The sequence below is a fragment of the Rhizobium sp. UBA1881 genome (assembly GCF_002338015.1).
GTDB lineage: Bacteria > Pseudomonadota > Alphaproteobacteria > Rhizobiales > Rhizobiaceae > Rhizobium.
In genome coordinates this window covers 1-57671 of sequence record NZ_DDHH01000079.1, presented here as the reverse complement: position 1 = coordinate 57671, position 57671 = coordinate 1, and the positions used below count along the sequence as shown (strand labels likewise).

52 protein-coding genes (1 of these 52 running past the window's edge) are annotated in these 57671 nt (G+C 61.4%); 43 read left to right on the top strand and 9 right to left on the bottom strand.

Annotated features, from left to right (window positions below; translation table 11 throughout):
- The 26 genes from B3605_RS09255 to folD all read left to right on the top strand — a co-directional run.
- Positions 1–154, top strand: partial view of a flagellin gene (locus tag B3605_RS09255; protein WP_112942769.1) — the end only. Its footprint begins 734 nt before the window's first position; only the last 154 of its 888 coding nucleotides appear in the window; its start codon lies beyond the left edge, outside the window; its stop codon occupies positions 152–154.
- A gap of 275 nt (positions 155–429) precedes the next feature.
- Entirely contained in the window at positions 430–1320 is an 891-nt protein-coding gene (locus tag B3605_RS09250; protein ID WP_112942768.1) for a flagellin, read from the top strand.
- Positions 1321–1579: 259 nt separating this feature from the next.
- Complete coding sequence (locus B3605_RS09245) at positions 1580–2488, top strand: flagellin (RefSeq protein WP_112942767.1); 909 nt, start codon at positions 1580–1582, stop codon at positions 2486–2488.
- Positions 2489–2775: 287 nt separating this feature from the next.
- Positions 2776–3741: a flagellin gene (locus tag B3605_RS09240; protein WP_112942766.1), complete on the top strand. Its 966-nt coding sequence runs from the start codon at positions 2776–2778 to the stop codon at positions 3739–3741.
- 166 nt (positions 3742–3907) lie between these two features.
- Entirely contained in the window at positions 3908–4540 is a 633-nt protein-coding gene (locus B3605_RS09235) for a hypothetical protein (protein WP_112942765.1), read from the top strand.
- A complete protein-coding gene (locus B3605_RS09230; protein ID WP_296433550.1) occupies positions 4537–5796 on the top strand; it encodes a MotB family protein in 1260 nt (419 codons plus the stop codon). The genes B3605_RS09235 and B3605_RS09230 overlap by 4 nt, the downstream gene beginning before the upstream one ends.
- Before the next feature lie 3 nt (positions 5797–5799).
- Complete coding sequence (gene motC / locus B3605_RS09225) at positions 5800–7296, top strand: chemotaxis protein MotC (protein WP_112942763.1); 1497 nt, start codon at positions 5800–5802, stop codon at positions 7294–7296.
- A gap of 1 nt (position 7297) precedes the next feature.
- Positions 7298–8719 (top strand): flagellar hook-length control protein FliK, encoded by a 1422-nt coding sequence (locus B3605_RS09220; protein WP_112942762.1) that lies wholly within the window; start codon positions 7298–7300, stop codon positions 8717–8719.
- Positions 8640–9224: a lytic transglycosylase domain-containing protein gene (locus B3605_RS09215; RefSeq protein ID WP_047507442.1), complete on the top strand. Its 585-nt coding sequence runs from the start codon at positions 8640–8642 to the stop codon at positions 9222–9224. Before B3605_RS09220 ends, B3605_RS09215 begins: the two co-directional genes overlap by 80 nt.
- Positions 9225–9506: 282 nt before the next feature.
- Positions 9507–10178, top strand: a complete 672-nt coding sequence (rem, locus tag B3605_RS09210; protein WP_018898445.1) for a transcriptional activator Rem — start codon at positions 9507–9509, stop codon at positions 10176–10178.
- 128 nt (positions 10179–10306) lie between these two features.
- Positions 10307–11593: a flagellar hook protein FlgE gene (locus B3605_RS09205; protein WP_112942761.1), complete on the top strand. Its 1287-nt coding sequence runs from the start codon at positions 10307–10309 to the stop codon at positions 11591–11593.
- Between the two features lie 19 nt (positions 11594–11612).
- Positions 11613–13073, top strand: coding sequence for a flagellar hook-associated protein FlgK (gene flgK / locus B3605_RS09200; protein WP_112942760.1), 1461 nt, complete (start codon positions 11613–11615; stop codon positions 13071–13073).
- Positions 13074–13077: 4 nt separating this feature from the next.
- A complete protein-coding gene (locus B3605_RS09195) occupies positions 13078–14199 on the top strand; it encodes a flagellar hook-associated family protein (RefSeq protein ID WP_112942759.1) in 1122 nt (373 codons plus the stop codon).
- A 41-nt stretch (positions 14200–14240) separates the two neighbouring features.
- Positions 14241–14588: a flagellar biosynthesis regulator FlaF gene (gene flaF / locus B3605_RS09190; RefSeq protein WP_112429030.1), complete on the top strand. Its 348-nt coding sequence runs from the start codon at positions 14241–14243 to the stop codon at positions 14586–14588.
- Entirely contained in the window at positions 14585–15034 is a 450-nt protein-coding gene (gene flbT / locus B3605_RS09185) for a flagellar biosynthesis repressor FlbT (protein ID WP_018898450.1), read from the top strand. The genes flaF and flbT overlap by 4 nt, the downstream gene beginning before the upstream one ends.
- Positions 15025–15465, top strand: a complete 441-nt coding sequence (gene flgD / locus B3605_RS09180; RefSeq protein WP_112942758.1) for a flagellar hook assembly protein FlgD — start codon at positions 15025–15027, stop codon at positions 15463–15465. The genes flbT and flgD overlap by 10 nt, the downstream gene beginning before the upstream one ends.
- A 69-nt stretch (positions 15466–15534) precedes the next feature.
- The gene (gene fliQ / locus B3605_RS09175; protein ID WP_018898452.1) at positions 15535–15801 is read left to right on the top strand and encodes a flagellar biosynthesis protein FliQ; all 267 of its coding nucleotides are present in this window, start codon (positions 15535–15537) and stop codon (positions 15799–15801) included.
- Between the two features lie 87 nt (positions 15802–15888).
- Positions 15889–17976: a flagellar biosynthesis protein FlhA gene (gene flhA, locus B3605_RS09170; RefSeq protein ID WP_296433549.1), complete on the top strand. Its 2088-nt coding sequence runs from the start codon at positions 15889–15891 to the stop codon at positions 17974–17976.
- Complete coding sequence (gene fliR / locus B3605_RS09165) at positions 17973–18725, top strand: flagellar biosynthetic protein FliR (RefSeq protein ID WP_112942757.1); 753 nt, start codon at positions 17973–17975, stop codon at positions 18723–18725. Before flhA ends, fliR begins: the two co-directional genes overlap by 4 nt.
- Before the next feature lie 4 nt (positions 18726–18729).
- The gene (locus tag B3605_RS09160; RefSeq protein ID WP_018898455.1) at positions 18730–19143 is read left to right on the top strand and encodes a hypothetical protein; all 414 of its coding nucleotides are present in this window, start codon (positions 18730–18732) and stop codon (positions 19141–19143) included.
- A 32-nt stretch (positions 19144–19175) separates the two neighbouring features.
- Positions 19176–19742 carry a rod-binding protein gene (locus B3605_RS09155; RefSeq protein ID WP_112942756.1) on the top strand — a complete coding sequence of 189 codons (567 nt, stop codon included), beginning with the start codon at positions 19176–19178 and terminating at the stop codon, positions 19740–19742.
- 17 nt (positions 19743–19759) lie between these two features.
- The gene (locus B3605_RS09150; RefSeq protein WP_018898457.1) at positions 19760–20125 is read left to right on the top strand and encodes a hypothetical protein; all 366 of its coding nucleotides are present in this window, start codon (positions 19760–19762) and stop codon (positions 20123–20125) included.
- Complete coding sequence (locus tag B3605_RS09145; RefSeq protein ID WP_112942755.1) at positions 20125–20658, top strand: hypothetical protein; 534 nt, start codon at positions 20125–20127, stop codon at positions 20656–20658. The genes B3605_RS09150 and B3605_RS09145 overlap by 1 nt, the downstream gene beginning before the upstream one ends.
- A gap of 249 nt (positions 20659–20907) precedes the next feature.
- Positions 20908–21720, top strand: coding sequence for a WecB/TagA/CpsF family glycosyltransferase (locus B3605_RS09140; protein WP_112942754.1), 813 nt, complete (start codon positions 20908–20910; stop codon positions 21718–21720).
- Between the two features lie 95 nt (positions 21721–21815).
- Positions 21816–23615 (top strand): succinoglycan biosynthesis protein, encoded by a 1800-nt coding sequence (locus tag B3605_RS09135; RefSeq protein WP_112942753.1) that lies wholly within the window; start codon positions 21816–21818, stop codon positions 23613–23615.
- Between the two features lie 122 nt (positions 23616–23737).
- Positions 23738–24637 carry a bifunctional methylenetetrahydrofolate dehydrogenase/methenyltetrahydrofolate cyclohydrolase FolD gene (gene folD, locus B3605_RS09130; protein ID WP_112942868.1) on the top strand — a complete coding sequence of 300 codons (900 nt, stop codon included), beginning with the start codon at positions 23738–23740 and terminating at the stop codon, positions 24635–24637.
- Positions 24638–24648: 11 nt separating this feature from the next.
- Here the strand turns inward: folD and B3605_RS09125 are convergent, their stop codons facing one another.
- Complete coding sequence (locus B3605_RS09125) at positions 24649–25671, bottom strand: LacI family DNA-binding transcriptional regulator (RefSeq protein WP_026283001.1); 1023 nt, start codon at positions 25669–25671, stop codon at positions 24649–24651.
- 273 nt (positions 25672–25944) lie between these two features.
- Here B3605_RS09125 and B3605_RS09120 point away from each other — a divergent pair, with 273 nt between their 5' ends.
- The 6 genes from B3605_RS09120 to B3605_RS09095 all read left to right on the top strand — a co-directional run bounded on the left by B3605_RS09120 (position 25945) and on the right by B3605_RS09095 (position 32979).
- On the top strand, positions 25945–27306 hold the full coding sequence (locus B3605_RS09120) for an ABC transporter substrate-binding protein (RefSeq protein WP_047508349.1): 1362 nt from the start codon (positions 25945–25947) through the stop codon (positions 27304–27306).
- Between the two features lie 164 nt (positions 27307–27470).
- Positions 27471–28484: a carbohydrate ABC transporter permease gene (locus B3605_RS09115; RefSeq protein WP_047508348.1), complete on the top strand. Its 1014-nt coding sequence runs from the start codon at positions 27471–27473 to the stop codon at positions 28482–28484.
- Between the two features lies 1 nt (position 28485).
- A complete protein-coding gene (locus tag B3605_RS09110) occupies positions 28486–29649 on the top strand; it encodes an ABC transporter permease subunit (protein WP_112942752.1) in 1164 nt (387 codons plus the stop codon).
- A gap of 34 nt (positions 29650–29683) precedes the next feature.
- A complete protein-coding gene (locus B3605_RS09105; RefSeq protein WP_112942751.1) occupies positions 29684–31336 on the top strand; it encodes an alpha-glucosidase in 1653 nt (550 codons plus the stop codon).
- Between the two features lie 24 nt (positions 31337–31360).
- Positions 31361–32452 (top strand): ABC transporter ATP-binding protein, encoded by a 1092-nt coding sequence (locus B3605_RS09100; RefSeq protein WP_047508342.1) that lies wholly within the window; start codon positions 31361–31363, stop codon positions 32450–32452.
- A 173-nt stretch (positions 32453–32625) separates the two neighbouring features.
- The gene (locus B3605_RS09095; RefSeq protein WP_018898468.1) at positions 32626–32979 is read left to right on the top strand and encodes a hypothetical protein; all 354 of its coding nucleotides are present in this window, start codon (positions 32626–32628) and stop codon (positions 32977–32979) included.
- 80 nt (positions 32980–33059) lie between these two features.
- Here B3605_RS09095 and edd read toward each other — a convergent pair whose 3' ends face one another.
- The 5 genes from edd to B3605_RS09070 form a co-directional block, all read right to left on the bottom strand.
- On the bottom strand, positions 33060–34880 hold the full coding sequence (gene edd, locus B3605_RS09090) for a phosphogluconate dehydratase (protein WP_112942749.1): 1821 nt from the start codon (positions 34878–34880) through the stop codon (positions 33060–33062).
- Positions 34881–34955: 75 nt separating this feature from the next.
- Positions 34956–35654, bottom strand: a complete 699-nt coding sequence (pgl, locus tag B3605_RS09085; RefSeq protein WP_112942748.1) for a 6-phosphogluconolactonase — start codon at positions 35652–35654, stop codon at positions 34956–34958.
- A gap of 11 nt (positions 35655–35665) precedes the next feature.
- Positions 35666–37141 carry a glucose-6-phosphate dehydrogenase gene (zwf, locus tag B3605_RS09080; protein ID WP_112942747.1) on the bottom strand — a complete coding sequence of 492 codons (1476 nt, stop codon included), beginning with the start codon at positions 37139–37141 and terminating at the stop codon, positions 35666–35668.
- Positions 37142–37275: 134 nt separating this feature from the next.
- On the bottom strand, positions 37276–38574 hold the full coding sequence (locus tag B3605_RS09075; RefSeq protein ID WP_112942746.1) for an NAD(P)/FAD-dependent oxidoreductase: 1299 nt from the start codon (positions 38572–38574) through the stop codon (positions 37276–37278).
- 10 nt (positions 38575–38584) lie between these two features.
- A complete protein-coding gene (locus tag B3605_RS09070) occupies positions 38585–40021 on the bottom strand; it encodes a glutamine synthetase family protein (RefSeq protein ID WP_018898473.1) in 1437 nt (478 codons plus the stop codon).
- Positions 40022–40147: 126 nt separating this feature from the next.
- Between B3605_RS09070 and B3605_RS09065 the strand changes: the two genes are divergently transcribed.
- The 5 genes from B3605_RS09065 to B3605_RS09045 all read left to right on the top strand — a co-directional run bounded on the left by B3605_RS09065 (position 40148) and on the right by B3605_RS09045 (position 47711).
- Positions 40148–41329, top strand: coding sequence for an NAD(P)/FAD-dependent oxidoreductase (locus B3605_RS09065; RefSeq protein WP_112942745.1), 1182 nt, complete (start codon positions 40148–40150; stop codon positions 41327–41329).
- Between the two features lie 164 nt (positions 41330–41493).
- The gene (locus B3605_RS09060; RefSeq protein WP_018898475.1) at positions 41494–41637 is read left to right on the top strand and encodes a hypothetical protein; all 144 of its coding nucleotides are present in this window, start codon (positions 41494–41496) and stop codon (positions 41635–41637) included.
- A gap of 300 nt (positions 41638–41937) precedes the next feature.
- Positions 41938–44466, top strand: a complete 2529-nt coding sequence (locus tag B3605_RS09055) for a methyl-accepting chemotaxis protein (protein ID WP_112942744.1) — start codon at positions 41938–41940, stop codon at positions 44464–44466.
- Between the two features lie 194 nt (positions 44467–44660).
- The gene (locus B3605_RS09050) at positions 44661–46511 is read left to right on the top strand and encodes a methyl-accepting chemotaxis protein (protein ID WP_112942743.1); all 1851 of its coding nucleotides are present in this window, start codon (positions 44661–44663) and stop codon (positions 46509–46511) included.
- A 297-nt stretch (positions 46512–46808) separates the two neighbouring features.
- Positions 46809–47711 carry a LysR family transcriptional regulator gene (locus B3605_RS09045; RefSeq protein WP_296433548.1) on the top strand — a complete coding sequence of 301 codons (903 nt, stop codon included), beginning with the start codon at positions 46809–46811 and terminating at the stop codon, positions 47709–47711.
- Here the strand turns inward: B3605_RS09045 and B3605_RS09040 are convergent, their stop codons facing one another.
- Positions 47712–47948, bottom strand: a complete 237-nt coding sequence (locus tag B3605_RS09040; RefSeq protein ID WP_112942741.1) for a hypothetical protein — start codon at positions 47946–47948, stop codon at positions 47712–47714.
- Between the two features lie 24 nt (positions 47949–47972).
- The gene (gene aceA, locus B3605_RS09035; protein ID WP_112942740.1) at positions 47973–49262 is read right to left on the bottom strand and encodes an isocitrate lyase; all 1290 of its coding nucleotides are present in this window, start codon (positions 49260–49262) and stop codon (positions 47973–47975) included.
- 194 nt (positions 49263–49456) lie between these two features.
- Between aceA and B3605_RS09030 the strand changes: the two genes are divergently transcribed.
- The 5 genes from B3605_RS09030 (at position 49457) to B3605_RS09010 (ending at position 55068) form a co-directional block, all read left to right on the top strand.
- Complete coding sequence (locus B3605_RS09030) at positions 49457–50866, top strand: helix-turn-helix domain-containing protein (RefSeq protein WP_112942739.1); 1410 nt, start codon at positions 49457–49459, stop codon at positions 50864–50866.
- Positions 50867–51008: 142 nt separating this feature from the next.
- Complete coding sequence (locus tag B3605_RS09025; protein WP_018898482.1) at positions 51009–52106, top strand: polyamine ABC transporter substrate-binding protein; 1098 nt, start codon at positions 51009–51011, stop codon at positions 52104–52106.
- A gap of 81 nt (positions 52107–52187) precedes the next feature.
- Entirely contained in the window at positions 52188–53330 is a 1143-nt protein-coding gene (locus B3605_RS09020; protein WP_112942738.1) for an ABC transporter ATP-binding protein, read from the top strand.
- A 4-nt stretch (positions 53331–53334) separates the two neighbouring features.
- Positions 53335–54246, top strand: a complete 912-nt coding sequence (locus tag B3605_RS09015; protein WP_018898484.1) for an ABC transporter permease subunit — start codon at positions 53335–53337, stop codon at positions 54244–54246.
- Positions 54247–54249: 3 nt separating this feature from the next.
- On the top strand, positions 54250–55068 hold the full coding sequence (locus B3605_RS09010) for an ABC transporter permease (RefSeq protein WP_018898485.1): 819 nt from the start codon (positions 54250–54252) through the stop codon (positions 55066–55068).
- Here B3605_RS09010 and B3605_RS09005 read toward each other — a convergent pair whose 3' ends face one another.
- Positions 55069–56976, bottom strand: a complete 1908-nt coding sequence (locus B3605_RS09005) for an AsmA family protein (RefSeq protein WP_112942737.1) — start codon at positions 56974–56976, stop codon at positions 55069–55071.
- A gap of 161 nt (positions 56977–57137) precedes the next feature.
- Between B3605_RS09005 and B3605_RS09000 the strand changes: the two genes are divergently transcribed.
- Positions 57138–57671, top strand: a 534-nt coding sequence (locus B3605_RS09000; RefSeq protein WP_296433547.1) for an AMP-binding protein, incomplete at its 3' end; no start/stop codon positions are given.

The following is a 57671-nucleotide window of genomic DNA, read 5'->3' as shown; positions in this document are numbered from 1 at the left end:
CTCGATCGACTCCGGCGTTGGCCGTCTGGTCGATGCAGACATGGAAGAAGAGTCCAGCAAGCTTTCGGCACTGCAGACCCAGCAGCAGCTGGCGATCCAGTCGCTGTCGATCGCTAACTCCTCTTCGCAGAACATCCTGTCGCTCTTCCGTTAATAGCGGAAAACGCAAGAAATCTGACATCAGTGCGGCCGGGCTTTCCCGGCCGCATTTTTTTATTGCCCCCGTGGTTTCTGCTAAGTGTCGGGTATTTCTTAAATTTCTTCCCGACGAGTTTAGTGTTTCTTAACCATGTTGCGGTCATATGGGCTCATCGAAACGGTGAGTTGATCAGCAAATGCACGGTCAACAGGCATGACGCTGACCGCCGTTTCCGGTAATAGTCCGGAATGTCCCTTCGTACGAAAAATTGCCGATAAGGGGCTTTTTAAATGACCAGCATTCTCACGAACAATTCCGCAATGGCAGCTCTTCAGACGCTGCGCAGCGTGAACAACAACCTCTCGGACACCCAGAGCGCTGTGTCGTCTGGTCTCCGCGTCGGCAAGGCAGCTGACAATGCTGCTTACTGGTCGATCGCAACGACCATGAAGTCCGACAACGGCGCTCTCTCGGCCGTTTCCGACGCATTGGGCATGGGCGCCGCCAAGGTCGATACCGCCTACACCGCCGTCCAGAGCTCGATCGACGTCGTATCCGAAATCAAGGCCAAGCTCGTTGCTGCGACCGAAGACGGCGTCGACAAGGGCAAGATCAACGACGAAATCAAGCAGCTTCAGCAGCAGCTGAAAAGCATCTCCGCTTCGGCTTCGTTCAACGGTGAAAACTGGGTCTCCAGCGCAGTTGGCCAGACCATGTCGGTCGTCTCCTCCTTCATCCGTACTGCAGGCGGCGTCAGCGTCAGCACCTCGGGCTATTCCGCTCTTGCCGACGATCTGCTCTTCAGCGACGACCAGACCGGTATCCTGGATCGCCAAGGCTCCGGCACGCTCATCACCGACTCGATCTCCGAGTTCTCGATCACCTCGACCGACACCAAGGGTGCGATCGATGAACTGATCACCGACGCGGAAAGCGCTCTGAAGAGCATGACCTCGCTCGGCTCCAAGCTCGGCTCGCTGCAGAAGGGTATCGACCTGCAGACGGACTTCGTTTCCAAGCTCAGCGACTCGATCGACTCCGGCGTTGGCCGTCTGGTCGATGCGGACATGGAAGAAGAGTCCAGCAAGCTTTCGGCACTCCAGACCCAGCAGCAGCTCGCTGTTCAGTCGCTGTCGATCGCCAACTCCTCTTCGCAGAACATCCTCTCGCTGTTCCGCTAAGATCGCCGGCGCCTCCGGGCGCCCGCGTAAGGATACGCCTCCGCTTCGGTGGATGGTTTTCGAAGGCCGCGCTCTCCGGAGCGCGGCTTTTTTGTTGTCGTTAACTTTTTGTTAACCAAACTCATGTCTTGTGGCCATCATTAAACGGTATGTTAACCAAGCTTAAGAAGCGGTTAGCAGGCATGAGGCTGATGAACCGTTCCCGGCGGTAGACCGGGATGTCCCTTTTAAAAGTTTGCCAACAAGGGGCGCTCTTTTCATGACAAGCATTTTGACCAACGTTGCGGCGATGTCCGCGCTTCAGACACTCCGCGGCATCAACACCAATCTCGAGACGACACAGGGCAACGTGTCTTCGGGATATCGTGTTGCCGAAGCCAAGGACAACGCGGCCTACTGGTCGATCGCGACGACGATGCGCTCGGACAACAAGGCTCTCTCGGCTGTCTCCGACGCACTCGGTCTCGGTGCTGCCAAGGTCGACACGGCCTATGCCGCGATGGACAACGCCATCAACATCGTCAGCGAAATCAAGGCCAAGGTCGTCGCCGCCACCGAAAACGGTGTCGACAAGACCAAGATCCAGGATGAGATCGGGCAGCTCCAGCAGCAGCTCCTCAGCGTTGCGCAGTCGGCATCGTTCTCGGGCGAGAACTGGGTCGCCGGCAACGGCACGAAGAGCGTCGTCTCCTCCTTCGTCCGCGGCGCCAACGGCGAGGTCTCTGTCCAGACGACCGACTACACCCTTGACGACAATCCTGATGGCAACGTGCTCTTCGGCATGCAGCCAACCGGCGAGATCGACACCTCGACCGGCGTCATTGGCTCGGAATACGGCACCTACGGCTCCATCTACAACATGGATATCTCGCAGCTCAGCGTGGCCGACCTCAACACCACGCTCGGCAATGTGGAAACCGGCCTCAGCGCGCTCACCAAGGCCGCGTCGCAGCTGGGCTCGATTTCGACCCGCATCGACCTCCAGGACAGCTTCGTTTCCAATCTCAGCGATTCGATCGATTCAGGCGTCGGCCGCCTCGTCGATGCCGACATGGAAGAGGAATCGAGCAAGCTGACCGCGCTCCAGACCCAGCAGCAGCTGGCAATCCAGTCGCTCTCCATCGCCAACTCGAGCGCTCAGAACGTCCTCACCCTGTTCCAGAACTAAGCTGGTTCATCGGCGTCGCCAACGCCACAAAGACAATCGTCAGAACATTGAAAGCCGTCTCGAAAGACGCGGCTTTCTCTTTGTTTTTGAAAAGAGAATCAAGGTTGCGCGAGGCTTGCGAGACCGTTTGTCGGCTACTTGCGCTGGCTGTATGCCTTGGTTAACTTCTCTTCAGAATTGATTTGTTTAGCGACGAGCCGATCGGGAAATCCGGTTGGCGGCATGACGCCACACCTGTCGCTGCCGGCGGTCCGGTCTATCCTCTCCTCTACCATAGAGCTCCCAAAATGACCTATCGAATCACCAGCTCCGCACAGGTAAACGCTCTCGCCGCATTGCGGATCATCAATAAGGAAGCAGCGACGACCCAGCAGCAGGTATCATCGGGCATGCGCGTGGAAACGGCTGCGGATGATGCGACTTATTGGTCCTTTGCGAGCGTTCTGCGCTCCGACGGCAGCTCCATGACCAACATCCACGATGCGCTCGGTGTCGGTGCCTCGAAGGTCGACACCGCCTACACCGCGATGGACAGCCTGATCGATCAGCTGACCAGCATCCGCGCAACGCTCGTTAGCGCCAAGGAAGACGGCGTCGACAAGGAAAAGCTCAATACCACGATCGAGCAGCTCAAGCAGCAGATGAAGACGACAGTTCAGTCGACGAGCATTGCCGGCGAAAACTGGCTGTTCAACCAGGATCCTACGCTGACCACCTCGCGCTCGGTCATCGGTGGCTTCACCCGGGCGCCCTCCGGTGAATATCAGCCGCAGAACATCACATTCCCCGCTGACCAGACCGTCATGATCGACACCAGCAACGCCAATCGCGGCCTGCTCACCAAGTCCGTGGACGCCAGCACCTTGAACAACACCGGCTCGACGGCGCCGCGCAACTACTATCTGCTCAATGCCGGATCGGTGACCGGCGCCGACGGCGACGAGATCAAGCTCGACAACAACACCACGACCGAGCAGGTCGATGACATGATGTCTGTTGTCGATAATCTTCTCTCGACGCTCACCACGACCGCCGCTGGCCTCGGCACCATGAGCGCCCGCATCAACGACCGCATCGACTACACCGCCAACATGGCCGACATCATCGACAAGAATGTCGGTGCGCTTGTCGATACCGATATGGATGAGGCGTCGGTGCGTCAGACGGCGCTGCAGACGCAGCAGAAGATGGGCGTGCAGGCGGTTTCCATCCTCAACACTGTTGCCAGCAAGGTTCTCGTTCTGCTGCAGTAATCGCGGATCACGGTTGCGCGCCGCGCGACGGCGCCCTTCATCTTCGCACAAGTTTGGCCTCCTAGGGTCAGGGACAACAGGCGTGGTGAAAACCGCGCGAAAGATTTGTTTGGTGCAATGTGAGGCGCGGCATGTCGCAGGCTTCTGCTGATACGAGGTGGGTTGAGTGAGCGCGCTACTGTCCCGTCTGAAAGACTTCGGCGAACCCGCCGTCGCCGCCCCACCAGTGGTCGATACGCCGTTTTCTGAAGATTTCGGCGGTTTCGACGACATCGTCTCCGAGCCAGTCATCGACATTGAGGCGGAACGCCGCGACGCCAACGCGGTTGGCGAGGCCAGGGCGACCGCGGAACTCACCGAGAAATTCGAGGCCGAGGCACAGACGGTTGCGCTTGTTCATCAGCGCGAGATCGAAGAGCTTCGCAACAAGTACGAGACAGAGATCGCCGAGCTCGTCGCTGCGAAGGTCAAGGCGATCTCCACCGAGCTTGCCGATCTTGTCAGTGCCACGGTCGCCCGCACGCTGGCTCCCGTCTTGACCGAGGCTCTGGCTGAAAAGGCCGCTGTCGAACTGGCGGCGCAGCTTCGCGATGCCGTTCTGGACGGCGAGACCGGCACGATCACGGTCAAAGGCCCGGAAAGGCTTTTCAATATCCTGAAGAACGAACTCGGCGAGAAGGCAGACCTGCTGCGCCACCACGAGAACGACGATATCGACCTGATCGCCGAGTTTGATGACTCGGTACTCGTAACCCGCATGTCTGCCTGGGCGGCGAGCGTCAAGAAAGTCCTGGAATGAGCGACAGCGAAAATCACCATCACGGCAAGAACGAGGTCATCATCATCAAGCGACATGGTGGTGGCGATCACGATGGCGCCCATGGTGGCGCCTGGAAAATCGCCTATGCCGACTTCATGACAGCGTTGATGGCCTTCTTCCTCGTCATGTGGCTGGTCAATGCCGCCAACGAGGAAACCAAGGCCTCCGTCGCCACCTATTTCAACCCGATCAAGCTCTCTGACGAAAAGCCGACCGAGAAGGGCTTGAAGAAGCCGGTCGACCAGGCCGACGGGCAGGAGAAGGCCGACAAGTCGAAGGAAAAAGAGGATCAGCCGAACCAGGGCGCGGCAGCGGCCAGCGGTGAAGACCAGACCTCGACCTCGGGCGACCAGAAGAACTATTCCGAAGCGGACTTCTTCGAGAACCCCTATTCGGTTCTCGCCGAAATCGCCCAGGAGGTCGGACAGCAGGCTAACGTCAGCGCCAAGGGCGAGGGCGGTGCGGCCGATTCAGGCCCCGCAACCGGCGCCGACGGCGGTGAAGCCTACCGCGACCCGTTCGATCCGGACTTCTGGACGAAGCAGATCGAGGTGACGCGCGCCGACAAGACGCAAGCCGACGATCCGGCAAAGCAGGCGATCGAGCTCGCCAAGGCCGAGGATGCGAAGGCCGAGCAGGCCGCAGCCAAGGCCGCTGACGCCCAGAACCCTGAAACGGCAGACAAGACTACCGACAAGACGAAGGACAAGACCGCCGACAAGGATGGCATAGCGCCTGAAACGCAGACCGCTGAGCAAAAGGCCGTCGAGCAGCAGCAGGAAGCCAAGGATCTTCAGCAGCAGATCGCCCAGCAGATCGGCGGTATCGCCGGCAAGCTCGCCGAGGGTCTGACTGTGACCCCGGCCGAAGGCGGCCTCCTGGTCAGCATTTCCGACCAGAGCGACGATTCCATGTTCAACGTCGGCTCCGCCGTTCCGCGCAAGGAGATGGTCCTTGCCATGCAGAAGATCGGCGAAGTGCTGAAGGAGAAGAATGGTGTCGTGGCCATTCGCGGCCATACCGACGGCCGCCAGTACAAGGGCGAGAACGAGAACTGGCGCCTTTCGATGGATCGCGCCCAGGCCGCCTATTACATGGTGGTGCGTGGCGGGCTCGACGAGAAGCGTGTCTCCCAGGTCTCGGGCTTTGCCGACCGCAAGCTCAAGGACACTGCAGATCCGTATGACGCGTCCAACCGCCGTATCGAAATTCTTCTCCAAGCCGATCAGGGATAATCGATGAAGCGCCGGCAGCACAGGCATCTCCTGCCCCTCGCTTTCAGCCTTGCGCTGACGGCGACCGGCGTCGTGCGCGCGGAAGAAGCGGCAACGCCCGCCGCCCACGCCGAGGCGCCGGCCGGACATGCCCAGGCACCAGCCGAAACACCAGCGGTCGGGCATGGCGAAACACCCGCAGAGCCGCCGGCAGCGCATGCGGAGACGCCGGCACCCACGGAAGCGCAGACATCGTCTACCGGACACGGCGACGCGGCGGCACCTGCCGAGGCATTACCCGTCGTCCCGACGACGGACGACAGCGGCGACACTGTGCCATACAAGATGCTGCGCTCGCTGCAGTTCGTGCAGGACTCTGTCGTGCTAGGCGACCATTCGGCCAGTGAGATGCAGCGCTTCATGCTCGGTACCATCGACAAGCGCCTGCGCGCCGTCGACCCGACCGTTTTCGATGATGACCGCAATGTCGATGCCGCATTGATCTACGCCATGAGCGGCGGCAATCCGCAGACGCTCGAATATCTGGTGGCGCGCGATGTCAATGGTTACTTCGATAACCGCGTGACCGACATCCTGCGCAAGTATCTGAGCGGCAAGGGCCTCCTCGTCGGCAAGACGCTGGTGGATATGGCGCAGGAGTATAAGGACAAGAAGATCGGTCCCTATCTGGCGCTGGTCGGCGGTAACGTCACGATCGCCAAGAGCCCGGAAGAGGCGCTCAAGCTCTACGATCTCGCGCGTCTCAATGCGCCGGGCACGATCATCGAGGAAGCGGCCTTGCGCCGCTCGGTTGCGATCTGCGTCGATAAGGGGATGGTCGATCAGGGACTGCAATATTCGCAGCGTTATGTTCGCCGCTTCCTGCACTCGCCCTATGCCAGCCAGTTTGCCGATCTCTTTGTGAAACTGCTTGTCGATCACGATCATGACGTGAAGCCGGATGACGTCATCGGCATCCTCTCCTTCATGGATGATGCGCGCCAGCGGGAAATCTACCTGCGCATTGCGCGCGCTGCCGCGATCGCCGGCAAGGGCGAACTTGCCCGCATGGCGGCCGGCCACGCCCAGACCCTGTCGGGCGATAATAATAACGCCTTTGGCGCATTGGCTGATTTCTACGGCGGCATGGCCGCGATCCCGACCGACAAGATCGATACCGCCGCTCGCGATATTTCGACGATCGCCGACAAGGCGCTTTCGCCGCGCGACCAGATCCTGCGCGCTGCTGCGCGCTCAGTGGCCGAGCAGGTGCTTCGACAACCAGACGCTGCAAGCCTGACGCAAGGCTCTGCTAATACACCAGATGGTCAAGAAGCCAGTTCTGAACAGGCGGCCGGGGGAGGATCGGCCGGAGAGGGGGCGGTTCCCGACGCCGTGCCGGCGGCCGGATCGCAGTCAGCGGATCTACAGAACACCGACCCCGCATTCAGCTCATTTGTGACCTCAAGCCGCTCTCAGTTGGATGAGATCGACGGCCTTTTGAACAAAGAAAGCAATTGATATGATGGATATCAGCGTTCCGGCTGGAGCCGCAGATGCTGCCGCCGGCGCCAAGGCCAATCGGCCGGCCGGCAAAGGTTCGGACACGGACAGTAACGGTGGCTTCTCGGACGTCCTGAACAAGGCGAATGCCAATTCCGATCGCAATCCGGGTGCCAAGACCAATGGTCAGCAGCCGACCGGCACTGCCGATGGAGGCAATGGCGCCGTTGGCTCGGCGCCGCACCGGCAGAACCCGAAGGCTGTGATCGATCTCGGCAACTCGGCCGCACTGGCGCAGGCGGAAGCCGATGCGACGGCGGCCAATGCCGGCAAAGACGTTCAGAAGACAGGTCGGGTCGATATCAAGTCGCTGCGCAAGCAGATCGACGACACAAAGGCCGATGGTACGGCCGAAGACGTTGCCGACAAGATCGCCGCGCCGACATCCAAGGACGACAAGACAGGCAAACCTGTCAAGACCGAGGCCAAGCCCGGAGCGGCCGATGACAGTGCTGTCTCGGACGTCCTGAGCATGCTCGGAAACGCGCCGGTTGATAGCGCATCGGCGGCCGCTGCAGCATTGTTCGGACAGAAGGCGCATGATACCGCGCCCACTGACGTCAAGGACAAGTCTTCCGGCAAGCAGAAAACCAAAGGTGACGCCGTCGCCGATGTCGCCAGCGCCTTGACCTCGGCCACCGACGCCGCGTCCGACGTGGACATGCCTGGTGCGACCACTGCCGGCGATACGGTTGGCCAGACCTTCCGGCTGACGCGTGCAGACAGTCGTGGCACGTCCATGGACATGCATCTCGGCATCGAGAAGGACGCAGCCGACGTTGGCGGAAAGGCGAACGTCGAGACCGTTACGATCCTCGATTCGCGTCGCTATATCGGCCTTGCGCAGAACACCAATTCCGCGGCCGTCACGGCGGCGATCGCTGGCGACAAGGAATGGGCGCACGCCATGCAGGCTTCGTCGTCCCTGTCGAATGCCGCTGAACTCAGCAGCACCGGCAAGGTCGTCAACACGCTCAAGATTCAGATGAACCCGATCGACCTCGGCCTCGTCACCGCGACGCTGAGGCTGCAGGGCGATACTCTGAACGTCGATCTGAAGGTCGAGACCGCAGCCGCCTATAGGCAGCTGAGGGAAGACCACACAAAGATGCTGGAGTCGCTGCGCAGCCAGGGTTACGCCATCGACGGCGTGAGCGTCAGCATGGCGCCGGTCGCCAACACCGATACCAGCAGCCAGGCGAACGCACAGAGCGGCTCGCAGCAGGGCTCCGCCCAGGGGCAGGGCGGCGAGGCGCGCGAGCGTCAGAATCAAACAGGGCAGCGCAGTACCGGAGGCTTCAATGTTACAGGTGAGAGCGACGCTACGAGCGCTTCTTCTGGCTCCTCTGGCAGCAGCGGCACTGGCGACGTATACCTCTGACGCGCGGGCGTCCGATGGTGCCTGCGAGCAGGAGATCCAGTCGGCCGCGCTGAAATACGGTATCCCCGAGGGCATCCTCTATTCCGTCGGATTGACCGAAACGGGCCGCAAGGGCTCGCTCTACCCCTATGCCTTGAACATAGAGGGCAAGCCCTTCTTCCCGCCTTCGGAGCGCGATGCGCTGAGGCAGGTGGATACGGCTCACAGGTCGGGCGCCAAGCTGATCGACGTCGGCTGCATGCAGATAAACCAGTTCTACCACGGGGAGAATTTTCGGTCACTGGAGGAGATGTTCGATCCCCGAACCAACGTGGAATACGCCGCACGGTTTCTGAAGAACCTGCACGATCGCCACGAGACATGGACCATGGCGGTCGCCCGCTACCACGCCGGCCCCAATAATGACCCCGCGCAGAAGCAATATGTCTGCCGCGTCATCGCCAATCTGGTCGCCACGGGCTATGGGAAATGGACTCCCAATGCGAGCAATTTCTGCCGCGGCTAACTCGCCTAAAGATAGCGAAAAAAGAACAAACCGGAAATGTGTCATAATATGGCAAGAATTCGGGCCAATGTGGCAAGGCAAGTCACAATTTAGGACATGTTAACTTTTCCACGAAACTTTTGTGTGCATAATTTTGCCTACCCACTAAATGTAGAGCAAATCGGGGGGCAATTCTTAATCAACTATTAATTTCCGCCCATGAGTTCCTACAGCTTGTCCCAGAATCGTGCGATTCGTACCCATAGGTCATCGATGTGCCACAAGTGATTCGGAGGCGGACGAATGATCGTAGTGGTTGATGAGCGTGAGCTCGTGAAGGATGGCTACACTTCCCTTTTTGGTCGAGAAGGTATTCCTTCGACCGGTTTTGATCCAAACGAGTTTGGAGAGTGGGTGCAGACGGCTGCTGATTCAGATATCGCAGCGGTCGAGGCGTTTCTGATTGGCCAGGGCCAGCAGACGTTCGAGCTGCCGCGCGCCATTCGCGATCGTTCGATGGCACCCGTCATCGCGGTCAGCGACCAGCCGTCGCTCGAAAACACGCTTGCACTTTTTGATTGCGGCGTTGACGACGTCGTTCGCAAGCCGGTTCACCCGCGCGAAATTCTTGCACGTGCAGCGGCCATCCGCCGCCGCCTCAAGGCGATTTCCACGCACACGGACATCGGCGCCATCCGCGTCTTCTCCGATGGCCGCGATCCCGAGATCCACGGCGAAGTCTTCGCACTGCCGCGCCGCGAGCGCCGCATTCTCGAATACTTGATTGCCAACCGCGGTCGTCGCGTCACCAAGACCCAGATCTTCAATGCCATCTACGGGATTTTCGACGAGGAAGTCGAAGAAAACGTCGTTGAAAGCCACATTTCCAAGCTTCGCAAAAAGCTGCGCAAGAAGCTCGGCGTCGACCCGGTCGATTCCAAGCGCTTCCTCGGCTACTGCATTGATTGGGAATAGTTTTTTGGCGTCCTAGGTGGGCGCGGCGGTCTAGGCTTCGATCTTTCTCCGATCACGCAATTGCCAGACAGCTTCACGCAAGGCCCACCGGATACTCTCAAGCCTACTAAGGGAATCGAGGTTTTCAGATGAGCATTTTCGGCAGCATGAAGACGGCTGTGTCCGGCATGAACGCACAGGCGAACCGCCTCAGCACCGTGGCCGACAACATCGCCAACGTAAACACGTCGGGTTACAAGGCGGTATCGACCGCCTTCTCGTCGCTTGTCCTGCCTTCGAGCTCGGGCAACTACAACTCCGGCGGCGTCCAGACGTCGGTTCGCCAGTCTGTCTCCGCACAGGGCGATATCTCCTACACGACGTCGGGCTACGACCTCGCCATCTCCGGCGACGGCTTCTTCATCGTCCAGAGCCCTGATGGCGTCCCAGTTCTGACCCGCGCAGGCGACTTCACGAAGGATCCCGACGGTAACCTCGTCAATTCTGCCGGCTTCAAGCTGATGGGCTATTCCTACGATTCCGGCGCACCGGCTGTCGTCGTCAACGGCTTCTCGGGTCTGGTCCCTGTTAACGTCGCCCAGTCCGGGCTGACGGCGATCGCCTCGACCGCCGGCACTTTCGCCGGTAACCTGGATTCTGGCGCCGAAATCGCGACGGGCAACCTGCCGGCCGACAACGCTGTGCCCATGACGGCCGATACCAAGCAGATCTCGATGGTCGGCTACGACAAGCTCGGCAATACCGTTCAGTACGATTTCTACTTCACCAAGACCGACACGACCATCCCGCCGCCTGCTACAGGCGCCGCGAGCACCTGGGACGTCACGGTCTACCGCCATGCGGACGCCGCAACGGGCAGCACCACGTCCTTCCCCTATTCGACGGCAGCCGTCGGTGGCGGCACGATGGAATTCGACGCCGAGGGCAAGCTTGTTTCCGGCAACTCGCTTCTCATCGACGATCCGGTGACGACAGGTCAGATCCAGATGGATCTCTCCGGCTTCACGCAGCTCGCTTCGGAGTTCTCCGGCAAGGGCACGCCGAACGGCCAGGCAGCCAGCCCGGTCGACAGCGTATCGATCGGCAAGGACGGCACCGTCTCGGCGAAGTATGCGGACGGCACGTCCAAGCCGCTCTACCGCATTCCGCTGGCAACCGTTGCGAGCCCCGACAACATGACGCTCATGAGCGGCAACGTCTACAGTGCCAATGGCACCTCCGGCGTCACGGTCACCGGCTTCGCGCAGACCAACGGCTTCGGCTCCATCCAGTCGGGTGCGATCGAAAGCTCGAACGTCGACCTCGCCGGCGAACTGACCGAGATGATCGAATCGCAGCGCAGCTACACTGCCAATTCCAAGGTGTTCCAGACGGGGTCCGACATCATGGACGTCCTCGTCAACCTCAAGAGATAAGTAGGGTAACGGGTTAGCCATGTCGCTTACGTCCGCACTGAATACCGCGCAGAGCATATTCAACAATACCGGCACTCAGAGCAGTGTCGTATCGAACAATATCTCCAATTCCAGCAACAGCGATTACGTTCGCCGTCAGGCGATGGTCACGACGTCGCTGAATGGTGCGCAGGTTGTGAAGATCAGCAGGGCGCAGGAAGACGCCCTGATGCGGCAATGGCTCAAGGCAAGCGCACAGGACAGCGCCCAGCAGACGTTGCTGGGCGGACTGACCGACCTGAAGTCGGTGCTCGGCGGCAATGACTACGAAACGTCGCCGGCCACCTATCTCTCGACTTTCCAGCAAAAGCTTCAGGCATTCCGCACGTCGCCGAGCAGCGCGATCGCCGCGCAGAGCGCGGTCACGGCCGCGCAGGATGTCACCAATTCGTTGAATGACGCGACCAAGTCCGTCCAGCTTATCCGCCAGAACGCGGACAAGGAGATCGCGACCCAGGTCGATACGCTGAACACGCTGCTCGCGCAGTTCAAGACGGCCAACGATGCCGTCAAGGGCGCGACAGCCAGCGGTGGCAACCCGGCCGATGCGCTCGACGAACGCGACAAGCTGCTGAAGCAGATTTCATCGATCGTCGGCGTCAAGACCGCCGATCGCGCCAATGGCGACATGGCGCTTTACACCAATGACGGAACGGTCGTTTTCGATACCGTTCCCCGCACGGTCACCTTCGTCCCGCAGGATACCTACACGACGGGAACAAAGGGCAACGGCGTCTATATCGACGGTGTGGCACTCGCCAGCGGTCAGGGATCGACGACGACGGCCAAGGGCAGCCTTCAGTCCCTGCTGCAGATCCGCGACGAGGTCGCTCCGACCTTCCAGTCGCAGCTCGATGAAGTCGCAAGGTCCCTGGTGACGATGTTCTCGGAAACCGACGGCGCGACGACCGAGCCGGGCCTCTTCGTCTGGAAGACCTCGACCGGCCTCGACGGCGACACGCCGACGACCCCTGATGTCATCAACGGCATCGCTGGTACGATTACGGTAAACACAGCGGTAATCACCAGCCAGGGTGGCGATCCGATGAAGCTACGCGACGGCTCCATCACCGGATTGACCAACCTGAACCCGGACAATGCCAGCGGCTTCTCGGACAATCTCGACACGCTGTACACCGCGCTGGGCTCGGCACAGGACTTCTCGTCGGATGCCGGCATCTCCTCGAATGTCAGCGTCATCAGCTACGCTCAGAACTCGGTCGGCTGGCTCGAACAGCTCAGAAGCGACGCCACGACGGCATCGGAAAATACAACCGCTGCCCTCTCTCGCTCAACCGAAGCGTACTCAAATGAGACAGGCGTCAACCTTGACGAGGAACTGACACTGCTGCTTGATATTGAGCAGTCTTACAAGGCGGCCACCAAGATATTGAATGCCGTCAACGAGATGTACCAGTCGCTGCTGGACATTGCGAGGTAAGCCCATGAAAAGTTCATTTATTTCGAGTTCGGCCATTCAAAACGCGATGCGACTGACCATTCGCCAGTCGCAGACCCAGCTCGTCAAGTCCTCGCTTGAGGCGACCACCGGCGTCTACGCCGATATCGGCGCCTCGCTTGGTTCCGGAGCTGCGAAGAGCGTCAATTTCAGCGCTGAGGTCACACGGATCAAGGCACTGCAGGGCAGCAACTCGGTTGTATCAGGTCGCCTCGAAGCATCCCAGCTTGGTCTGACCAGCATGAAGACGGCGGGCGATGCGCTCGTCTCGAAGCTGACCGCGCTGCAGGGCAGCCAGGACAACACCAGCATCACCGTTGCCATGCAGTCGGCGGGCGACGCGTTGTCGTCGCTGATGGATACCGGCAACTCGATGCTCAACGGCGAATATCTCTTCTCCGGTATCAACACCGACATCCAGCCGCTGACCGATCAGACGGATGCCGCAACCGACGCGATCCAGAAGAATCTCGACGCCTGGGCAAGCAGCCTCGGCAAGACCAAGTCCGAGCTGAGCGGCGACGAGATGGACACGTTCATCTCCAACTTCGTCGAGCCGATGTTCTCGCAGGATACGCTGAACGCGACCTCGACGCCGCTGCCGTTCCCGCCGGTTGGCGTCGGCACGCCCACGCCGCCGCTGGCTTACGTGACGCCGCCGGCATGGGCCGACTGGTCAAGCGCGTCGAACCAGAACATGACGAGCCGGATCAGCAACTCCGAGACCGTCACGTCCTCGACCAATTCGAACTCCGAAGGCATGCGTTACTTCGCGCTCGCGTCGATCACCGTTTCGGCGCTCGCCGGCACCGGCCTCAGCGGCGACGCATTGGCGATGACCACGTCGAAGGCAATCGGCTACGCCGCGCAGGGCACGACCGGCATCGTCACCCAGGCGAGCCAGCTCGGTCTGTCGCAGGAGCGCGTCACGAAGGCCAACGACGCCCTCGATGCGCAGTCCAGCATCATTCAGAACAAGCTCGTCGACCTTCAGGGCGTCGATCAGTCGGAAGCGTCCACACTGGTCAACACCCTGCAGACGCAGCTCGAAACCGCATACACGATCGTTTCAAAAATTCAGCAGTTGAGCCTCGTGAACTACCTCTGATGATCAGCGGTAGAAGTACAAGTACAAAGAAGGATGCATGAATGTATCAGTTCTCTTACGCCGAGGTCATGCAAGACTCGGTAGCCGATGCAAAGGAGCGGGAACGTCAAGTTCTCGACCGGTCCATCGAGCTGCTCGCGATTGCACGGGACAAAGAGAAGTATGGCCGTGAGGCTATCGATGCATTGTTTTACACCCGACGCGTTTGGGTGAGCTTTATCGAAGACCTCAAGCATCCGGACAATCAGCTCGAAGTTCAGTTGCGCGCCAATCTGATCTCGATCGCTATTTGGATCTTGAAAGAAAGCGACCGGATCCGGAAACGGCAGTCGACCAACTTTCAAGGCATTATTGACGTTACCACCATCATCAGGGATGGACTTAAATGAAAAGCACGCTTCGTATCTCGCTAAAAGCCGGGGAAAAGATCTTCATCAACGGTGCGGTTTTGCGCGTCGATCGCAAGGTCGCGCTGGAATTCCTGAATGATGTAACGTTCCTTCTGGAAAACCACGTTCTCCAGCCGGAAGACGCGACAACGCCTCTGCGCCAGCTCTACTTCATCGCGCAGATGATCCTGATCAACCCTGAGGGCAAGGATCAGTCGACGGCGATGTTCCGCAAGTCGGTGACGATGCTTCTGACCTGCTTCAAGAACGAGGAAGTTCTGGCCGAGCTGAAGCGCATCGACGGTCTGGTTTCGACCGGCCGCGCCTTCGACGCCCTGAAGGCCATCCGCGGTCTCTACGTTATCGAAGACAACATTCTGAACAACCAGGAAATGCACCCTGCAATGGTTGAGCAGATTCGCAAGGAGATCGCACCATGGCGGTAGGCGCAACCGGTTCCGCGACAACGACGCAGAACACCTCATCGACGACGTCGACTGCTCAGCAGAAGGCGACGCTCAATTACGACAACTTCCTGCAGCTTCTCATTGCTCAGATGAAGAACCAGGATCCGACGGAACCCGTCGATGCCAGCCAGCAGATGGCGCAGCTCGCCAGCTTCTCGCAGGTCGAGCAGACGATCCAGACCAACACCAAGCTGGACACGCTTCTGGCAAGCTCGAGCCTGACGCAGGCCAGCAGCTATGTCGGCAAGTACATGACCAGCGCCGACGGCACCGTCGCCGGCACCGTCGATTCCGTAAAAGTGTATTCCGACGGAATTATCGCGACGACCACCGATGGGAAGAGTATTCTCGTCCAGGCGGGAATCACTGTCGCGGATCAGGCGCCCAAGTCGACCACGACCGGCAGCTGATCGAAAAGAAACTGAACGACGGTCCGGCCGGGTTGCGGACGGACCGAAAGGCGATATGAGGTTGCCTGGATGAATGAAGCTGACGCACTCGATCTGTTCCAGGCGGCGATCTGGACGGTTCTCGTTTCCGCCGGGCCGGCCGTGGCCGCGGCGATGATCGTCGGTCTCGTCATCGCGCTGTTCCAGGCGTTGACCCAGGTCCAGGAAGCAACGCTCACCTTCGTCCCGAAGATCGTCGCGGTTTTGGTGACGATTGGTATCTCCGCTCCCTTTGTCGGCTCGCAGATTTCGATCTTCACCAATCTCGTCTTCTCGCGCATCCAGTCCGGCTTCTGAGCCACCCTCGCGCAAGCTTCGCCATTTAACTATCGATCCGAATTCTGGGCATCATGCCCGTACATCTCATGACGAGACGGAATCGATATGGCGCAACCACCCGCACTCCCCCTTCCGAAAGCCGGCCCCAGCCTGCGTGACGTTGGCTTTGCCCTTGGCATTGTCGTCATCATCTGCGTGCTCTTCCTGCCGATCCCGCCGTTCCTCATCGATATGGGCCTGGCGTTCTCGATCGCGCTGTCCGTGCTGATCCTGATGGTCGCGTTGTGGATCCAGAAGCCGCTCGAGTTCTCGTCCTTCCCGACCATCCTGCTGATCGCCACGATGACGCGTCTATCGCTGAACATCGCGACGACCCGCGTTATTCTTTCGCACGGCAACGAAGGTCACGATGCGGCGGGCGGCGTTATCGCCGGCTTCGCGAGCCTAGTCATGTCGGGCGATTTCGTGATCGGTCTGATCGTCTTTCTGATCCTGATCACCATCAACTTCATCGTCATCACCAAGGGCGCCACCCGTATCGCGGAAGTCGGCGCCCGCTTCACCCTCGACGCCATCCCCGGCAAGCAGATGTCGATCGACGCCGACCTTTCGGCTGGCATCATCGAAGAGCGCGAGGCGCAGCGCCGCCGTAAGGAACTCGAAGAGGAAAGCTCCTTCTTCGGTGCCATGGACGGTGCGTCCAAGTTCGTGCGCGGCGACGCCATCGCCGGCCTTCTGATCACCGCCATCAACGTCTTCGGCGGCATCATCATCGGCTACTTCCGCCACGGCATGCCGATCGGCGAAGCGGCTGACGTTTTCGTCAAGCTCTCCGTCGGCGACGGTCTGGTATCGCAGATGCCGGCCCTCATCATCTCGCTGGCCGCCGGCCTTCTCGTTTCGCGCGGCGGCACCGTCGGTTCGACCGACAAGGCCGTCGTCGATCAGCTGAGCGGCTATCCGCGCGCGCTGTCGGTTTCCGCCGTGCTGATGATCGTTCTCGGCCTCATGCCTGGCCTGCCGTTCATCCCGTTCATGTTCCTCGGTGGCGTTCTCGCCTTCGGCGCCTGGTTCATCCCGCGCCAGATCGATGCGGAAAACAAAATCCTGCGCGAGCAGGAAGAAAAGAAGGTCGTCGAGAACAAGGAACTGGAGAAGGATTCGGTCAAATCAGTGCTGCGCACCTCGGAAATCGAGCTGGCACTTGGCAAGATGGTCTCCTCGCGTCTGCTTGGCGCGCACCAGGAACTCGCATTCCGCGTCGGCAAGATGCGCAAGAAGTTCGCGACCCAGTACGGCTTCGTCGTTCCGGAGATCAAGGTCACCGACGATATCGCCATCACCGAGAAGTCCTACCAGATCCGCATCCACGGCACGACGGTCGCCTCGAACGAGTTGCGCGTCGGCGAAGTCCTCGTCGTCACCGGCTCCGGCCGCAAGCCGCGCGTGCCGGGCGACGAGATCCGCGAACCCGCTTTCGGCATGCCTGCTGTCTCCGTACTCGAGGCATTCACGGAAGATCTGAAGCGCGAGGGCTTCCAGCCGATCGACAATGTCTCGGTCGTCCTGACCCACATGAGCGAAGTCATCCGCAACAACCTGCCGGCACTTCTCTCCTACAAGGACCTCAAGGTTCTGATCGATCGCCTCGATCCCGAGTACAAGAAGCTTGCCGACGAGATCTGCTCCTCGCACATGTCCTATTCGGGTCTGCAGGCCGTGCTGAAGCTGCTGCTCGCCGAGCGCGTCTCGATCCGCAACCTGCATCTCATCCTCGAAGCCGTGGCCGAGCTTGCCCCGCATGTGCGCAAGACCGAACAGATCGTCGAACATGTTCGCGTTCGCATGGCGCAGCAGCTCTGCGGCGACCTTGCCGACAACGGTGTGCTTCGCGTATTGCGCCTCGGCAGCAAGTGGGACCTCGCCTTCCACCAGGCGCTGAAGCGCGACAACAAGGGCGAAGTCGTCGAATTCGACATCGATCCGCGCATGCTTGAGGAGTTCAGCGAGCAGGCGAGCAAAGTTATCCGTGAATTCATGGATCGCGGCCTGCCTTTCGCCCTTGTCACCTCGCCGGAAACACGGTCCTATGTGCGCATGATCATCGAACGCCTGTTCGCCACGCTCCCGGTTCTCTCGCATGTGGAACTGGCAAAGGGCATCGAGATAAAGATTCTAGGCTCTATTTCATGATAACTGACCCGCAAGGGACCGTGTTGGCGCTCTTTCTGATCTTCTGCAGGATCGGCGGCTGTGTGCTGACAATGCCGGGTTTTTCCTCGGCGCGTGTCCCTTCGATCTTGCGGGTCTTCATCGCCGGCGCGCTGTCTCTGGCGATTATGCCGGTGCTTTGGGACACGGTCTATCCGGCCGTTCGCACTTCGAACGCGACCTATATCGGCTTCATCTTCAGCGAATCGCTGATCGGCGTGATGTTCGGAATGCTGGCCCGCCTCTATACGCTGGGCCTCCAGTTCGCCGCCAACATCGCGGCCATGATGATCGGTTACACGCAGCCGAGCGCCGCCGACATTTTCGAAGAAGGCCAGGAGAGCGCCATCTCGGGCTTCATCATCTTCGCCGGCATGATGATTCTCTTCATGATGGACTTCCACCACATCGTCTTCAGGGCGCTGATCGATTCCTACACATCGATGCCGTTTGGCGGCGCCATGCAGATGCGCGCGACGCTGATCTCGTTCACCGACACGCTGTCGACGACCACATTCATCATGCTGCGGCTGGCGAGCCCGTTCCTCATCTACGGCCTGCTGTTCAACGTCGCGATCGGCTTCATCAACAAGCTGGCGCCGCAGATCCCGGTTTACTTCATCTCGACGCCTTACCTGCTGTTCGGCGGCCTCTTCCTGTTCTATTTTGCCGTCGCGGCGATGATCAGCCAGTTCGGCCAGTCGTTTACCAGCGTCTTCATCGGGCAGTAGGCGGATGGCGGAAAGGACGCGCTCGGACAAGCTCAAACGCCTCGTCGCCGTCCAGCGGCATCTCGAACAGATGGCGGAATTCGACCTCGCCGAAACGACGCGCCAGCGCGCCGAGGTCAGCGAAGAGATGGACAGCGTCATCCATGCGCTCGGCTCCATGGACCCGGTGCATCACGCCTTCTCGCAGGGCTATGCGGATCGTTTCAACCGGCTCGGCATCAAGGACAAGCAGCTGAACGGCATGCAGGAAGTTCACCAGATGCGCGTTCAGCAGGAGCGCGCCAAGGGAGACCGGCTGGAAGATGGCATGCGAGAGGCGCTCGAAGACGAGCGCCGCGAGGCCGATGACAACGCGGTCTATGATATCATCGATCAAAAATACGGTACGCCAGCCTCCAGCAAGCTTCAAAACTCATAATCGCCTCGATCTGAAATTTAGAGGATTATGACGTGGCGATTTCACCCCCGAGTGATCTGGTGCTGGATGTTGTCAAGGCGGCCGACCCCATGGAGGTTCAGGCCGCTCAGGAAAAACTGAAGGCAAACCAGGCTGCTTTCGCGGCCAACAGCCTTGCCGAAGCGGGCAAGGGCTTCACCTCGGCGGTGGACATTCTCGACCGCGCCTCCAACAAGGCGGGCCTCAGCGACGTCCAGAATCGCACCGGCAAGACGGAAGAAGTTCCCGAGACCTATCGCAAGTTCGAAGCGATGGTGCTGCAGAACTTCATCAAGAACATGCTGCCCAGCGAAAGCGAAGACGTCTACGGCAAGGGCGCCACGGGCGATATCTGGAAGGGCATGATGGCCGAACAGCTCGGCAACACCATCGCCAAGGGCGATGGCATCGGCGTTGCCAAGCAGCTCTATCACGATGCCTTGAAGAAGCAGGAAGGTAGGGTCGTCAACGCCTCTACCGACCAGGATGACCGCAATGCCGCGGTCAGCATGATCAATGAAATTCAGCGCCAGACGTTTGGCGTGACATCGACGGACAACAAGTCCGCAAACGACGCCTAAGGGAATCGAGGAGAACAATGGAAATAATCTCGAACGAATACCGTATCAAATCGGTTCTTGGACGCCTGGAAATGATTATCGACAACGAGAACACGCGCATCGGCAGCGATCCGCAGTTCGATCTCAAGGTGTCGAATGCCCACAAGAGCCGCTGCCTCTATGAACTGTCGATGCTCTTCAGCGATACGGACCCCAAGGAACTCGCCGCCTCGCACCTCGAGCAGCTGCATGGCCTGAAGGAAAAGCTGGCGCTCAACGCTCGTCGCGTCGAGGCTCACCTCGAAGCCGTGCGCACCGTCGCCGATCTCCTGAAGAACGCGGTTCAGGATGCGGATGCCGACGGCACCTATTCCCAGGAACAGTTCCTGGCGCGTGAACACTGATGATTAAACTCGTTCTTACAGGCGTCTGGGTCTGCGTGATCACGCTGGCGGCGGTCTATATGTCGGTGTATCTGGCAACCGCGCCGGCGCCGGCCCCCGATCAGTCGAAGCAGAGCCTTGTCGAGCTTGTTAAGGGCGAGTCTATCACCATCCCTGTCGTCCACGATGGCGCCGTCAGCGGCTACTTCCTCGGAAAGATATCCTTCATGATCAAGAAGGATATGGTGAAGGGCGCGACCTTGCCGCTCACCGAGATGACCACCGACGAACTGTTCTCGCTGCTTGTCGGCAACAAGATGGTCGACATTTCGAATATGAAGGCATTCGATCCGAATGCCTTCCGCGATATGATCAAGAAAGACCTCAACACGCATCTGGGCGGCGAATATATCGACCAGGTTCTGCTGGAGCAGCTTGATTATCTCTCGAAGGAAGAGGTCGCCGCTAACGCGTCCGGCCAGCCGAAGAAAACCGGCAAGCCTGTCAACGTCGTGCCGCCAGAGCCCGTCAAGGACCCGGCCGCCGGCGGTTGACGCCCGCTTGTCGTCGCGGTGGCCCTATCACCGCGACCTGCCATCCGCGATGGTTAACAAATCCCTGATATCGCTAAGAAAATTCGACGGGTTTTCCTAAAGGTTGTTTGAGGGAGCCCTGTTATACCGTCCCGTGATGGGCCGACATGCGCGCCGCATTCCAGATTTGGAAGCCGGCGCCTGATCCCAGGCAGACCTCAGTGTTACCGGGATCTCCGAGCCATGAAGCATTATCGTCAGGAAGCGGGTATGAATCTGATCGCGAATTTCGCGGTCCTCGCTTCGCGTCGCGCCATTTTCGATCTGCCTGTCTGCGATCTCGGCTGGGATGACGCGCTCGTCTTCATCAACGAGCTCCTGTCCATGCCCGTCGGCCAGACGTCGATCTCCTTCGTCAATGCGCACAACATGCTCCTGGCGCTGCGGGACGAAGAGTATCGCGACATCCTCTCGCAGAACCTCGTTCTGCCCGATGGCATCGGCCTCAATATCGCCTCGCAGATCGCGCACGGATCGCCTTTTCCGGCCAATCTGAACGGCACCGATTTCGTGCCCGCGCTGCTGACCTTCATGGAACAGCCCCGCCGCATCGGCCTGATCGGCGGCACCCGTGCCGTGGTCGAGCGCGCGGCATCCAACTTCCGCAGGCATGCACCCTGGCATGAATTCGTCGTCATCTCCGACGGCTTCTTCGACAAGAACGATCCGTCCGCCGTCGTCGCCGAGATCGCGGCGCAGGATCTCGACATCATCATCGTCGGCATGGGCACGCCCTTGCAGGAAAAGTGGGCGCACAAGCACATTCGCGCCGATCACGCGCGCCTGGTGCTGGCCGTCGGCGCTCTCTTCGATTTCGTCTCCGGCTCGGTGCCGCGCGCACCCAAGCTGGTGCGCTCGATGCGCCTGGAATGGGCCTACAGGCTCGTCCAGGAACCCGGCCGTCTCTGGCGCCGCTACGCGCTCGGCATCCCGGTCTTTCTCTATCACGTCGCCAAGTACCGCTTCAGCCGCCGCAAGGTGATCATGAAGCGCTCGGAAATCGGCGATGCACGTCGAGATTGAGCGAAAATTAACCTTTTGTTTGCCAAGCCTGTTTAGGCTCGATTAACCACACGCGACTGCGATGGGTTCGATCGTTCCATGCACGAGACTTGGTGATGCGCGAAAATCATTCGAGACGTCCCACCCACTCATGGTCATCCCAGCCGAAGGATGAAGCCGGCTCGAACGGCTTTTCCAGCGGCCATTATCAGGATGAAATGGCCGTCCCGGAAGCCGAGCTGCTACGCGTCATAGAACGGGCTCTCCAGGCGCAGCGAATGCCGGAGCCCCAGGAACCCGCATCGCAAGACGCCACCGCGCCTCTCGTCAGCCGCATCGAAACCATCCTCGGCAAAAGGCTTGAGGCCGCCAACGACGCCGCCACGACGCCAAAGCCGCCCATCGATGACGCTGCTCCGAGCGCCGCCTCCGTCAGCGCTGCTGTCATGGACCATGCCGCGATGGACGACCTGATCGACGATCTGGCCGCACAGGAGTTCCACGTCGAATCCATGTCGCATCCGGCCCCGGCTTCCCCGCGCAGCGGCCGCTCGCTGATCGCAGCCGGCGCATTGTGCGCACTGGGCGCGCTTGGCGGAACGCTGATCCCGAGCGAGCCATCCGGTTTTCGGGCGCAGAGCCTGCTCGGCGTCGAAGGCCCGGCCAAGGATCATCGGGCGCTGGTCAGCGCTGCGCATGATGCACTGATCTCGCAGAAAACCATCGCCATGGCCGTCGCCAAGTTGCAGCTCGACCGCGACGCCGAGTTCGCGGGCGCCAGCGGCAGTGCGTTCAATGTCGCGGTCGATCTCCTCTCCGCAAGCGGTGCCGCCGCCGATCCCGTCTCGCGCGCCGAAGCGTCTCTGGCCGCCGCCATTCGCGCATCCGCGGACCCGAAATCGGGTACCATCGGCTTCAGCGTCACGACAGCAAGTGCGGCAAAATCCGCGCGCATCGCATCCTATCTCGTCTCGACCGTCGCCCATCCTGTGTCGGCAGCAAGCGTCAACGACGGCGCGGTGAAGAAGGCGAGTGCGGTGGCGGCCGACGCCGAGCTCGAGGCATTCACCAAGCAGAACGGCGAAGGCAATGTCGAGGTCGCAACCAGACTGCAGCAGCAGCTTGTGCAGGCCAACGAAACCTTGAAGGACGCACAGCAGAAGGTCGTGGCGTCGAAGACGCGCGCCGACCTGCTGAAGACCGCAACGGCTGACGATGCGCTGACCGGCACGCTCGCCGCAGATATCACATCGCCCGCGCTGGACGATCGCCGCGGCCGCTATGCCGTCGCCAAGTCGACGCTCGCGCAGCTTGCCGCCAGCCTCGGCCCCCGGCATCCGCGCCTGATTGCTCAACAGGCCGAAGTCGACGGCCTGCGCGCCAGCATCGGCCAGGAACTCGGCAGGCTTTCGCGCGATGCCGCCGACGAGGTCAAATCAACGGTCGCCGCAGTCAGGCAGCTCGGCGACCAGCGCAATGCGCTGATCGCACAAAGCCGCGACACCGGCGTCGATCTCGCCAAGCTGACGGAACTGCGCGAGAAATCCGCGGTTGCGCGCCAGCGTCTCGAAGATCAGCTCAGCACCGGCGCAATCGGCACGGATGGCGCCCATGTGCAGGTCATCAAGGCGCCTGTCGTCACAGCCATCGAGCCGGGCCGCAGCCCGTGGCTTGCTCCAGCGCTCGGCGCGTTTGCCGGTCTTGCCTTCGGCCTTGCCGGTTTTCGCAGACGCGTGGACCCGAGCAAAGGCGTCGCGCATGTAGAGCCCGTTGCCGTGATCGAACCATTGGTCGATATCCCGCGCGCACCCGCGCCGGAGCCCGTGGTCGAAGACGCCACCGACGAGGTCGAAATCCTGCGCGCCGAGATCGCCGCCATGCGTGATCGCCTTCGCTCCTACGCGGCGACGGCCTGATCGTCGCCCACCTGCGGCATGATTGTTCTTGCATTTCTCGTTTCAGGCAGGATAGGGCGTGGACAGGCAAATTGTGCCCGATGCCGCCGACTAGAATGGCGGGCAATGGCAGGGAGACGGTCTTGGCGACAGTAATCGACGGCAAACAGGTTGCAGCTTCGGTCATCGACACGGTGAAGGCGGCGACCGCGGCATTGGACAAGCAGAGCGGCGTTCAGGCCGGTCTCGCGGTCATCATCGTCGGCGACGATCCGGCAAGCCACGCTTACGTAGGCTCCAAGAGCAAGATGGCCAAGGAATGCGGCTTCAAGTCCGTGCAGCACACGCTGCCGCTCGAGACGACGCAGGAAGAACTGGCCGCGCTGGTAGCCTCGCTGAACGCCGATGACACGATCCACGGCATCCTCGTGCAACTGCCGCTGCCCAAGCACCTGAATTCCGAGCCGATCATCCAGTCGATCCTGCCCGAGAAGGATGTCGACGGCCTCCACGTCGTCAACGCCGGCAAGCTGGCGGTCGGCGATCTTGAGACCGGCCTCGTCTCCTGCACGCCCGCCGGCGCCATGGTCTTCGTGCGCCGCACCCACGGCGAAGATCTGTCGGGCCTCAACGCCGTCGTGGTCGGTCGTTCCAATCTGTTCGGCAAGCCGATGGCGCAGCTGCTGCTCAACGCCAACGCCACGGTGACCATCGCGCATTCGAGAACCAAGGATCTCCCGTCCGTTTGCCGCAACGCCGATATCCTGGTTGCTGCCGTCGGTCGTCCCGAGATGGTCAAGGCCGATTGGGTCAAGCGCGGCGCCACCGTCATCGACGTCGGCATCAACCGTATCGCAGCGCCCGAGAAGGGCGAGGGCAAGACGCGCCTTGTGGGCGACGTCGCCTTCGCCGAGGCGGCCGAAGTCGCGGATGTCATCACCCCGGTCCCGGGTGGCGTCGGTCCGATGACCATCGCCATGCTGATGGCCAACACCGTGATTGCCGCGCACCGCGCGGCCGGCCAGACGCCGCCGAAGTTCTGATCCGGATAGACCTAGCGCGGCGCGGCACCCGTCGACGCCCGCACGATCAGCTCCGTCTTCCAGAGTTCCTGTTCGGGGAAGGGGCCGTCCTGCTTGACGGTCCCGATCAGCCGCTCGGCGATCCGGACACCCGCCGCGCGCAGGGATGAGCGCGTGGTCGTCAGCGGCACGGAGAAATTTTCCGGCTTCAGATGCGGCAGCACATCGTCATGGGCGATCAGCGAAATATCCTCGCCGAGCTTCAGCCCCGCCTGCGTCACCGCGCGGATGGCGCCGAGCGCCAGCACCGTGCTGGAACAGAGAATGGCCGTCGGCGGTTCCGGTAGTTGCAGAAAGCGCTCCATGGCGAATTGCCCGTGCTCGTCGGTCATCGACATGTGGCTGGTGCAGTTCTCCGGCAGCTCCAGCCCGCGCTCGGCGAGCGCAGAGACCACGCCCTTCTTGCGCCGGATCGCGAAATCGAGATGCTCCGGCCCGTTCAGCAGGCAGAAGCGTGTATGCCCGAGTTGCAGCAGCAGCCGCGTCGCATCGTAGAAGGCACCCTCGTTGTCGATGTCGAGATAGGGATAGTCAGGCTCAATCCCAAACGAGCGTCCATGCACGAGAAACGGCATGGAGAGCGACTTCAAAAGCGGCAGCCTGGGATCGTGCCCGCGCATATAGGCGACGAACAATGCGTCGACATTGCCGCTGATCGCCAGCCGCCTCAGCGCGCCCACCTCGTCATCGGGGTCGGCCGGCATGATCACGAAATGAAAGTCGTGCCTTACCGCTTCCTCGCCCAGCCCGGTCAGGAATTCGCCGAAATGCACATCGGAATAATGCCCGGGCGCTGTGGGCATGACGAGGCCGATCGAGCCCGCCTTGCCGGTCGCCAGCCGCTGCGCGGCCTTGTTGGGACGATAGCCGGTCTCCTGCACGGCGCGCAGCACGCGCTCGCGTGTCGCCTCGTTGACCTCGGGATAGCCGTTCAGCGCACGGCTCACCGTCGTCTGGGAAAGCCCCAGCATTTCCGATAGCTGTTTCAGATTCACGTGTTAAACTTCCTCCAACGCCCTGGAGGTCATGTCTCCCAAATGGCATCCAAAGCGCTTTTAGCAATGTAGCAGCTGCGCGGCTTGACTCAAGAAAAATCGCTCCATATTGCCCCATAGGCGTTGCTGCATTGCGATATCCAAAGGCCCCAAGCCGGGTTTTGCGAATTGCCTTGACTCTTTTATGCCGAAAGTGAAATGAGTTCGTTGTCAAAGCGCTTTGGAATTTCGGTTGCAGGGCGTGATTGGGGATTGTGATGGGAGGTTGATCACATGAAAAAGTCATTTTTGATGGGCGTTGCCGTGGCAGCGCTTCTGGCCGGCGGCGCGTCCGCGGCCGATCTGAAATTCGCGCCGGGCGAGGACGCCAAGTTCAACTGGAAGAGCTACGATGACTTCAAGGCGGCCAATGCCGACCTGAAGGGCCAGGAGCTGACGATCTTCGGTCCGTGGCGCGGCGAGGACGAGACGCTGTTCCGCAGCATTCTTGCCTATTTCACCGAGGCGACCGGCATTGACGCCAAGTATTCGTCCTCGGAAAACTACGAGCAGCAGATCGTCATCGACACGCAGGCCGGTTCGCCGCCGAATATCGCGATCCTGCCGCAGCCGGGCCTTCTGGCTGATCTCGCCAGCAAGGGCTTCCTGGCGCCGCTCGGCGATGAAAACTCCAAGTGGGTCAAGGACAATTACGGCGCCGGCGACAGCTGGGTCGGCTACGGCACCTACAAGGGCAAGGACGGCAAGGACGCCTTCTTCGCCTTCCCCTACAAGGCCGACGTGAAGTCGCTGGTCTGGTACGTGCCTGAAAACTTCAAGGAAGCGGGCTACAAGGTCCCGACCACGATGGAAGAGCTGCAGGCTCTGTCCGAGCAGATCGTCAAGGACGGCGGCGTTCCGTGGTGCATCGGTCTCGGTTCCGGCGGCGCCACCGGCTGGCCGGCGACCGACTGGATCGAAGACCTGATGCTGCGCATGCAGCCGCCGGAAGCCTACGACAAGTGGACCACCAACGAACTGAAGTTCGATGATCCCGCAGTCGTTTCCGTCATCGACGAGTTCGGCAAGTTCGCCAAGAACGAGGCTTATGTCGATGGTGGCGTGAAGGCTGTGGCCTCGACCGACTTCCGCGACAGCCCGAAGGGTCTCTTCGCCGTCCCGCCAAAGTGCTACATGCACCACCAGGCATCCTTCATTCCGTCCTTCTTCCCTGAAGGCACGAAGATGGGCCAGGATGCGGACTTCTTCTACATGCCGACCTTCGCCTCGCATCCCGAACTCGGCAAGCCGGTTCTGGGCGCAGGTACGCTGGTCACCATCGCCAAGGATTCCAAGCCGGCCCGCGCCTTCGTGGAATTCCTGAAGACGCCGATCGCGCATGAAGTCTGGATGGCGCAGTCGAGCTTCCTGACACCCTACAAGGGCGTCAACACGGCCGCCTACGCCAACGAGCAGATGAAGCGCGAAGGCGAGATCCTGACGACGGCAACGACGTTCCGCTTCGACGGTTCCGACCTGATGCCCGGCAAGATCGGCGCCGGCGCCTTCTGGACCGGCATGGTCGATTTCGTCGGCGGCAAGTCCGCTCAGGATACCGCCAAGGAAATTCAGAGCGCCTGGGATGGCATCAAGTAACATCGCCTGATCTCCATGCCGCCTGCTCGGGCGGCATGGATGCAAATGCCTGGCCGGACGCCGTCACAAGCGCCGGCCATCGCCGCCTCTTGCGCCCGCAGCAAGCGTGCCCGACCATCGGGCGGCGTGATTTCAAAAAGACGTAGGCATCAGGGGAGGGATGAATGCTATCGCAGCTGGTTTCCGCTTTGGGGGTCGTGGTCGTCGCCGTATTCGCATGCGCGGCCTATTTCTATTTCTCGAACAAGCTCCTTGATATGGCGCTTCCGGTGAAGGACGGCGACATTCGCGCCGCCTCGCAGAACCTCAACCGCCGCTCCGTCATAAGGCCGTGGCTGTTCCTGTTCCCGGCGCTCTTCCTCCTGGTCGTCTATCTCGTCTATCCCGTGGTCGCGACCGTGATCCTGTCCTTCTACGATCGTTCCGGAGCCGAGTTCGTCGGCTTCAGCAATTACCAGTGGGCCCTCGGCGACCGCGAGTTCCGCCAATCGATCTTCAACAACATCCTCTGGCTCGCCGTCGTTCCCGCCGCCTGCACCTTCTTCGGCCTCGTCATCGCCGTCATGACCGACCGCATCTGGTGGGGCAATATCGCGAAGAGCATCGTTTTCATGCCGATGGCGATCTCCTTCGTCGGCGCCTCCGTCATCTGGAAGTTCATCTACGAATATCGCGGCGGCAACGCCACGCAGATCGGCTTGCTCAACGCCATCGTACAGCTCTTCGGCGGCACGCCGCAGGTGTGGATTTCGGTGCCTTTCTGGAACAGCTTCTTCCTGATGATCATCCTCATCTGGATCCAGACCGGCTTTGCCATGGTCATCCTGTCGGCCGCACTCCGCGGCATTCCGGAAGAGACCATCGAGGCCGCCGTCATCGATGGCGCCAATGGCTGGCAGATCTTCTGGCGCATCATGGTGCCGCAGGTCTGGGGCACGATCGCCGTCGTCTGGACCACGATAACCATCCTTGTTCTCAAGGTCTTCGATATCGTGCTGACTATGACCAACGGTCAGTGGGACACGATGGTCCTCGCCAATCTCATGTTCAACTGGATGTTCCGGGGCGGCGGCGACAGCGGCCGAAGTGCGGTCATCGCGCTGATCATCATGCTGGCCGTCACGCCGATCATGGTGTGGAACGTCCGCCGCGCCAATCGCGAACTGGGAGGCAAGTGAGATGACCCTGACCCGCGATTTCTTCAAGATCGGCCCGGCCCGCCTGTTCGTCCACGCAGCCGTCCTCCTGATCGTCATCATCTGGCTGATCCCGACGCTCGGCATCTTCGTCAGCGCGCTGCGCGACAAGGATCAGATCGTCGTCTCCGGCTGGTGGACGGCCTTCTCCGGTTCGTCGCGCACCGTCGCCGCCCGCCTCGGCCAGGTTGACCAGCAGAAGCAGGATGGCCCCGCTTATGTCATCACAGGCAATGTGCTGGAGGGCCAGGAGGGGCGCTCGATCAATGCCTTCGGCACCCGCGTCGCGCAGCCCTCGGCCTACAAGGCTGGCGAGACCGCCGATCTCGGCGATGGCCTCACGCTCACGGTCAACGAAGACGGCACCTATCGCTACGCCAAGAACGCCGCCTTCGGCCCGGATGACGGCGGCCGCCGCGTCTACGTCTCCGTCGCCACGCCGCCGGAGTTCACGCTGCAGAACTACCGCACGGTGCTGACGGGCGAGGGGATCGGCCAGTCCTTCATCAACTCGCTGACGGTCACGATCCCGGCCACGATCATCCCGATCCTGATCGCCGCCTTCGCAGCCTATGCGCTGAGCTGGATGGAATTCCCCGGCCGTGCACTCCTGATCGCGCTGGTCGTCGGCCTCATCGTCGTGCCACTGCAGATGTCGCTGATCCCGCTTCTGAGGCTCTACAATCAGGTCGGCATGCTGCTCGACACGCCGTCCAAGACCTATCCCGGCATCTGGCTGGCGCACACCGCCTTCGGTATGCCGCTCGCCATCTATCTCCTGCGATCCTATATCGCGGGCCTGCCCAAGGAGATCATCGAATCCGCCCGCGTCGATGGCGCCAGCGATTTCGAGATCTTCACCCGCATCGTTCTGCCCTTGTCCTTCCCGGCGCTCGCCTCCTTCTCGATCTTCCAGTTCCTCTGGGTCTGGAACGACCTGCTCGTCGCCATGGTCTTCCTCGGCACCGACAGGGATCACCTCGTGCTGACGGGTGCGCTCAACGCGCTGCTCGGCTCGCGCGGCGGCAACTGGGAAATCCTGACGGCCTCGGCCTTCATCACGATTATAGTACCGCTGCTCGTCTTCTTCGCATTGCAGCGCTATCTCGTGCGTGGTCTGCTCTCGGGTTCGGTCAAGGGCGGCTAGTCATTTCGCAAGGCAATATCCAACAGGACCACATATGAGCATGGCATCTCAATCCAACCTGACGGCGGACAAGGACTGGTGGCGCGGCGCGGTGATCTACCAGATCTATCCGCGCTCCTACCAGGATTCGAACGGCGACGGCATCGGCGATCTCAAGGGCATTACCGCGAGATTGCCGCATGTGGCGGCCCTTGGCGCCGACGCCATCTGGATCTCGCCCTTCTTCACCTCGCCCATGCGCGATTTCGGCTACGACGTCTCCGACTACGAGAATGTCGACTCGATCTTCGGCACGCTTGTCGATTTCGATTCCCTGATCGCCGAAGCCCACCGCCTCGGCATTCGCGTGATGATCGATCTCGTCATCTCGCATTCGTCCGATCAGCACCCCTGGTTCGTCGAGAGCCGGTCCAGCCGCACCAACGCCAAGGCCGACTGGTACGTCTGGAGCGACTCGAAGCCTGATGGCACCCCGCCCAACAACTGGCTGTCGATCTTCGGTGGCTCCGCCTGGGCGTGGGATCCGACCCGCATGCAATATTACATGCACAACTTCCTGACCTCGCAGCCGGATCTCAACCTGCATAATCCCGAGGTTCAGAACCGCCTGCTCGATGTCGTCCGCTTCTGGCTGAAGCGCGGCGTCGATGGCTTCCGCCTCGACACCATCAACTTCTATTTCCACGACAAGGAATTGCGCGACAATCCGGCCTTGGCGCCCGAGCGCCGCAACGCCTCGACGGCGCCGGCGGTCAACCCGTACAATTTCCAGGAACACATCTACGACAAGAACCGCCCGGAGAATATCGCCTTCCTGAAGCGTTTCCGCGCGGTGCTCGAGGAGTTCCAGGATATTGCCGCCGTCGGCGAAGTCGGCGATAGCCAGCGCGGTCTCGAGATCGTCGGCGAATACACGTCGGGCGATGACAAGATGCACATGTGCTATGCTTTCGAGTTCCTGTCGCCGGATCCGCTCTCGCCCGAGCGCATCGAAGATGTGATGAACGATTTCGCCGCCGCCGCCCCTGATGGTTGGGCTTGCTGGGCGCTCTCCAATCACGATGTCGTGCGCCATGTGACACGATGGGGCTCGCTCGTTGCCGATCGCGACGCCTTCGCCAAGCAGTATGCGGCGATGCTGATGACCATGCGTGGCTCGGTCTGCCTCTACCAGGGCGAGGAACTCGGCCTGACGGAAGCGGATCTCGCCTATGAGGATCTGCAGGACCCCTATGGCATCCAGTTCTGGCCGGAGTTCAAGGGCCGCGATGGTTGCCGTACGCCGATGGTCTGGGACAGCCAGGTCGCCCAGGGTGGCTTCTCCACGGTCAAGCCATGGCTGCCGGTCCCGGTCGAACATATCCTGCGCGCTGTCAGCGTTCAGCAGGGCGACGAGACCTCGGTGCTGGAGCACTATCGCCGCTTCATCGCCTTCCGCAAGCAGCACCCGGCCTTCGCCAAGGGCGAGATCAAGTTCATGGAGCCGCAGGGCGACATGCTGGTCTTCCAGCGCGAATACGGCAACGAAAAGCTGCTCTGCGTTTTCAACATGAGCGCGACCGAAGCCCTGGTTGCTCTACCTGAAGGCAACTGGCAGGCGTTGACGGGCCATGGTTTCGTCAGCAATAACTATGGCGACAAGATCGATATACCCGCCTGGGGCGCGTATTTCGCTCGGCTCGCCTAGAGACTTCTGGAGGAGGAGAACTCGATGACTGGACTGACACTCAAGGACATTCGCAAATCCTACGGTGCCGTGGACGTGCTCCATGGCATCGATCTTGATATCAAGGAGGGCGAATTCGTTGTGTTCGTCGGTCCGTCGGGCTGCGGCAAGTCCACCCTGCTGCGCATGATCGCCGGCCTGGAGAACATCACCGGCGGCGACATGTATATCGACGGCCAGCTGGTCAACGACGTCCCGCCCTCCAAGCGTGGCATCGCCATGGTGTTCCAGTCCTATGCGCTCTACCCGCATATGACCGTCTACGACAACATGGCCTTCGGCATGAAGATCGCCGGCGAGAACAAGCAGGAAATCGATCGCCGCGTGCGCGCGGCGGCCGAAAGCCTGCAGCTCACCAAATATCTCGATCGCCTGCCCAAGGCGCTGTCAGGCGGCCAGCGCCAGCGCGTCGCCATCGGCCGCGCCATCTGCCGCAACCCGAAGGTCTTCCTCTTCGACGAACCGCTGTCGAACCTCGACGCGGCGCTGCGCGTCGCCACCCGCATCGAGATCGCCCGTCTCAACGAGCAGATGGCCGACACGACGATGATCTACGTCACCCACGACCAGGTCGAGGCGATGACGCTCGCCGATCGCATCGTCGTGCTGTCCGCCGGCAATATCGAGCAGGTCGGCGCGCCGCTGGAGCTCTATGAGCGTCCTGCCAACCTCTTCGTCGCCAAGTTCATCGGCTCGCCCGCCATGAACGTCATCCCGGCCACCGTAACGGAAGCCGGCAACACGACCACGGTGACGCTGACCGGCGGCAAGTCCGTCACGCTCGATATACCAACCGCGGCCTCCGAAAAGGGCAAGACCGCCAGCTTCGGCGTTCGCCCCGAAGACCTGCGGATCGCTGGCCCAACCGACGATTACCTCTTCGAGGGCGAAGTCTCGATCGTCGAGGCGCTCGGCGAGGTGACGTTGCTCTATATCGAGGGTCTCGTTCAGAACGAGCCGATCATCGTCAAGCTGCCTGGCATCTATGATGTGAAGCGCGGCCAGAAGATGCATTTCTCGGCCGAACGTTCGAAGCTGCATCTCTTTGATGCAGAAGGTCGAACCTATCGCAAGTAAGTTGTAAATAGCTCCCGGGCCGTGTGAATAATGCGGCCCGGCGCTATGCTGTTCGAACCTTCTGTTAAAGATCGCTTGGTAGTCTTTCCTCATTACTTACTTAGAGGATTACGACAGTGGCGACACCTAGCCCCCAGTCATCAGGCCATTTTCTAAACAAGGAAGAATCCTTCATGTACGACCGCGAAGTGCGGTTCAAGATGGAGGACACGATGAACGCCGCGCGTCTCGAATATACCGAGAAGGGCGTCATGAACATGGCCTCGCGCCGCTGCGACATCATTCGCATTTCAAAGAGCAGCGCGGTCCTTGCGATCCTGACGCAGTTCAATCTCCCGCGTCAGTTCTATCTCGATCTTCCCGATGCCCGCATCACCAAGATCGGCTGCATGCTGACCCGTGTTAATCCCAACAACACCGTGGAAGTTCGCTTCCTGCGCATGCTGACCGACAAGGAACTGAACAAGATCTTCGTCTACAGCACCCACCCGGCCCATCGCGACCGCGTGCTCGATATCCGCGGCTGATCGCCGATTTCTACGTCTGAAACGAAAAGGCCCGCGAGATCGTCTCGCGGGCCTTGTCGCTTTTAGCGGTTAAACGCAGCTTAGTGAAACAGCACGCTGGCGCCCTTGTCGGATGCGCCGACGGCGCGGCGGAAGGGGGCGAAGAGCTCGCGGCCCATGCCGAACTCGTTGTCGGAGAGATCGGCGACGACAGGCTTGCGATCGGCCATGGTGGCAGCATCCACCAGCACCTCGAGCGTTCCGGCGATCGCGTCGAGACGGATGATGTCGCCGTCCATGATGCGCGCGATCGGTCCGCCATCGACGGCCTCCGGTGTCACATGGATCGCCGCCGGAACCTTGCCCGACGCGCCGGACATGCGTCCGTCGGTCAGCAGCGCCACGCGGAAGCCGCGGTCCTGCAGCACGCCGAGCGGCGGCGTCAGCTTGTGCAGCTCCGGCATGCCGTTGGCCTTCGGTCCCTGGAAGCGGACGACGGCGATGAAGTCGCGGTTGAGCTTGCCATCCTTGAAGGCGTCCTGAAGCTCCTGCTGGCTGTGGAAGACGATCGCCGGCGCCTCGATGACGTGGCGGTCCGCCTTCACGGCCGAAATCTTGATCACGCCCTTGCCAAGGTTGCCGCGCAGCATCTTGAGCCCGCCATTCGCCTGGAACGGCGTTTCGATGTTGGCGAGCACCTTCGGATCGACGCTCTTTTCCGGGGAGGGCTCGCGCACGATGTTTCCATCCTCACCAAGGCGCGGATCGATCGTGTAGGCCTGCAGCCCATGGCCGAACACGGTGCGCACGTCGTCGTGTAGCAGGCCGTGCTTCAACAGCTCCTTGATCAGGAAGCCCATGCCGCCGGCCGCGTGGAAATGGTTCACGTCGGCAAGTCCGTTCGGGTAGACGCGAGCAAGCAGCGGCACCACTTCGGAGAGCTCGGCGATATCCTGCCAGGTGAGCTCGATGCCGGCGGCGCGCGCCATGGCCACGAGGTGCAGCGTGTGGTTGGTCGAGCCGCCGGTGGCGTGCAGGCCGACGACGCCGTTGACGATCGAGCGCTCGTCGATCATCTCGCCCGCCGGCGTGAACTCGTTGCCCTGCGCGGTGATCGCCAGCGCCCGCTTGGTCGCCTCACGGGTGAATGCTTCGCGAAGCGGCGTGCCCGGATTGATGAAGGAGGAGCCGGGCATATGGAAGCCCATGATCTCCATCAGCATCTGGTTGGAGTTGGCCGTGCCGTAGAAGGTGCAGGTGCCCGGTCCGTGATAGGACTTGGACTCGGCTTCGAGCAGCTCGGCGCGGCCGACCTTGCCCTCGGCGTAAAGCTGGCGCACGCGCGACTTCTCGTCGTTCGGCAGACCCGAGGTCATCGGCCCGGCAGGTACGAAGATCGACGGCAGATGGCCGAAGGTCAGCGCGGCAATCGTCAGGCCCGGTACGATCTTGTCGCAAACGCCGAGATAGAGAGCGGCGTCGAACATGTTATGCGACAGGCCGATGCCGGCAGCCATGGCGATCAGGTCGCGCGAGAAGAGCGAGAGCTCCATGCCCGGCTGGCCCTGGGTCACGCCATCGCACATGGCGGGAACGGCGCCCGCCACCTGCGCGATGCCGCCGGCCTCAACCGCCGCCTGGCGAATGATCGCGGGATAGGTCTCGAACGGCTGATGCGCCGAGAGCATGTCGTTGTAGGAAGTGATGATGCCGAGATTGGAAACACGGTCGCCGGCCAGTGCTTCCTTCTCGGCGGTGGAACAGACCGCGAAGCCGTGTGCCAGGTTCGCGCAGCCGAGCGATGAGCGAACCACGCTCTTGCCCACCGCGTTTCGCAAGCGCTCGAGATAGAGCTCCCGCGACGGTTTCGACCGTTCGACGATTCGGTTGGTGATGGCGGCAACGCGCGAATGAGCGGACATGGGAGATCCTTGTCGTTTGCTGGTATTCGATTGTCTGTTCGCGGCTTTACGCCGTGTTGGCCATTAAGGCCTGGCTTACGGAGCCCAGTAAATGTCGACGGGCGTCGCGGCGCGGCGAAGGATAGCCCGGATCGGCATTTCCGCTTCGTCGCCGGCACCCTCGGCCTTCACCAGAACGTCCTTCTTGCCGTCGCCTTCGATGTGAAGAACGAGCAGCCCTGCATCCTGCAGGCTGGAGAAGGTGAAGGTGAGGCGGGGTTCGCCCGCGCCGTCAGCGTCCATGGTGATGATGCCGCGCGGCGTCCTCGGGTCGAGAGCAACCGCAAGATTGCTGCCACCAGGGAAGAACGAAGCCGTGTGGCCGTCGCCGCCCATGCCGAGAATGACGACATCGAACGGATTGCCGATCGAAGCCGTGGCCGCCGTCGAGAGCTTTGCAGCTTCCTCGACCGTTGCCGCCGGCTGGTAGAGCGGCTGGAACTTTGCCGCTTTCGCCCTGTTCTGCAGGAGATTGCTGATCACGAGCAGATGGTTCGAGCGTGGATTGTCCGCAGGCACGAAACGCTCGTCGACGAGGGTGATCGTCACCTTCGTCCAGTCGAGATCACGCGTCGACAGTTCCTGGAAGAATGCCTTCGGCGTGGAGCCGCCGGAAACGGCGATCTCCGCCGTTCCCTTCTTGGCGATGGCCGTCGAAAGCGATGCAGCGACCTTGTCGGCAAGGTTGCGCGCCAGTTCGGCGGCGTTGGCAAAATTGTGCATGGTCGCTGCCATTCTCTTAATCCTTAGAGGTTGTCGTGCCAGGTGCGGCCGTCACGCTCGATGAGCGCGATCGACTGGCTCGGGCCCCAGGTGCCGGCCGTGTAGCCCTGAACCTTCTGGCCGGTGGATTCCCAACCCTTGAGGATCGGGTCGACCCACTGCCATGCCGCTTCGACTTCGTCGCGGCGCATGAACAGCGTCTGGTTCGAACGGATGACGTCCATCAGCAGGCGCTCGTAGGCGTCGGGGTTACGAACCTGGAAGGAATCGGCGAAGCTCATGTCGAGCGAAACATTGCGCAGGCGCATGCCGCCCGGGCCCGGATCCTTGATCATCAGCGACTGCTTGACGCCTTCGTCCGGCTGCAGGCGGATGATCAGCTGGTTCTGGTTGATACGGCCGGCCGACTGGTCGAAGACCGAGTGCGGGATCGACTTGAAGGTGATGACGATCTCCGACATGCGGCCGGCAAGACGCTTGCCGGTGCGGATGTAGAAGGGAACGCCGGCCCAGCGCCAGTTGTTGATCTCGGCCTTGATGGCGACGAAGGTTTCGGTGTTGGACACGCCGCCTTCGAGCTCTTCGAGGTAACCCTTGACCGGCCCGCCCGCCGAAGCGCCGGCGCGATACTGGCCGCGAACGGTGGTCTGCTCGACATTGGACGCGTCGATCGGCTTCAGCGCGCGCAGCACCTTCAGCTTCTCGTCGCGAACCGCTTCGGAATCCATCGACGACGGGACTTCCATGGCAACCAGGCAGACGAGCTGCATGATGTGGTTCTGCACCATGTCGCGCAGCGCGCCGGCGGTGTCGTAGTAGCCGGCACGGCCTTCGAGGCCGACGGATTCGGCAACGGTGATCTGCACGTGGTCGATATGGTTGGCGTTCCACAGCGGCTCATAGAGCGCGTTGGCGAAGCGCAGCGCCATCAGGTTCTGCACCGTCTCCTTGCCGAGATAGTGGTCGATACGGAAGATCTGCTCTTCCTTGAAGACCTTGCCGATCGTGTCGTTGAGCGACAGCGCGGAAGCGAGGTCGCGACCGATCGGCTTTTCGACGACGATGCGGGTGGTCTTGGTGATCAGCTTGTGATCGTGGATCTTCTGCGAGATGTCGCCGAAGATGCCGGGTGCGACGGCCAGATAGAAGGCACGGACGCGGTCCTTGCCCTCGTCGAGCAGCTTCTTCAGCTGGTCCCAGCCGGCGTCGGAGCGGGCATCGACCGGCACGTAGTAAAGGCGCTCGCAGAACTTGGCGACTTCGGCCTCGTCATACTCGCCCTTCTTCAGGTGCTCCTTCAGAGCGTCCTGCGCGAACTTGCGGTATTCTTCGTGGGTCAGCGCGCTTCTGGAGGCGCCGATGATGCGGGTCGGCTCGGAGAACTGGCCTTCGATCTGACGATGGTAGAGGGCCGGCAGCAACTTGCGCTCGGCAAGGTCGCCACTGCCGCCAAAGACGACGTAATCGAAAGGTTCAACGGGAATGATTTGGCTGCTCATGAGGCTATCTCTCAATCAGACTGGTTCATGGCCTCTTTAATCTAATCGATTTAAAAAAGCCAGTGTGCGCTGCAACGAATTTGTCCGGCACTGGTTTTAGATCGAAAAGCCTCGTGAGGAAATCCGCAATCTGACTAAAACTTGTCGCGCAGCGCAAACCACGAAAGCGCCAGGAAGAGCAGGGGCGCGCGCATCGCCGGACCACCCGGGAAGGCCGGGATTTTCAGCGCCTTGAACAGCTCGAGGTCCCTGGATTTCCCGATCACAGTTTCGGCATAGAGCCGCCCGCAATAGTTCGCAAGCATCACGCCATGGCCGGAATAGCCGCCGATCGAGGTTACGCCGGGCATCACCTCGCGCACGAAGGGCTGCCGCGGCATGGTGATGGCGACCGATCCGCCCCAGGCATGGGTGATCTCGACATTGCCGAGTTCGGGATAGATTTCAGCGATCTGACGGCGGATGTGCTCGGAAATATCGCGCGGATTGTCCGCCGTATAGGCTTCGCGGCCACCAAACAACAGCCGCCCGTCCTTGGATTTTCGGAAGTAGCGCACGACGAAACGCGAATCGGCGACCGCTTCGCTACCAGGAATGACCGTGGACTTCTCGCCGAGCGGCACAGTCGCGCCGATGAAGGAGCGGATCGGCATGACATGGCTTGCGGTAACAGGTTCGAGATTGTCGATATAGCCGTTGCAGGCAATCAATGCCTTGTCGGCTGTGATCTGCCCGCGCGGCGTGTCGATCGTCACCTTGCCGCCGCCCTGGCGGATCGCCGTCGCCTTCGTCATTTCGAAGACCTGAGCGCCGGAAGCCGCAGCCGCCCGCGCCAGCCCGATCAGGAGCTTCAGCGGGTGAATGTGGCCGGTGCCGGTGTCGCGCACGCCGCAGAAAAAGCGCGTCGACCCCAGCCGCTCCTGCGTTTCCGCGCGGTCCATGAAGGTGGCATGTTCGTAGCCGTAGCGGGTCGCTGCGATCTCCGCATTGTCGCGAAAGTCCTTCTCGTAGCTGGCCTTATGCGCCACGTTCATCTGGCCGGGCATGAAATCGATGTCGATCTGGTGCTCGGTCGCGAAGGTGAGGAGGTGCTTCTTGGCGTCCTCGGCCAGGTCGAACAGCGCCTTCGAGCGCTCGAAGCCGATCTCTTCTTCGAGCTCCTCCGGCCAGGAGCGCTGCCCGGTGCCGAGCTGCCCGCCGTTGCGGCCAGACGCACCATCGCCGAACCGGCAGGCCTCGATGAGCACCACCGACACGCCCGCCTTGGCGAGATGATAGGCCGCCTGCAGCCCGGTATAACCGCCGCCGATAATGGCGACGTCGCATGTTTTCGATCCGTCGAGTTCAGGGTAGGTGGGCCGCTCGCCCGCCGTTGCCTGATACCACGAAATGCCGGGCGCGATCGGGCTCTGCCATTTCTGTTCGGATGTCATGGTGCCATCCTCACACGTTGAGCAGAAGGAATTCGCGTTCCCACGGGCTGATCACCTGCATGAAGGTCTCGAACTCGCCGCGCTTGACGCCGGCGTAGAGCCCGATGAACTCGCGGCCGAACACTTCCTCGAACGCGGGCTCGTCCTCCATCAGCGCGACGGCCTCAAGCAGCCCGCGCGGCAGGTCGATCGAGCCTTCGTTGGCCGAATCCTCGGTCGGCGCTGTCGGTTCAATTTCCTTCATGATGCCCAAGAGGCCGCAGGCGAGCGATGCCGCGAGCGCCAGATAGGGGTTGGCGTCGGAACTCGGTAGCCGGTTCTCGACACGCCGCGCCTGCGGATCGGACACCGGCACGCGGAACGCCGTCGTGCGGTTGTCGTAGCCCCAGGCGTTGTTCACCGGGCACGACATGTCGGGCGTCAGGCGACGGTAGGAGTTGACGTATGGCGCCAGCATGCAGAGCGCGCTCGGCACGTATTTCTGCATGCCGCCGATGAAGTGGAAGAACTCCTTCGAGGGCGAGCCGTCGGGGTTGGAAAACACGTTCTTGCCCGTGTCCTCGTGGATGACCGACTGGTGGATGTGCATCGCCGATCCGGCTTGGCCCTGCATCGGCTTGGCCATGAACGTGGCGTAAATGCCGTGCTTCATCGCCGCCTCGCGGATCGTCCGCTTGAACATGAAGACCTGGTCGGCAAGCTCGATCGGATTGCCGTGGCGAAGGTTGATCTCGAGCTGCGCCGGTCCTTCCTCGTGGATCAGCGTGTCGATCTCCAGCCCCTGCTTTTCGGAGAAGTGGTAGATGTCGTCGATCAACTCGTCGAACTCGTTGATACCGGCGATCGAATAGCCCTGGCCACCGAGAATGGCGCGACCCGAGCGGCCCTTCGGCGGATGCAGCGGATAATCCGGGTCGTCGTTCTTGGCGACGAGATAGAACTCGATCTCCGGCGCCACGATCGGCTTCCAGCCGCGGTCATGATAGAGCTTCATGATCCGCTTCAAGACGTTGCGCGGCGTATAGGGGACCTCTTCTCCATCGGCACTGACGATATCGCAGATCACCTGCGCGGTCGGGTCCGTCTCCCACGGCACGACGGAAAGCGTCGAAAGGTCGGGCACCAGCTTCAGATCGCTGTCGCGCGGCTCGTAGCGGAAGCTTTCGGTCTCCTCTGGATACTCACCCGAAATCGTGTGGCGGTAGATTGCCGAAGGCAGCGCCAGCGAGGTGTTCGAGGTGAATTTCGAGCTCGGCATCATCTTGCCGCGTGGCACGCCGGCAAGGTCCGGCGTGATGCATTCGATGTCTTCGATCCCGCGTGCCCGCAAGAACTGCGCTGCTTCCTTCCAGGAGGCCACGCCGCGAAGATATCCAGGGTCCGGGGGAGATTTCTTCGAGGCGGGAACGTTCTTGGCAGGCTTCAGCGTCGTCTTTTTTGGGGACATGACACACCGGTTTGCGTTGATCTTGCAGCCATAATAACCGGAGTTTGGCAATTGGCGAGGGGGGAGGCACGTTGACTTTCGCCTATTGATGGAAAAAGAAGACGCCTTTCGACGAAGGAAACAGCCGTGCAGCGAAGAAGCGATGTGATCGTCATAGGCGCGGGCGCCGCAGGCATGATGTGCGCCATCCGCGCCGGCCAGCGCGGCCGCTCGGTGGTCGTTCTGGATCACGCCAAGGCGCCCGGCGACAAGATCCGCATCTCCGGCGGCGGTCGCTGCAACTTCACCAATATTCACGCCTCGCCGAAGAATTTCCTCTCGGCCAATCCGCATTTCAGTAAGTCGGCGCTGGCCCGCTTCACGCCGTCGGATTTCATCGCCATGGTCGATCGTCACAGGATCGCCTGGCATGAGAAGACGCTCGGCCAGCTGTTTTGCGACGACAGCGCCAAGGACATCATCCGCATGCTGCTTGACGAGATGCAGGCGGCTGGCGCAAGGCTCGAGCTGCGCACCGAGATCGTCGCGGTCGAAAAGACCGAAGACGGCTTTCGCGTCTCGACTTCCGAGGGCGAGTATCACGCCACCTCGCTGGTGATTGCCACCGGCGGCAAGTCGATCCCGAAAATGGGCGCGACCGGTTTCGCCTATCGCATCGCCGAACAGTTCGGCCTGCCTCTCATTGAAACCCGCCCCGGCCTCGTGCCGTTGACACTCGACCCGCAATTGCTCGAAAGCGTCGCACCGCTGTCGGGGATCGCGGCCCCCGCTGAACTACGCCACGGCAAGACCGCCTTTCGCGAAGCGCTGCTCTTCACCCATCGCGGCCTGAGCGGCCCGGCCATCTTGCAAATCTCGTCCTATTGGCGCGAGGGTGACGAGATCACCGTCGATATCGAGCCCGACGTCGATCTCCTAGCTCACCTGAAGGCGGCAAAGCAGGCGAATGGTCGGCAGTCGGCGCAGACCGCGCTCGGCGAGCTGCTCCCCAAGCGCCTGGCGCAATATCTGACCGAGCGCGCCGGCGTCACCGGCAACATGGCCGACATGTCCGACAAGGTGCTGACGCGCTTGGTCGATGCCGCGCAGAACTGGACGATCAAGCCTTCGGGCTCAGAGGGCTACCGCACGGCCGAAGTCACGCTTGGCGGCATCGACACGTCAGCACTCGATTCCCGCAGCATGCAGGCCAAGGCGGTGCCCGGTCTCCACTTCATCGGCGAGTGCGTCGACGTCACCGGTTGGCTCGGCGGCTACAATTTCCAGTGGGCCTGGGCTTCGGGTGTCGCGGCTGGTGACAGTCTATAAAGCTTATTCTTCGTAGAGATGAAACCAGTTGAAGGATTCAAGAGTTCTTAAGCAGGGTGCGCCATCCTGTCCCGATGACGTGCTCAAATTGGCTTCCTAAATAAGGCTTTACGAGCACAGTCTTTTGTTGGATTGTTGTGACATAGAGAAGTGAGGTTCTGCAGATGAACAAGAACACACGACGCGCCCGCGCCATCGCAATTGCCAAGGCTCAGCCGGATACACGGCTTGTCGCAATCCGCTACTTCGTCCTGGCCGCCAGTGCCGCTGCCGCCGTCATGGCGCTCTTCCTTCCGCGAATGCTCTAAGGCACTCCTCTTCAAGACAACGAGATCTTGCGGCGCACCGATGCGCCTGCACTATAAGCGCGTGAACGCCCGGTTTGCTGCGATATCCGGCTACCTAAGCTTATATAAAAATTAACGCATCTTCGGCAAAGCTTTAGTATGACTTATGGGCGCCTCGCATCTTGCGTGGTGTGACAGGCAATGATTGCCGTCCGAGCATGCGCTCGCGATCCCCCATTGTTCCAAAATGTTCGATGCACTCAGCCGACGCGCAATCTCGCCGCCGGTGGGAGGAGTGGTGTATGGAAGGCCGGAACCCCCATGTTTATTGACAGGATTCTTTCCCGTTTCAGGATCAAGACCAAGGTCCTTATCTTCGTCTTGCCGTTTGTTTTAAGCATTTCAGCAGTCGGCTTCACCGGCCTTTATGCATCCGGCCTGCTCCAGGGCCGAATGGAGATCTCCAACAGCGTTCTTCAGTCGCTGAGCGGTTTCAAGGATCTCTTCGGCTCCATGGACGATTTCCTGCGCGTGACCAATGAGGAAGCGCGCGACAAGCTCTACGCCGATGTTTCCACGCAGCATGCGACGCTGAGCGCCACGCTGAAGCAGATCGGCGACAATGCCGGCCGCGCCAATCTGCAGGCCGCCACCGATGGAACCTCCGGCATCTCCGACACCGTCGGCAAGCTCTGGACCCTGCACGAACAGGAAGTCGCCCTGCGCAAGTCGATCGACGAAGCGCAGAAGGTGATGATCTCCAGCCGCTTCAACGTCAACTATGACGCACAGCAGCTGCAGGAGAACATTCGCAACGACGAAGGCAACGCCACCGCGACGCTCCGCGCCGCCGACCGGCTCCTGAAGGGCGGCGATGCGCTGGCAACCGTGATGGCCGATTTCGGCAAGGCGCAACTGCCGGCCGACAAGCTCAAGGTCGTTACCGACGCGCTCCCGGGCATCCTGAAAGCCCAGCGCCTGATCGAGATCTCCGTCCCGCAGAACCAGAAGAGCATGACGCAGTCGCTGGCGCAGACGATCAGCGACGTGAAGGCGCAGGCGACCGCCGCCGACGCCGGCACCGACGAGGCGATCGCCAATCTCGGCCGTCTCGTGTCGCGCTTCCGCCAGATGTCGACCTACACCCAGCTGACGGCAACGCAGATGATGCGTGCCGCCACGACCACCTTCGTCGAGCTCGACAGCCGCATCGCCCAGACCAACTCCGTGCTGGAAGACACGCGCCGCCTCGAAAGCGCGATCTATTCTCTGCAGCTGGTCCTTGGCGAATTTGCCGCCAAGCCGGACAAGGACAACCGCGTTCGCCTGCACCAGGAGATCGCGACGCTTGGCACCAACCTCAACACGCTGCTTGCCAGCGCCAAGGGCATGAACTTCGCCGAGGATATCGTCGCCGCCATGTCGCCGGCGCTTGCCTCGATGGACAAGGATGCCGAAAGCCTCGTCGCCACCATCGAGCAGCGCGTCGCCGACTACGCCTCGGCCCGCACGCAGCTGAACGCCGTCTGGAGCGAACTCACCGCCTTTGCCGAATTGCAGAAGCAGACGGCCGGCGTCGAACGCACACAGGCCAACGGCATCTCCGTTCTCACGACCGGCCTCGGCATCCTGCTCTCGGTTGTCGGCGGTATCGCGCTGGTGCTGACCCTGCAGCGGCCGATCGGCCAGATCACGTCGGCCATGCGCCGCATCGCCGATGGCGCGCTCGACACCAGCATATCAGGTGAACAGCGCCACGACGAAATCGGCGACATGGCCCGCGCGCTCGGCATCTTCAAGGAAAACGCCATCTCCAAGATCCGCATCGAGGAGCAGAGCGACGAGGAGCGTGCCGCTTCCGAGCACGAGCGCCAGCGCAACGACGCCGAAAAGCGCGAGATGGACCGCCAGATCGAATTCGCCGTCAACGCGCTTGCTTCTGGTCTCGAACGCATGTCGCAGGGCGATATCTCGACCACGATCGACACGCCTTTCATCGGCCGTCTCGAACAGCTTCGCCAGGATTTCAACGGCTCTATGATGCGCCTTCAGGCTACGATGAGCCAGATTCGCGATAACGTCGAAATGATCCAGGGCAATGGCAACCAGATGGCCCAGTCGGCCGAGGACCTCGCCAAGCGCACTGAGAACCAGGCCGCCTCGCTGGAAGAGACGGCAGCCGCCGTCGATCAGATCACCGTTACCGTGCGCTCGTCCGCCGAACGCGCCAAGGAGGCCGATCAGGTCGTGCGCCAGGCCAAGCGCAGTGCCGATGATTCCGCCACCGTCGTCAACAATGCGATCGACGCGATGACCCGCATCGAGGAAGCCTCGCAGCAGATCGAGCAGATCATCGGCGTCATCGACGAGATCGCCTTCCAGACCAACCTGCTGGCGCTCAACGCCGGCATCGAGGCCGCGCGCGCTGGGGAAGCTGGCAAGGGCTTCGCCGTCGTTGCCATGGAAGTCCGCGAACTGGCGCAGCGCTCCGCCGCGGCCGCCCAGGAGATCAAGGGGCTGATCAACAAATCGACCAACGAGGTGAACTCCGGTTCGCAGTTCGTGCAGCAGACCGGCACGGTGCTGGCAAAGATCAGCACGCAGATCGTCGCCATTAGCGAGCATGTCGAGGTCATCGCCCGCGCCAGCCACGATCAGTCCGGCGCCCTGCAGGAGGTCAACACCACGGTCAACCAGATGGACCAGATGACCCAGCAGAACGCCGCGATGGTCGAGGAAACCACGGCCGCCAGCCGCGAACTTGCCAACGAAGCCGATGCTCTCCTCAGCCTCATCAGGCAGTTCAAAATCGACAGCGGTAGCCAGGAGAAGGTCTACCGCGCTGCCTGATCGCGGCAGATACTTTCGATAGGAACATGCGATGGCTCCGGAAACGGAGCCATTTGCGTTTCTCCGGTGCGGATATGCAGGAAATCATCCATGCATTTTTGTTTGCGCAGACATGACACCCGTCAGTTTTCATGGGATTTATCTTAAAACTTTAGCACTAATTTCGGCCCCGATTATTCCTCAGGGGTCTTTGTATGCTTCGCTTCTTCTCAGCGTCTATTGTTCGGCAAATCGTCGCGATTACGCTTGCTCTTCTGGTCTTCAGTACAGCGGCGATTGTTTCTGTAACTTACTACAATCTTAGCGCGTACGTCATGACCAGCGCAGTCACCGATGCCAAGGACGCAAGTCGCGCCATGGCGGTGCTCTATGCGGCTGGCGATCCGGCCGCGAAGGTCGATGTTCGCGACAATAAGCTGGTCGCCGTCAGCGAAGAGAAGCTGCCGGCGTCGCTCAGCGACCACGCGCTCGTCGATCGCACCGCCGCCTCCATCGCCGGCTACGCCACAGTGTTCGAGCGTCAGGGCGATGACTACGTCCGCGTCTCGACCAACGTTAAGAAGGAAAACGGTGAGCGCGCCGTCGGCACCAAGCTGGCTGCCGGCCATCCGGCGCAGGCGGCTCTCGCCAAGGGTGAAGCCTATTACGGCCCGGCTGATCTCTTCGGCAAGAAGTTCATGACCGGCTATTTCCCGGTCAAGAGTGCAGCGGGCACCACCGTTGGCGTCCTCTTCATCGGCATTCCGATGGAAGTCTACTACAGCAGCCTGCAGCAGCTCCTGACCCTGGTTGTCGGCGTCGGCCTCGCGGTCCTGCTGATCGTGGGCGTCATCGCCTACTTTGCGATCCGCGCCACGATCCGTCCGCTTGAGACCCTGACGGGCGCCATCAACACGATCTCGTCTGGAAATCTCGACACGAAGATTCCCTGCACCGAGAAAGAGAACGAGTTCGGAGCGATTGGCAAGGCGCTCGCTCTATTCCAGGACGGCGCTCGCGCTCGGCTCATGCTGGAAACACAGGCGGCCGAACAGCGCGCCTTCAGCGACGCGGAGCGCAGCCGCAACGACGCCGAAAAGCGCACGCTCGACGACCAGATCCAGTTTGCCGTCACCGAGCTCGCGGCGGGCCTTGGTCGCCTGTCGCGCGGCGATGTCTCGGAAATGATCCAAACGCCCTTCGTCGGCCGGCTTGAACAGCTGCGCGTGGATTTCAACGCCTCGCTCGAGCGTCTGCAGGATACGCTCTCGCGCATCCGGGACAACGCGGCGACCATCCACCGCAATTCCGGCTCCATGCTGCACTCGGCCGATGAGCTCTCCAAGCGCACCGAAGCCCAGGCCGCAAGCCTGGAGGAAACCGCTGCTGCCGTGGAAGAGATTACCGTCACCGTCCGCTCGTCTGCCGAACGCGCCCGCGAGGCAAACAGCGCCGTTATCGTCACCAAGAAGACGGCGGACAGCTCGACTGTCGTGGTCGGCGATACTGTCGCCGCAATGGACCGCATCGAAGCGGCGTCCAAGCAGATCGAGCAGATCATCGAGGTGATCGACGACATCGCCTTCCAGACCAACCTCTTGGCGCTGAACGCCGGCATCGAGGCGGCGCGCGCCGGGGAAGCCGGCAAGGGCTTCGCGGTCGTTGCCATGGAAGTGCGCGAACTTGCCCAGCGTTCGGCCGATGCCGCGCGCGAGATCAAGAGCCTGATCGAAACCTCGACCCGCGAGGTCGCGGCAGGTTCCGGACTGGTGCAGAAGACCGGCTCGGTTCTGGCCTCGATCAGCAGCGAGATCATCGCGATCAGCAAGCACGTCGAAACCATCGCCACCGCCAGCGCCGACCAGTCGGCCGCCCTGCAGGAAGTCAACAGCTCCGTCAACGCGATGGATCAGATGACGCAGAAGAACGCGGCCATGGTCGAAGAGACCACCGAGCAGAGCCGCCAGCTGGCGAGCGAAGCCGATGCGCTCATGTCGCTGATACAGCAGTTCCGCATCGATGCGTCTTCGGCGCCCCAGCAGGTCCGCATGCGAAACGCTGCCTGATCGGTTCTCCATCAGGTCTGATCATAGAAGGGCTGCCCGTTGGGCGGCCCTTTTTCATGGGCAACATGGCGAGAAGACGAGCGACAAAACGCTCGAGCCGCGATTGCCCAAAGCCCTGGTAGAAGGCTTCCTCTTCCCGCGCACGATACGGGTCGAAATTCCTCTCGTTGAGTTTGGCGAGCTCGATGAAGGCCAATAGCTCAATCATGACGGTGTCCTTTCCAGGTGAAGATGGACACAGGGTATTCGTCAAAATTCGCTTCATAAACGCAAGAAATCCCACTATGTTTTTCACTGATGAAAAGCACGCAATGGGATTCCTTTCAGCTCTTCCTGCAAGTCGCGCGTCTCGGCGGGCTGACGGGGGCGGCGGCCGCAAACGGGCTCAGCCCCGCCACGATCGGCCGGCGAATGCTTGATCTCGAGCAGGAGATCGGCCGAACACTGTTTTCTCGCAGCCAGACGGGCTACCGACTGACGCCGGATGGCCAGGCCCTGCTCGATCATCTGAAGGACATGGAGGCCGCCGCCCGCAAGGTGGATGCCTGGCGCCAGGCAAGCAGCGTCGGAGCAACCGTGCGGATCGCCGCCGGCACCTGGGTCGCCTGGCTGATGGCCGAGAATTTTGGCGCCATCCGCATGCCCGGCGACCATTTCGCGGTGTCGCTGACGATAGGTGAGGCGCGCGCCAACCTGAACTATCGCGAAATCGATATCGGCATCCGCGCCTTCGAGCCGGAGGAAAACAATCTGGCCGCGCGGCTGCTGGGGGAGGTGGCCTACGCTGTCTATGCCAGGCGCAATGCCGGCGAACAGGAAGAACGCTGGCTGGCTGTCGGGGAGGAGGATGCTATCTCCAACTATCTGCGCTGGCCGCACCGCAATGCCGCGGGCGCCATCGTCGCCACCGTCAACCGCCCGCGCTCGCTGCTCGATCTCGTCCGCGCCGGCGCCGGCAAGGCGGTGTTGCCCTGTTTCGTCGGCGATCTCGATCCAGACCTGCAGCGTCTCGGCCCGGAGCTACCGGACTTGCGCCACCAGCAATGGATCGTCATGAACAACGAAGACCGGCATCGCCAGGAAATCCGCACCGTCACCGATCGCATGACCAAGCTGTTGAAGAGCTACGGCGATCTCTTCGCGGGAAAGCGCCCCAGCCGAAGCTTAGGCGCCGCGTTGCAGGTTCGGATTGGGGGCTAGTCAGCACCGGCCCGCAACAATCACCGGGATCAACAGGTCACCCCAGTTTCCATCGCCGCCGTGATGGCGGGCGGATCGCACGATCTCGACCGAAACGCCGGCATCGACCGCCTTCATGACCGACTGGTTCAACCGGTGCAGATCATTGGCGAGCATGCGGATCATGCCTTGCTGATCCGGTGTCATGCTGGTGGATTGTTCCTCTGCGCGTTCCTTGACGCGTGCAAGCGTAGGCATGGCTTTCTCCTCCTTTGATCGATGTTACTCGGCTGCTGGCTTGAACTGTGCGTGCTCGGTCGATTCCCCCATCGCGGTGGTCGAGGACCGCCCGCCTGTGATCGCCAACGACACGGCGTCGAAATAGCCGGTGCCGACTTCGCGCTGATGCTTGGTCGCCGTGTAGCCGTTCGCTTCGGCGGCGAATTCCGCCTGCTGCAGCTCCGAATAGGCGGCCATCTGCCGGTCCTTGTAGCCGCGGGCGAGTTCATACATGCCGAAGTTTAGCTGGTGGAAGCCCGCCAGCGTGATGAACTGGAACTTGTAGCCCATGGCACCAAGCTCGCGCTGGAACTTGGCGATCGTCGCGTCGTCGAGGTTCTTTTTCCAATTGAACGACGGCGAGCAGTTATAGGCCAAGAGCTTGCCCGGATGCACCTTGTGCACGCCCTCGGCAAACCGCCGCGCTTGCTCCAGATCCGGCTTCGACGTCTCGCACCAGACCAGGTCGCAATGCGGCGCGTAGGCGACGGCGCGCGCGATGCACGGCTCCAGCCCGTTGCGCACCTGATAGAAGCCCTCGACCGTGCGGCCGGCATCGTAGTCGACGAAAGGCTGGTCGCGTTCGTCGATATCGGAGGTCAACAGCTTGGCGGCTTCCGCATCGGTGCGGGCGATGACGAGCGTCGGCACTCCCATGACGTCGGCGGCAAGGCGCGCGGCGTCGAGATTGCGGATATGGGCGGCGGTCGGGATCAGAACCTTGCCGCCGAGGTGGCCGCACTTCTTTTCCGATGCCAGCTGGTCCTCGAAATGAACACCCGCGACACCGGCCTCGATATAGGCCTTCATGATTTCGAAGGCATTGAGCGGCCCGCCGAACCCGGCTTCGGCATCGGCAACGATCGGCGCGAACCATGTCTCGACCGAAAGCCCCTTGTCTTCCGAGGTCTCGATCTGGTCGGCGCGCTGCAGCGTTCTATTGATCCGCTTGGCAAGCTCCGGCCCGGCATTGGCTGGATAGAGCGACTGATCGGGATACATCGCCGATGCCGTGTTGGAGTCGGCCGCGACCTGCCAACCCGAGAGATAGATCGCCTTCAGTCCGGCGCGGACCATCTGCATGGCCTGGTTTCCGGAAAGCGCGCCGAGGGCGTTGACGAAGTCGTCCTGATGCAGCAGCTGCCAGAGCCGGTTGGCGCCCATTTCGGCCAGCGAGTAACGAAGCTCGACCGATCCGCGCAGCCGTCTCACATCATCGGCCGAATAGGGACGCTCGATGCCGGCGAAGCGGTTGGCGGGGATATTGCGGTGAAGCTTGTCAAACTCTGTCATGTCTTCCTCCTTGCATAACATCATGGCCATCTGGCTGATTGACAGGATTTACAAATCATCAGGATATGGCCAGAGTTATCTGGAGAAGTGCGATGGAATAGGGGTAGCGATGCAAAGAACGTGACAAGTTTCGACAGTAAATTTGTCAAGTTTTGTAAATTCTGCGACCCGGATATTCTGTAAAGGATTGTCACATGGCTGAGCGCAAGATGTTTGCCGGTCCCAAGGTCCGCCGTATCCGAAACGGCCTCGGCGTGACGCAGGCGGCGATGGCCGAGGCGCTGGAAATCTCGCCGTCCTATCTCAATCTGATCGAGCGCAACCAGCGCCCGCTGACCGTGCAGCTGCTGCTGAAGCTCGCGGCGGTCTACAAGGTCGATCTCGAGGAGCTGCGCGCCGAAAGCGGCGGTAGTCTCACTCAGCTGAAGGAAGTCTTCGCCGATCCGCTGCTGTCGGGCGAGTTGCCGGGCGATCAGGAGCTGGTCGAAGTCGCTGAAGCCGCACCCAATGCGGCAAGCGGCGTCATCAAGCTCTACCGCGCTTACCGCGAGCAGGCGGCCCGCCTCTCCGATCTTACGCTTCTGAGTGCAGGGGAGGGGCAGGTGCCACTGTCGGGTGCGCGGCTGCCGGCCGATGAGGTGCGCGACGTGCTGGAGCGCCGCTCGGCTTACTTCCCGCGCATCGAGACGGCGGCGGAAGCGTTCCTGCATGCGCTCTCCGATCCCCGCGATATCATCTCGACATTCAAGGAGTGGCTGCGCGCCGAGCGCGGCATCGGCGTTCGTGTTCTCCCCATCCACGTTATGCCGGATCTGCGCCGCCGTTTCGATCGTCACTCCATGCGGCTCTTCATTTCCGAACGCCTGTCGCCGGCAGATCAGGCGCAGGAGATCGCCATCGAAGTCGCGACGCTGGCGTTGCGCGAGGCGATCGTGAGCGAGCTCGAAGGCCTGATGCTCTCCACCGAAGAGGCGAGACGCATCGCCCGCTTCGAGCTTGCGCGCTATGCGGCGCTGGCGCTGACCATGCCTTACGCGCCCTTCCTCGCTGCGGCCCAGGCGGCGGCCTACGACATCGATATACTGCGGGTGCGCTTCAACGTCTCATTCGCGCAGGCGGCTACCCGGCTGACCATGCTGCAGCGCCCCGGCGCCTCGGCGGTCTCCTTCTTCACCATGGAGATCGACGGTGCCGGCCATCGGCTGCGGCGGTCGGGCGCGCAGGGCTTCCCGCATCTGCGCTTCGGCGGCGACTGTCCCAAGCTCAACGTCCATGTCGCGCTGCTCCAGCCCGGGCAGATTCTCGCCGAAACGGTCGAGATGCCGGATGATACTCGCTACCTCACCATATCCCGCACGCTGGAAGGCCCAAACGCGCCGTTCGGCGAGCGAGTCCGCCGCACGGCGCTTCTCGTCGGTTGTGATGCTTCGGCGGGCGAGGGGACGGTCTACGGCCGGGCGGTTTCCGCGCAAAAGGCGATCACGGCAGGCTCCGGCTGTCGACTTTGCGAACGGCGCGGATGTCTCTCGCGCGCCGAGCCGCCTGTCACACGCCCGTTGGGGCTCGATGAGATGGTCTCGGGCCTTGGCAACTTCGACTTTTAGTCCCGGTGTCCAGTCACAGCGAAATCATTGAGAGTGCAGGATTTTGCGCTTGTCGGCTCCAGAAATCCTTTCTAGTCTGCAACCAAAACCAGAGGGAGGGCATCCGCGGAAAACGGTGCCCAAACAAAAAGCAGGAGATAGCATGAGGTCAATTCTCGTAAAGCTCGCGGCCACGGCTCTCGTGACTGGGCTTTCGATCACGCCATCCGTTGCCGCGGACCGCGTCGTCAATGTCTACAACTGGTCCGATTATATCGACAGTTCCATCCTCGAAGACTTCACCAAGGAAACCGGCATCAAGGTCGTCTACGACACCTTCGACAGCAACGAGACGCTGGAAGCCAAGCTTCTGGCCGGCGGCACGGGCTACGACGTCGTGGTGCCGACGGTATCCTTCATGCAGCGCCAGATCGCGGCGGGTGTCTACCAGAAGCTCGACAAGTCGAAGCTGCCGAACCTCTCCAACATGTGGGACGTGGTCACCAAGGGTGTGGCGTCCTTCGATCCGGGCAATGAATACGCCGTCGACTACATGTGGGGCACGACAGGCATCGGCTACAATGTCGACAAGGTGAAGGCAGCGCTCGGCACGGATGAGAAGCCGAACTGGGATGCTCTCTTCGATCCGGCAAAGGCCGCAAAGCTCAAGGATTGCGGCATATACATGCTGGATTCCCCGACCGACGTCATCCCCTCCGTGCTCGCCTATCTCGGCCTCGATCCGAACAGCACGAAGACCGAAGACCTGAAGAAGGCGCAGGACGTGCTGATGGCCGTTCGTCCCTTCGTGCGCAAGTTCCACTCGTCGGAATACATCAGCGCGCTTGCCAATGGCGATATCTGCATCGCGCTCGGCTTCTCGGGCGACGTCTTCCAGGCCCGCGACCGCGCCACCGAAGCCAACTCCGGCGTCAAGGTCGATTACTCGGTGCCGAACCAGGGCGCGCAGATCTTCTTCGACGTCTTCGGCATCCCGAAGGATGCCCCGCATGTCGAGGAAGCGCATGAATTCATCAACTACATGATGAAGCCCGAGGTCGCCGCCAAGGCATCGAACTACGTCTTCTACGCCAACGGTAACAAGGCATCGCAGCCGCTGCTCGACAAGGAAGTGATCGACGATACCGCGATCTATCCGACGCCCGAGGTCATGGCGAAGCTATTCACCGTTCCGCCGCTCGATGCGAAAGCGCAGCGTGCAGTGACGCGACTGTGGACGACAGTCGTCACCGGTCAGTAATGCACTGATCTGCCCGAACCTGATGGTTCGGGCATTTCTTTTAGTGGCGCATTGGATCAGGTCAGTTTTCGGGGAAAAATCATGAAGTCACTCGGCAATATTCGCCGTTCCTTTGCGCCTTGGGCCGATCCGGCCGCCAAGCCGTTCATCTCGGTCAAGAACGTCACCAAGCGCTTCGGTGATTTCACCGCCGTCGACGACCTGTCGCTCAATATCTATCACCGCGAGTTCTTCGCGCTGCTCGGCGCATCCGGCTGCGGCAAGTCCACGCTGCTGCGCATGCTTGCTGGTTTCGAGCAGCCGACTTCGGGCGAGATCATCCTCGATGGCACCGACCTTGCCGGAACGCCGCCCTATAAGCGGCCGGTCAACATGATGTTCCAGTCCTACGCGCTCTTCCCGCACATGACGGTCGAAAAGAACATCGCCTTCGGCCTGCGCCAGGATGGCATGGCCAAGGACGAGATCGGCGAACGCGTGCTGCAGATGCTGAAGATGGTAAAGCTGGAGAAATTCGCGTCCCGCAAGCCGAACCAGCTTTCCGGCGGCCAGCGCCAGCGCGTGGCGCTCGCCCGCTCGCTTGCCAAGCGCCCGAAGGTGCTGCTGCTCGACGAACCGCTTGGCGCGCTCGACAAGAAGCTGCGCGAGGAAACCCAGTTCGAGCTGATGGACCTGCAGCAGAACCTCGGTCTCACCTTCGTCGTCGTCACCCACGACCAGGAAGAGGCAATGACCATGGCCGACCGCATTGCCGTCATGAGCCACGGCAAGGTTATTCAGGTGGCGACGCCGGCCGAAATCTACGAGGCCCCGAACTCGCGCTTCGTGGCCGATTTCATCGGCGACGTGAACATCTTCGACGGCAAGGTCACGGCCTCCAATGCCAACGGCGTCGAGATCGCTATCGACGAGAGCCTGACCATCAAGCTGTCGGGCGCGGAGCCGCTGCCGGTCGGCAGTGCCGCCGGCTTCGCCATCCGTCCCGAAAAGCTGAAGGTCACGCGCACTCCGCCGGCCAATCCTGGCATCAATGCCGCCTCGGGCGAGCTCTGGGATATCGCCTATCTCGGCGACATGACCGTTTTCCATGTGAAGCTGAAGAGCGGCAAGGTGGTCAAGGCATCGTCGCTGAACGCGCAGCGCGCGGTCGATGATCCCTTCGTCTACGATCAGGAAGTCTGGGTCACCTTCGCCGAGGACGCCGGCGTTCTGTTGAAGGATTGACGCCATGGGCAAGCTCGGATCATCCGTCTACAACCGCCTCGTCATCATCGTTCCCTACGTCTGGCTGCTGCTCTTCTTTCTGGCGCCGTTCTTCATCGTCTTCCGCATCTCGCTGTCGACGACGGCGATCGCCATGCCGCCCTATGATCCGGCCTTCTCCTTCTCCGACAGCTGGGCCGATGTCTGGGACAAGATCGCGAGCTTCTCCTTCGACAATTATCACTACCTGATCGACGATCCGCTCTATTTCAACGCCTATCTCTCGAGTGTCATCATCGCCGGCATCTCCACGCTGCTGACGCTGCTGATCGCCTATCCGATCGCCTACGGCATGGCCAATGCCCCGCGCAGCATCCGCCCGACGCTTCTGATGCTGGTCATCCTGCCGTTCTGGACGAGCTTCCTGATCCGCGTCTATGCCTGGATCGCCATCCTGAAGCCCGAGGGGCTGCTGAACCAGCTGCTGCAGTCGCTGCATGTCATCGACAGCCCGCTGATCATCCTCAACACCAACATCGCGGTCTATATCGGCATCGTCTATTCGTATCTGCCGTTCATGGTGCTGCCACTCTATTCCTCGCTGGAGAAGATGGACGGCACGCTGATCGAGGCGGCGCAGGATCTCGGTTGCCCGCCGATAACGGCCTTCTGGCGCGTGACTTTCCCGCTGTCGCTTCCAGGCGTCGTCGCCGGTTGCATGCTGGTCTTCATCCCCGCCGTCGGCGAGTTCGTCATCCCCGATCTGCTCGGCGGATCGCAGACGCTGATGATCGGCAAGACACTGTGGAACGAGTTCAATTCCAACCGCGACTGGCCGGTATCATCGGCCGTGGCGACCATCTTGCTTCTCATCCTGGTGATCCCGATCGTGTTCTTCCAGAATGTGCAGGCCAAGGCCGATGAGCAGGGGAGATAGACCATGATGAAATGGACCCGCTTCAACGTCGCCTCCGTGACGCTCGGCTTTGCCTTCCTCTATCTGCCGATCGTGCTGCTCGTCGTCTTCTCGTTCAACGAATCGAAGCTCGTCACCGTCTGGGGCGGCTTCTCGACCAAGTGGTACGTGTCGCTCTTCCAGAACCAGGCGCTGCTCGACGCCGCCTGGGTGACGCTACGGGTCGGCGTGCTCTCGGCCACCGCGGCCACCATCCTCGGCACGCTCGCCGCCATCACGCTGGTGCGCTACACGCGCTTCCGCGGCCGCATGCTGTTCTCCGGCATGGTCTACGCGCCGCTGGTCATGCCCGAGGTCATCACCGGCCTGTCGCTGCTGCTGCTCTTCGTGGCAATCGGCCTCGACCGCGGCTTCTGGACCATCACGCTGGCCCATACGACGCTCACCATGTGCTTCGTAGCCGTCGTCGTCCAGTCGCGCTTGCTCACCTTCGACCGGTCGATCGAGGAAGCAGCGCTCGATCTCGGCTCGCCGCCGGTACGCACCTTCTTCGAGATCACCCTGCCGATCATCGCGCCCGCCGTGGCGTCTGGCTGGATCCTCGCCTTCACCCTGTCGCTGGACGATCTCGTCATCGCCAGCTTCACGTCCGGTCCGGGTGCCACCACGCTGCCGATGAAGATCTACAGCCAGGTGCGCCTCGGCGTCACGCCAGAGATCAATGCGGTCTGCACCATCCTGATCGGCATTGTCGCGGTCGGCGTCGTCTGCACATCCGTCATCACCAAGCGGCGCGAGCTGCAGCGCGAGAGGGACGAGCGGGCGGCGGCGAACGCGCCGTGATTATTTCGTAGCGCCTTCCTGCGGCGGCTGCTGGTTGCCCGGTTGCTGGTTGCTTGGCAGCGCCGAAAGGACCGGATCCGGCCAGGACCCGCCGACAAAGAACGGCAGGGCTGGGAAGGTCGCGTCGTTGACGGGATCGGTCGCAATGATCTTGCCGGAGAGTGCGAGCCCGCTCGACTTATAGGGAATGACACCCGACAGCGTGATCGTTTCCTGCGGCCCTTCGATCCGGCCGCGCTTGATCTGCGCGGCCCCGTCGTCGAGATCGGCCGCGATATCAAGGCGATCGAACGCGAAGGAGCGATGCGATACGGCGCTCAGCGCGAAGAATTCCGCCTTCGCCGCTTCGCTGCGCACAGCCTCGGAATCGAACCCAGGCAGCGAGCCTGCCTGCGCGCGGAAATGGATGTTGCCAGTTACATCAGCCGGCCCCGCCTTCCAGATCGGCAGCGCGGTGCTGACCGAGAGGTCGAGCGAACCGGTCGCGAGCGGCAACGGACCCTTGAGATTGAGGCGCTCGATCAGGCTGGCGAAATCCGCGCCCCGGATCGACATCTGCAGCTTGCCGCCGCCATCGAAGTCGCCGCGCTTGGTCTCGATATGAGCAGTCAGCGCACCGCCTTCGAACTGGCTGTCGCCGATATCGAACCGCGCCTCGTTGCTGGAAACGATGATGCTCGCGCCGACATTGGCGAGCTTGAAGGGGACGAGATCGGCCTGCTTGGCCGATAGCCTGAGGTCGATATCGAGCTGCTGCAAGGCGCCGCCGTCGGGCGGTCCATGATCTTCGCCGGCGGCGAGCCGCACCACGAAGGCGTCGAACAGGGATTTGAAATTGATCTGGTCGAAGGCCAGCGTGCCACCGAGCTTGGCGCGCTTGCCGGGCACGAAGCTCACATCCATGGCGCCATTGGCGTTCGAGGCGTTCATGCCGAGCGTGAGGTTATCGAAGCGAAAACCGTTAGCGGAAGACGTCACATCGCTGTCGATCGAAAATGCCTTGAGGGTCGCCGCATCCGGCAGTGCGCGTCCCGCCCATGTCAGCAAGGCCGGCAGATCCGGAATGCCGACGGACATCGTGCCCTGCAGGCTGAATAGATGGGCAATGTTGGCAACGCCATCGAACTTGGCCGTCACCAGGTTCGATGTCAGCGCGGCCCGCAGCGGTGCATTCTTGCCGCCGAAGGTCAGCAAGGGGCTGCGCGACGAGAAATCCAGCTTCAGGTCCAGGCCATTGGTGCGAGCAATCAGCACCGCGCCGATCGGGCTCGACAGGCGCGGCCAGCCGATATCGGCGGTCACGCCATCGAAGCGATATGTCTTGCCGCTGGCGATATCGGTCACATTCAAGGTGCCGTCTTCAACGGTGATGGTGCCGATGTCGGCATCAAGCGTCGTGTCGAGCGTTTCCTCGCCGTTCTTTTCCTGCGCGCCGGCGATCGCCTGCGCCAGCTGGCCGTCATTCGTCCAGTCGATGGTGCCATCGCGCTCGCGCGTCAAAAGCAGGTTCGGGCGCAGGATATGGAATTCGTGGAAGCTCGCCTTGCCCCTGAAGGCATCGATCAGGCTGAACTCGGCCGAGACGCTTTCGATCGTGCCGAGCAGCTTGTTGTTAGCGTCCTTCTGGCGCACCGCAATCTTGTTCACGGTGATGCGCGGCGTCGGCCAGAACTCGATGACAGGCCGGCCGGAAATCTCGGCATTGTAGCCCGTCCATCGCGACAGCCTATCCTCGATGCCAGAGCGCACGAGCCCTGTCGAGATCACATACGGGCCGGCGACCCGAAGCGAAACGAAGACGGCGAGAAAGACCAGCAGCGAGACCGTGCCGACGCGGGCGACGCCCGGCAGCCAGCGGGAGACGGGCCTGATTTTTATCCGCCGCGGCGGTGGTCGGGACGTACCCATGCGTTTCGCCAGTCTTTCGACGTCTGCCCGTTAATGTACTGAAATTCCGGATATATCAAATGCCGGGCGGTTGCAAATAGATAGCCGGGCGACCCGATCGGCCGCCATCTTTATCCGTCTTCATGGCGTGTTATATAGGTCTCTAACAAGAGGAGTTCTGCATGCGTGACGATAAGCCACTCTGGATCCCTTCGCGAGCCTCGGTCGAAGCGAGCCCGATCTTCGCATTCATGCAGAAGTGCAACCGGGACTTCGGCCTTTCACTATCCAGTTATGGCGAGTTGCATGGATGGTCGGTCGCCGAACGCGCCAAATTCTGGACGTCGGTCTGGGAGTTCTGTGGCGTCAAGGGCGAGCGCGGCGAACGGGTGCTTGTCGATGACGAGATCATGCTCGACGCCCGCTTCTTTCCCGACGCGACGCTGAACTTCGCCGAAAACCTGCTCTCGGGCGAAGGGGGCGGTGACGCGATCATCTTTCGCGGAGAAGACAAGGCAGAGGATCGCTGGAGCTGGGACCGGCTGCATGAGCAGGTCTCGAAACTGCAACAGGCCATGCGCGCCGAGGGCATCGTATCAGGAGACCGCGTCGCCGCAATGATGCCGAACGTGCCCGAAACGGTCGCCTTCATGCTTGCGGCCGCCTCGATCGGCGCGATCTGGTCGTCCTGCTCCCCCGATTTCGGCGAACAGGGC

Excerpts from the sequence above, each read along its gene's own strand:
- B3605_RS09250 (WP_112942768.1), top strand. The coding sequence starts at position 430 with ATGACCAGCATTCTCACGAACAATTCCGCAATGGCAGCTCTTCAGACG.
- B3605_RS09245 (WP_112942767.1), top strand. The coding sequence starts at position 1,580 with ATGACAAGCATTTTGACCAACGTTGCGGCGATGTCCGCGCTTCAGACA.
- B3605_RS09240 (WP_112942766.1), top strand. The coding sequence starts at position 2,776 with ATGACCTATCGAATCACCAGCTCCGCACAGGTAAACGCTCTCGCCGCA.
- B3605_RS09230 (WP_296433550.1), top strand. The coding sequence starts at position 4,537 with ATGAGCGACAGCGAAAATCACCATCACGGCAAGAACGAGGTCATCATC.
- motC (WP_112942763.1), top strand. The coding sequence starts at position 5,800 with ATGAAGCGCCGGCAGCACAGGCATCTCCTGCCCCTCGCTTTCAGCCTT.
- B3605_RS09220 (WP_112942762.1), top strand. The coding sequence starts at position 7,298 with ATGATGGATATCAGCGTTCCGGCTGGAGCCGCAGATGCTGCCGCCGGC.
- B3605_RS09215 (WP_047507442.1), top strand. The coding sequence starts at position 8,640 with ATGTTACAGGTGAGAGCGACGCTACGAGCGCTTCTTCTGGCTCCTCTG.
- rem (WP_018898445.1), top strand. The coding sequence starts at position 9,507 with ATGATCGTAGTGGTTGATGAGCGTGAGCTCGTGAAGGATGGCTACACT.
- B3605_RS09205 (WP_112942761.1), top strand. The coding sequence starts at position 10,307 with ATGAGCATTTTCGGCAGCATGAAGACGGCTGTGTCCGGCATGAACGCA.
- flgK (WP_112942760.1), top strand. The coding sequence starts at position 11,613 with ATGTCGCTTACGTCCGCACTGAATACCGCGCAGAGCATATTCAACAAT.
- B3605_RS09195 (WP_112942759.1), top strand. The coding sequence starts at position 13,078 with ATGAAAAGTTCATTTATTTCGAGTTCGGCCATTCAAAACGCGATGCGA.
- flaF (WP_112429030.1), top strand. The coding sequence starts at position 14,241 with ATGTATCAGTTCTCTTACGCCGAGGTCATGCAAGACTCGGTAGCCGAT.
- flbT (WP_018898450.1), top strand. The coding sequence starts at position 14,585 with ATGAAAAGCACGCTTCGTATCTCGCTAAAAGCCGGGGAAAAGATCTTC.
- flgD (WP_112942758.1), top strand. The coding sequence starts at position 15,025 with ATGGCGGTAGGCGCAACCGGTTCCGCGACAACGACGCAGAACACCTCA.
- fliQ (WP_018898452.1), top strand. The coding sequence starts at position 15,535 with ATGAATGAAGCTGACGCACTCGATCTGTTCCAGGCGGCGATCTGGACG.
- flhA (WP_296433549.1), top strand. The coding sequence starts at position 15,889 with ATGGCGCAACCACCCGCACTCCCCCTTCCGAAAGCCGGCCCCAGCCTG.
- fliR (WP_112942757.1), top strand. The coding sequence starts at position 17,973 with ATGATAACTGACCCGCAAGGGACCGTGTTGGCGCTCTTTCTGATCTTC.
- B3605_RS09160 (WP_018898455.1), top strand. The coding sequence starts at position 18,730 with ATGGCGGAAAGGACGCGCTCGGACAAGCTCAAACGCCTCGTCGCCGTC.
- B3605_RS09150 (WP_018898457.1), top strand. The coding sequence starts at position 19,760 with ATGGAAATAATCTCGAACGAATACCGTATCAAATCGGTTCTTGGACGC.
- B3605_RS09145 (WP_112942755.1), top strand. The coding sequence starts at position 20,125 with ATGATTAAACTCGTTCTTACAGGCGTCTGGGTCTGCGTGATCACGCTG.
- B3605_RS09140 (WP_112942754.1), top strand. The coding sequence starts at position 20,908 with ATGAATCTGATCGCGAATTTCGCGGTCCTCGCTTCGCGTCGCGCCATT.
- B3605_RS09135 (WP_112942753.1), top strand. The coding sequence starts at position 21,816 with ATGCGCGAAAATCATTCGAGACGTCCCACCCACTCATGGTCATCCCAG.
- B3605_RS09120 (WP_047508349.1), top strand. The coding sequence starts at position 25,945 with ATGAAAAAGTCATTTTTGATGGGCGTTGCCGTGGCAGCGCTTCTGGCC.
- B3605_RS09115 (WP_047508348.1), top strand. The coding sequence starts at position 27,471 with ATGCTATCGCAGCTGGTTTCCGCTTTGGGGGTCGTGGTCGTCGCCGTA.
- B3605_RS09110 (WP_112942752.1), top strand. The coding sequence starts at position 28,486 with ATGACCCTGACCCGCGATTTCTTCAAGATCGGCCCGGCCCGCCTGTTC.
- B3605_RS09105 (WP_112942751.1), top strand. The coding sequence starts at position 29,684 with ATGAGCATGGCATCTCAATCCAACCTGACGGCGGACAAGGACTGGTGG.
- B3605_RS09100 (WP_047508342.1), top strand. The coding sequence starts at position 31,361 with ATGACTGGACTGACACTCAAGGACATTCGCAAATCCTACGGTGCCGTG.
- B3605_RS09095 (WP_018898468.1), top strand. The coding sequence starts at position 32,626 with ATGTACGACCGCGAAGTGCGGTTCAAGATGGAGGACACGATGAACGCC.
- edd (WP_112942749.1), bottom strand. The coding sequence starts at position 34,880 with ATGTCCGCTCATTCGCGCGTTGCCGCCATCACCAACCGAATCGTCGAA.
- pgl (WP_112942748.1), bottom strand. The coding sequence starts at position 35,654 with ATGGCAGCGACCATGCACAATTTTGCCAACGCCGCCGAACTGGCGCGC.
- zwf (WP_112942747.1), bottom strand. The coding sequence starts at position 37,141 with ATGAGCAGCCAAATCATTCCCGTTGAACCTTTCGATTACGTCGTCTTT.
- B3605_RS09075 (WP_112942746.1), bottom strand. The coding sequence starts at position 38,574 with ATGACATCCGAACAGAAATGGCAGAGCCCGATCGCGCCCGGCATTTCG.
- B3605_RS09070 (WP_018898473.1), bottom strand. The coding sequence starts at position 40,021 with ATGTCCCCAAAAAAGACGACGCTGAAGCCTGCCAAGAACGTTCCCGCC.
- B3605_RS09060 (WP_018898475.1), top strand. The coding sequence starts at position 41,494 with ATGAACAAGAACACACGACGCGCCCGCGCCATCGCAATTGCCAAGGCT.
- B3605_RS09055 (WP_112942744.1), top strand. The coding sequence starts at position 41,938 with ATGTTTATTGACAGGATTCTTTCCCGTTTCAGGATCAAGACCAAGGTC.
- B3605_RS09050 (WP_112942743.1), top strand. The coding sequence starts at position 44,661 with ATGCTTCGCTTCTTCTCAGCGTCTATTGTTCGGCAAATCGTCGCGATT.
- B3605_RS09045 (WP_296433548.1), top strand. The coding sequence starts at position 46,809 with ATGAAAAGCACGCAATGGGATTCCTTTCAGCTCTTCCTGCAAGTCGCG.
- B3605_RS09040 (WP_112942741.1), bottom strand. The coding sequence starts at position 47,948 with ATGCCTACGCTTGCACGCGTCAAGGAACGCGCAGAGGAACAATCCACC.
- aceA (WP_112942740.1), bottom strand. The coding sequence starts at position 49,262 with ATGACAGAGTTTGACAAGCTTCACCGCAATATCCCCGCCAACCGCTTC.
- B3605_RS09030 (WP_112942739.1), top strand. The coding sequence starts at position 49,457 with ATGGCTGAGCGCAAGATGTTTGCCGGTCCCAAGGTCCGCCGTATCCGA.
- B3605_RS09025 (WP_018898482.1), top strand. The coding sequence starts at position 51,009 with ATGAGGTCAATTCTCGTAAAGCTCGCGGCCACGGCTCTCGTGACTGGG.
- B3605_RS09020 (WP_112942738.1), top strand. The coding sequence starts at position 52,188 with ATGAAGTCACTCGGCAATATTCGCCGTTCCTTTGCGCCTTGGGCCGAT.
- B3605_RS09015 (WP_018898484.1), top strand. The coding sequence starts at position 53,335 with ATGGGCAAGCTCGGATCATCCGTCTACAACCGCCTCGTCATCATCGTT.
- B3605_RS09010 (WP_018898485.1), top strand. The coding sequence starts at position 54,250 with ATGATGAAATGGACCCGCTTCAACGTCGCCTCCGTGACGCTCGGCTTT.
- B3605_RS09005 (WP_112942737.1), bottom strand. The coding sequence starts at position 56,976 with ATGGGTACGTCCCGACCACCGCCGCGGCGGATAAAAATCAGGCCCGTC.